Raw genomic sequence first — 48647 nt, 5'->3', positions numbered from 1 at the left:
GGCTCGGCCGGCTCCTCGCTCGGGGCGACCGTGCGTGCGGCGCCGCCCCCGCCCGCGGGCACCCAGACGAGTCCGGCGGCGAGCACGACGCCATCGGTCACGGGGAACTCGGTGGGCGCGGCATCCGTCTCACTCACCAGCGCGACGCGCGAAGCCCCTGCGATCACCCGCTCGGTCCACGTCGTGACGCCCTCCCCCGACACCCGCTCCGCGGCGGCGGCCTCGACCTCGAGCGCGTACGCACCGCGCACGATCAGCCGCACGGCGCCGTTCTCGGCGAGGGCGACGGCGAACGGCGGCACAGCGGAGAGCGACGTGCCGTACGCCCCGGTCAGAGCCTCGAGCACGCCGCCGAGGCCGCGACCGTCCGCCAGAAGCCCGTGCACGCGCGCGAGGAGCGCCGGCGAGGTGTCGTCCGCCAGCACGGCGAACCCCTGCGGCGTCACCGCGACCGGGTGCGCGCCGGGCGAGTAGTGGACGGACATCAGAACCCCCCTGCGGCGACGACGCGGGGCAGCGTGTCGCCGTCGATCTCGTCCGCGACCTCCGCGGACGGCGCCGTGTGCTCGCCGGGCCGGTCAGTGCGAGATGTGACGGCCGTGGCATCCACCACCAGCGCCGTGATGTTATCGCGTCCGCCGCGGAGCATGGCCTCGTGCACGAGCCGCGTCGCGGCAGCCTGCGGATTCGTCTCGGCGAGCAGGATGCCGTGGATCGCCTCGCGATCGAGTTCGCTCGAGAGGCCGTCCGAGCACACCAGGATGCGGTCGCCGGTCTCGGCGGGGATGAGCCAGTAGTCGGCGTCGGCGTCGCTCCCCGCGCCGATCGCCCGCGTGATGACGTTGCGGCGGGTGTCGCGCGACGCCGCGTCCGCATCGAGCTGTCCGGCGTCGATGAGCTCCTGCACGACGGAGTGGTCGACGCTCACCTGTTCGAACACGCCCTCGCTCAGCCGGTAGGTGCGCGAGTCGCCCAGGTTGATCGCGAGCCAGTAGCCCTCGCCGTCGACGTCGGCGATCACGACGCCCGTGAGCGTGGTGCCGGCCCCGGCGCCGTTGCCCGGCGGCAGCGCCTCGACACGGCGGCGCGCGCGGGCGAGCGCCGCCCTCACGTCGTCGATGCCGAGACTCGGGCGGCCGGCGAAGGCTGCGAACTCCTCGATGACGGTCGCGCTCGCGACCTCGCCGGCGTGATGGCCGCCCATGCCGTCGGCGACGAGGAACAGCGGGGGCACGGCGAGGAGCGAGTCCTCGTTGATCCGACGCCGAAGACCCGGATCGCTCGCCGACCCGTAGACCAGGCTCATCGGCGCGCTCATCACGCGCCGCCCACCGACAGGGACCGGTCGCCGAGCTCGAGCGTGTCGCCGCGCCGCAGAGCGGTCGCGACGCCCGCGACGAGCGGATGCCTCACCCCGTCGCGCACGAGGACGGTGCCGTTCGTCGAGTGACGATCGACGACCCACGCGCCCTGCGCGCCGCCGCCGATCTCGAAGTGGGTCTTCGACAGCGACAGCGTCTCATCGCGCACCGGGACGCTGACGATGCCGGGCTCGACCGCGGGGTTGCGGCCGTAGCGCGTGCGACCGTACACGGCCATGCGGGTTCCGTCGTCCCACGTCAGCACGGCGAGGACCGGCGCGTCGTCGAAGAGCGCCGCGCGCTGGGCGGGCGGGGGCAGGGGCACGGTCGTGCGCGTGACGTCGAGGCCGGTGAGCGCGAAGGGGCGGGTCGCGGGCGCGTGCGGCAGGGCCTCGACGGGGGAAGCGGATGCCTCGGCCACGGCGACTGCGGCGGCGGGCGACGCGGCGACGGCGCCGGCGGCGGCGGGCGATACAGCGGCAGGGGCGGGGGTGACCGGCGCGGTGACCGGGACGATCGGCGCCCGTGCCGGCGCGGGGAGGGTCAGGGCCGGCGCCGGAGCCGGAGCCGGGGCCAGGGCCGGGGCCGGGCGGTCGAGGAACCACGGCTGCGGCTCGATCGCGGGCCGAGAGGGCGCGACCGGGGCGGGAGGAGCGGCGAACGTGCCCGGTGCGGGTGCGGGCACGCGGGCGGGCCGGGCCGCGCGGGACGCGGCATCCGTCACCCTCTGCTCGACGAGGACGAGCGCGCCCGCTGCCCGGTCGTGCCAGCCGCGGCGGCGCGGACTCGCATCGAAGAGGGGGGTGAACCAGCCGACCACGATGGCGCAGGACAGCGCCCACACGACGTTGCGCCACAGCGCCCGCCAGAAGCCGATCGACACGGGCGCGGTCGCGTCGAGCACGCGCAGGTCGAGCGCGCGCTGGCCGACCGAACCCCCGCCGCCCTGCATCGCCGTGTACACGAGCGTCCAGACGAGCAGGGTCGCCCAGCCGGCCGTGGCCGCGAGCACGAAGGCGAGCGTGAGCGTGCCGGGGGCGCCCGCGGCCCCGAGCCCGAAGGCGATGCCGAGCGTCACGCCGGCGGAGGTGAGACCGACTCCGGAGGCGACGGCGACGTCGATCGCGTAGGCGGCGGCGCGCCTGCCGAGTGACGCCGACGTCACGGCGAGAGGTGGACGGGGGGTCATTCGGTCTCCTGGGGGGCGAGGGGATCGGATGCCGTGCGGGACGGCTCGTCGCGGCGTCCGCGCGCGGGGCGCGGCTCGCGGGGCGGGCGCGGCTCCTTCGGAGCGCGCGGCGTACGCGGGGCGCGTGGTGCGCGAGCGGGCAGGGCGAAGCGCGTTCCGGCGAGGAGCGAGCGCACGTTCAGCCGCGCGCCCAGGCGGGACCAGAGCGACCGGCCGTCGCCCATGCCGCCGACGATCTCGTCGACCTGTCGCCAGAACTCGGCGACGTCGTCGGGCGTCGGGTCGGCAGGTCCGAAGACCTCCTGATCGGCGCGCGCGGCGAGCGTCGTCACCCGCGGCTCGGCGAACGCGGTGCCCACGACACCGGCGTCCTCGGCGCGCGTCCCCCCGGGACGCACCGGGGTGCCGAAGTCGGTCGCGCGGTCGACGAGCTCGTCCCAGCCGCCGCTGATGCGGTCGGCCGCGCGCTCCGCCTCGCGCCGCCGCCGACGGCGCGCGGCCTTGAGCGCGCCGATCACGACGAACGGGGTGGCGAGGAGGGCAAGCAAGCTCAGCAGGCACAGCACGATGACGACGATCAGCGCGAGGAGCGCGGCGTCGAACCCGCTCTCGTCCTCGGACTCGCGGTCGTCGGGAACCGTCGGCGGAAGGTCGACCGGCTCCTGCGGCGGGGGCGGCGGCTGCAGCACCTGCGGCTTGGGGTCGGCCCTCGGCTTGGTCGTCTGGTCGTTCGGAACCTGGTCCTCAGGCGGCGTGGGATCGAACGTCACCCAGCCGTGATCGGCGAACGCGACCTCGACCCACGCGTGGAGCGTGTCGCCCGTCGCGGTGAAGACCGGGTCGCCCGCGGCATCCTCTTCGGGGTAGAACCCCATCACGACGCGCGCCGGAATCCCGATCTCGCGCGCGAGCAGCGCCATCGCGGTCGCGTACTGCTCGTCGTCGCCGACCATCTGGTCCGAGCCGAGCAGGGTCGAAATGCGCTCCGAGCCGTGCCCTGCGCGCGAGAGCACCTCGCCCTCGAGACCGTGGCTGAAGTACCCGCCCTCGGCGAGCATCGTCTGCAGCGCCCGTACCTGCTCGACCGGGGTGGACGCCTCGGCGACGGCCTTCGAGGCGATCTCGGCGAACTCCTGCGGCACGCCCTCCTGGTCGGGCAGCGACACCGGCGCGAAGTCGTCGTCGGCGAGCGCGTCGTCGCTCGGCGTGGACGGCACGACGGTCTCGAGCGTGTACGCGTCGCCCTCGCCGAGCGTGCGGGTGACCACGGCAGTCGCGGTGCCCTCGTTGTAATACGCCGAGCGGCGCAGGTCGTCGGCGCGGTCGCCGTCGAACGTGACGGTCTGCACGGCGCCGACCTCGGGCATCCACACGCCGTCGAGCGCCGCGATCTCGACGCGGACGGTCGCCGGGGTGCCGTCCGCCTCGGCTGACATGTTCCCGCGCACGGGGCTGAAGGCGCTCGAGCTGCCGGCGCCGCCGTCCGACACGTTGTACACCGTGCCGTCGAACGCGTCCATGCTGGCCAGGCGCACCCGCGCCTCCTTCGGCATGCCCGAGACCGAGAAAAGCGGCTCGTCCGGGAAGTCGCGCACGTAGGCTCGGAAGGACTGCAGCGGGCTGGGGTACTCGCGCACGTCGAAGGGCGGGATGACGACGTCGCGCAGCACGTAGCGCGGGCTCTGCGGAGCGGCGAACGCGGTCGCGCCCACGCCGATCAGCGTGGCGACGACGACCACCGCGCCGCCGAGGACCAGGCGCCGCACGGCGACACCGCGCACCGGCGTCGCGTCGTCGCCGAGCGGCACAGCGCCGGTGCCGTGCTCCCAGCTCTGGCGCAGCGCGAGCCACACCGCCGCGACGAGGGCGAACACGATCCCCTGCGCGACGGGGACGGCCGGCTGCGACGTGCCCAGCGCGATCTGCACCGCGAGGAACGCCGCCGCCGGGAGGAGCGCCCAGCCGGGAGCGCTCAGGCGCAGCGCCAGCGAGGTGGTCAGGACGGCGGCGACGAGCGACAGCACGAAGGGCACGACGAGATGGCCATCGGATGCCGCCACCGGCGCCACCGTCGTCAGCAGCTGCTTCCACGACGTCACCACGCCGAGGGCCAGCCGGCCTAGCGTGTCGAAGGTCGGGATGACGCCGAGCACCGCCGTATGCGGCAGGGCGAGCGCGCCGCCGAAGAGGAAGTAGGCGAGCGTCGTGAGCCCGGCGAGGGGCAGGATGCCCCACCGCAGCCACGCGCACAGGGCGGCGAGCCCCATGCCGAGGAGCGCCCCGCCGACGGCGGCGGGCAGGTACGAGGCGTCGCCGAACGTAGGCCAGAAGCCCACGATCGGGACCGCCAGGAGCGCGGCGACCGCGCTGAGGTCGAGCACCCATCGCCGCCGCGACAGGGTGCGGGCCGGCGCCGCGCTCACGAGAGCACCTTCCGCAGGGCGGCGGGGAGCTGCTCGAGCGATCCGACGGAGACGACATCGGCATCGCCGATTCGGCGGAGCGCAGGGGCCGCGCCGGACTCGGCGACCACGGCAAGGGTGCGGGCGCCGAAGGGCAGGCGCGCGCAGGCGGCGCGCAGGCTGTTGGGGTCGACAGTGCTGCCGCACACCAGCACCACCACGCTCGCGAGCGGGAGAGTGGCCGCCACGACGCCCGCCAGGTCGACGATGCCACCCGCGCGGGGCCGCGAGTGCACGACGCCGGAGAGCGAGTCGAGGAACTGCTTGCCGGTCGCCGACGGCAGCGCGCGCTCCTGCACGCGCACCTCGACGCGCTGCGAGTCGCGCAGCGCCCGCAGGCCGAGAGAGCCCGCCGCCGACACTGCCAGCTCGAACTCGTCCTCGTCGCGATAGTCGCCGGGATGCGTCGACAGGCCGATGACGAAGTGGGAGCGCCGCGTCTCCTCGTACTGCCGGACCATGAGCGTGCCCGTGCGCGCGGTCGACTTCCAGTGCACGTGCCGCAGGTCGTCGCCCGGCTGATACTCGCGCAGGGCGTGGAACGAGACGTCGTCGCGAGAGAGGTCGGTGGCGGGAAGCCCCTCGAGGTCGCGGAGGAACCCGAGCGACTGGCCCTCGAACAGCACGGTGCGGGGGTGGACGAAGAGGTCCACCGGCTCGTCCTTGCGGTGCACGCGCTCGAAGAGACCGAGCGGGTCGCCGCGCACGACGCTGACGGGGCCGACCTCGACCACCGCGCGCTTGGTGGTAGGGATCGCGAAGAGCTCTTCGGCCGACGCGCCGGGGGCCAGGCGGTTCACCTCGAACTCGCCGCGACCGGCGCCGACCGGCAGCACGACGCGCGAAGGGAGGATCGCGCGGTTGCCCGAGTTCGACAGGGTCAGGGCGCCGACGGCCCGCTCGCCCACGATGACGCGGGTGCGGGTCAGGTCGAGCGTCACGTCGTACGCCGTGCGGCCGATGAGGAACAGGGCGCACAGCGCGAGCAGGGCGGTGAGCACCACGGCGGCGACCGTCAGCTCCCACCAGCCGAGCGTCGCGCCGGCGATCCACAGGACGACCGCTCCCGCGATGAGCACCCAGGCAGCGGGTCGCACGACGCCGAGCACGCCGCGCGCCGCACGGGCCGCACGTGCGGCGATCGCGCCCCACCGGTCCCAGCGGTCCGCCGTGGCGGGCGCCGGTGCGAGTGCCTCCGTTGTCATCAGGCGGCGGACCTCGCCTGCGGCGCCGCGATGTCTTCGAGCACGCGCGAGATCACCGTCTCGGCGGTCGTGCCGGCGAACTCCGCCTCGGGGTCGAGCACCAGACGGTGCGTCCACACGGGCGCGGCCAGCGCCTTGATGTCGTCGGGCGTCACGAAGTGACGGCCCTGCGCGGCGGCCCACACCTTGGCGATGCGGATCATGGCGAGCGAGCCTCGCACCGACACGCCCAGCCGGGTGGCGGCATCCGTCCTCGTCGCCTCGGAGAGCTGAGCGGTGTACCGCAGGACCGCGCCCTCGACGTGCACGGTCGACGCGAGGTCGGCCATGTCGGCGACCGCGCCGGTCGTGATGATGGCGGGCAGGTGGGCCGACGGGTTGCGGTCGGCCGCGCCGGCGAGGATGCGCTCGGCGACATCGAGGTCGGGGTACCCGATCGAGGTGCGGATGAGGAAGCGGTCGAGCTGCGCTTCGGGCAGCTTGTACGTGCCGGCCTGCTCGATGGGGTTCTGGGTCGCGATCACGAGGAACGGCCGGCCCGCCTCGTGCGTCACGCCGTCGACCGTGACGCGGGACTCCTCCATCACCTCGAGGAGCGCGGACTGGGTCTTCGGCGACGCACGGTTGATCTCGTCGGCGAGGACGATCGAGGCGAACACCGGCCCCTTGTGGAACTCGAAGCGGTGCGACGCCTGGTCGTAAATCGTGACGCCCGTGACGTCCGACGGCAGCAGGTCGGGCGTGAACTGGATGCGGCTGCTCGTGCCCTGGACCGTCGCGGCGAGCGCCTTCGCGAGACTCGTCTTCCCTGTTCCGGGAGCGTCCTCGAGCAGCACGTGGCCCTCGGCGAGCATCGACGACAGCACGAGGCCGACCACCTCGCGCTTGCCCAGCAGCGCGCGGTCGACATTGTCGACGAGGCGGGCGAAGGTCCCCTGGAACCAGGCGGCCTGTTCGGGGGTCATGGTCATGTCGGTCTCGTTCTCTCGTTGCGTGTCGCCGGTGGGGAGGCGACGGTCAGTACCAGCTCATCGGATCGGCGTTGCCCCAGCCCTCGATGGTCACCCACGCCCGGTTGCCGGGGAAGCCGTAGTAGCAGTTGGCCCGCGCCGTGCCGTTCTCGGGCACGTAGGTCAGGCTGCTGCCGCCCCACGAACCGGAGTTGTCGTTGCACCTCAGGTGGTAGTTGCCGGCGGGGAAGTTCTTCACCGACACCGCCATGTAGGCGCACGACGCCGAGCCGCAGTCGCCCCAGTTCCCGGACGCCCCCTTCACCGTCTGCGCGGACGGCTGCGGGGCGTCGACGGTGCGGGCCTGGGCCGAGACGACTCCCGACCACTGGCCCTCGGCGTCCTGCGCCCGCGCCTCGATCGTGTGCGTCGTGCTGTAGGCGTACGTGTTCGTGCGCGACCCGTTGTTGCTCACGTTCTGCCAGTTGCCGCCGTCGATGCGGATCTGCATCTGGGCGATGTTGCGGCCGTTGGGAGCGGGGGCGTTCCACGTGAAGGTGATGTCGCGGCCGTTGCGCTGCGCGTCGACGCTGGGGTTGCGCACCGGACCGTACGGCGTCACCTGGTTGGAGGGCGCGGACTCTGCCCCGTTGTAGCGCACGCCGTCGAGGGCGGTGTACGCCCGGACGCGGACCGTGTACTGCTGGCCGTTGTTGAGGTTCGGGATCGTGCGGCCGTCCCAGTTCGCCTGCCAGCCGCCGCCGCTCAGCGAGTACTCGTAGGCGAGCTCGCCGGCGTTCGCGCCGTTGCCCGGCGCCGGGTTGTACGTCACGACGATCGCCGAGTCGCCGCGCGGCGTCGACGCCTGCACGTTCGTCGGCGCGCCGGGCGCGGTGAACGCGCGGCGCGGGGCCGACGGCGGGCTGTCGGCGCCCCACCCGGCCTTGTTGCGGGCCGCGACGGTGAACGTGTAGTCGCTCGTAGAGGCGTCGATGGCAAGCGCCTGCGAGGTCTGGCCGCCGGGCACGCTCAGCGTGTTCACGACGGCGCCGCCACGGATGACGTTGAGGCGGTACTCCGCGATCGCGTCGCCGTTGTTCGGGGGCGCACCCCACGACACGCGCATCTGGGCCTGCGTGCCGACGGGGTCGAGCCGCTCGACGGACGGCGGACCGGCGGCATCCGGAACCCGTGCGGGGATCTCCGTCGCCGACCACGCGCTCCAGCTCGAGGGCTCAGGGGCGCGGTTGTGGGCCTGGACGCGCACCTGGTACGCCACGCCGTTCTCGAGGCCGTCCCACACGGTGGAGTTGCCGGTCAGGCCGGTCTTCTGCACGATGCCCGACGGCGGGGCCGGCGAGATCTCGAGCGAGAACGACTCGACCGGCGAGCCGGGCGTGGTCGGGGTGACCCACGAGACCTGCAGGCTGCGGTCGCCGAACACGAGGGTCGGCGGGTTGGGCGTGTCGGGGCGCGCGTCGGGACGGGCCGTCTCGGACGGGGCCGACGGGTCGGACGAGCCGACCCGGTTCACGGCCACCACCGTGAAGTTGTACTCGACGTTGTTCGTCAGGTTGTCGAGCGTGCAGGTGGTCGACGTGCAGGTCTTCTTGTAGCCCGGAGCTGTCGACGACACCTCGTAATGCGTGATGTCGGCGCCGTTGTTCGCGGGCGGCGTCCACGACAGCACCACCGTGCGGTCCTGCACGCTCGACACCGTGGGCGTGCCCGGCGCATCGGGCTTGCCCTGCACCGTGAGACGGATGCGTCCCTCGACCTCGCGCTCGGCGTCTCCGGTGGCGTCCTTGACGCGGTAGCGGACGACCATGGTCCCGAAGAAGCTCGCGTCGGGGGTCACCCGCACCTGGTCGCCGGCGATCTCGGGCACGCCGGACCCGGTCTCGGTCTGCACGTTGATGATCTCGAGCGGCGTCTCGGGGAACGGGTTCACGTCGTTGCGCAGCACGGGGATGGTGACGGTGTCGCCCTGGTGGGCCTCCTCGACGATGTCGTCGTTGGCGGTCGCGAGCTCCCGCGTCGAGGCGGTGACCCGGACGGTCACGGTGCCTTCGACGGGGTCGGTCTCGCCGTCCGACACGCGGATCGTGAGCCGCGCCACGGTGCCCTTGGCCGTGTCGGACGCCGCGCTCACGCGCAGCTCCTGGTCGTCGACCGAGGCGGACAGCCCGTCCGGCGCCCCGCCGACGAGTTCGTAGCGCATGCCGTCCAGATCCTCGACGTCGGGATCGGTCGTGAGCGCTCGCAGGTCGAGTGTCGTCGGGTCCTCGCCGGGCGCCACATCCATCGCGCCGTCGGTGAACTCGGGCTGCTGGTTGTCGGGCGGCAGCACCGTGATGGGAATCGTCAGCGTCGCCTTGCGGCCGTCCGGATCGTCGGGACCGCTGCCCGTGGTCACCTCGAACGTGAGGGCGTCCTGCCCGAAGTAGCCCTGCTTGGAGGTGTAGACGAGGGTCGACTGGTCCTTGACCAGGTTCGCGCCGTCGGAGTTCACCGCGCTCACCTTGGCCGCCTCGGTGATGACGACGCGGCCGCCGCCGGCGACGCCGACGTACTCGTCGAGCGGCAGCTCGATCGTCTCGCCGCTGTCGACCTCGACCGGATCGGTGGAGAGGAGGGTCGGCGGCAGCGACGACAGCGCGGGAACGTAGAGGAAGGCGGATGCCTCGAACCCGTCGCGGTCGGTGATCGTGTAGGTCAGCAGGCGGTCGGTGTCGTCGATCTCGACGCGCACCGTGCCGTCGGCGAGCACGCGGGCGCCGGCACCGGCGACCGAGACCTCGAGCTCCTCGACGGTGCCGTCGGGGTCCTCGTCGTTCGCGAGCACCTCGACGTCGACGCTCGTGCCGTCGACGTCGGCCGGCTGCACGTGGTCGTCGCGCGCGATCGGGCGCAGCAGCGGGACGTCCTCGTCGACGGTGATCTGCAGCACGGCCTTCGCGGTCGCGCCGCGCTCGTCGCGGATCGTGTACTGCAGCGAGGTCTCGAGCTCCTCGTCCGGCGCCGTCACGATGACGCGGTCGCCCGTCACCTTCGCCTCGAGCCCGTCGACGTCGGGCAGGATCAGACCGCCGCGCTGCAGCGAGAACCGGTCGCCGTCGGGGTCGGAGTCGTTGGCGGTCACCGGGACGGCCACCGTGCGGCCGGGCCGCATCACGACGGCGTCCTTGGCGGCGAACGGCGCCTGGTTCGCCGTCTCGGCGGGAGCGATGCCGATCCGGATGGACCCGGTGGCCTCGGCTCCGAGCCTGTCGCGCACGCGGTAGGTGAAGGCGTCCACGCCCGCAACCTCGTCGAACGCCTCGTACACGAGGTGATCGGGTCCGATCTCGACCACGCGGCCCTTCTCGGGCGGCGACGCGATGCCTTCGAGCCGCACGGAGTCGCCGTCGGCGTCGATCGCGTCGAGCGGGATCGCGATGCGCACCTGGCTGCCGGCGAGCGCCCGGGCGACGATGTCGCGCGGCCGCGGCGCGGCGTTGGTCTCCTCGTTGACGGGGAGCACCTGGATGGTGACGTAGCCCGCGTCCTTCTGCCCCGTGCTGTCGATGACCTCGTACGTCGCGTAGACGGTGCCCGGCTCGTCGGACGCGCGGAAGCGCAGGATGTCCTGCGAGACGAAGATCTCGCCGTCCTCAGGGTCGACGAGCGGCTCGACGAGGTCGGGTGCGACGTGGATCGCGTCGCCGTTCGGGTGGTAGTCGTTGTCGAGCACGGGGATGTTGACCACGTCGCCCGCCCGCACCACGATCTGGTCGTCGTTCGCGACGGGGGGCTGGAGCTTCGCCGGGGCGGGGATCGGGATCACCACCACCTCACCCTCGGACGCCTGCGCGCCGTTGGAGACGCGGTAGGAGATGCGCACCTGCGCGCCCAGCGCACCCTGGTCGGCGATGCGGAGAGTCTCGTGATTGAGCACCGCGACCGAGATGCCGGAGTTCGGCTCGACCGTCACGGACTGCACCACGAGGATGCCGCCGGCCGGGTCGGAGTCGTTCGTGAGCACGTTCGCCAGCACCTCGCCGCCGCTGGGCAGCAGGGCGACGTCGCGCACGGCGATCGGGGGCGAGGTCGTGTCGGCCTCGGCGAGCACCTGAACGCGGACGAGGCCCTCGGCGTTCTTCGGCCCCGCAGCGACGAGGTACTGCACGTAGTAGTCGCCGGGCACATCAGAGCGGAAGCTGAAGGTCTTGTTGGCGAAGTCGGGCACGATCGTCGCACCCGTGACCTCGTCGACGCGGACGAGGCGCAGCGGCTCCCGGCCGGAGCTCGTGTCGTTGGCGAGCGGGGCGATGGTGGCGACCTGGCCGGCTTGCACGACGACGCGGTCGGCGTTGGTCACCGGGTCGGTCGAGCCCACCGGTCGAACGTCGAAGCGCACCACGCCCGCGGCGGGCTCGTTCCCGTCGGAGACGCTGATCTGGACGTCCTTGCGCCCCTGGGTGCCGCCCACCGCACGGTAGGTGATGCGGCCGTCCGCGGTGAAGTCGGCCTCGTCGCCCGGCGCCGGGGTGACGCCGAGCAGGAACAGCTCGTCGCCGTCGGGGTCGATCCAGTCGGGGAGCACGTTGTACGACACGACGCCGCCCGCCTCGACCACGACGTTCGTGACGCGCTTCTGCACGGGCGGCGCGTTCACGCTCCAGTCGTGCACGCTCAGGGTCACCGTCGCGGTGTCGGTCCCTCCGCGGCCGTCGTCGATGCCGTACGTGAAGGACGTCGTCCCGCTCGCGTTCTCGGGCACGGCGATCTGCAGCGCGGCGCCGTCGCTGACGGCGGTCACCTCGCCGAAGGCGGGCCCCTCGTCGGCGACAGCGGCGATGAGCACGTCGCCGTCGGGGTCGCTGTCGTTGTCGAGCACGGGCAGGAGCGTCGTGCGGCCCGGGCGCACGCCGAAATCGTCGTCGGTGGCGACCGGAGGCGTGTTCACCTCGGAGCGCTCCGGGAGCGTCGTCTCGACGGTCTCCTCCGTGGTCTGCTCGTCCTCTTCCGCCTCGCCCTCGGGCGGGGTGATCTCGTTCCAGTTGTCGACGCGCTGCATGCTGTCGCTCGCCATCCAGGCGGCGCCGCCGATGACGTCGTTGAGCACGACAACGTCGCGGTTGACCCGGAAGCGGAGGACGGATGCCGCATCTACGCCTTCGACATCGGTGGACAAATCGTCGGCGTCCCCGACGCAGTCCCGCACGAACTTGGCCGACCCGGTCCACGCCGAGTAAGAGCAGCCTTCGAGGTAGACGGGCGCCGCGGGCTCGCCGTCTCCGCCCGCAGGAAGGACGACGGGCTCGGAACCGTCGAGCGGCACACGCACGAGTGCCGACGAGGTGGCGACGGCCACGGCGTCGCTCTCGGCGGAGGGCTGCTGAAGCGCCGCCGTCTTGCCGCCGTCGACCACCGTGCGACGCCCGTCGACGAACAGCGTGCCGCTGTCGGCGTCGAGGATCGCCGGTCGCTCGCCGACCGCCGACACGGTGACGGCCGCCTTCGGCTCGAGGCCGTCGACGCGCGAGCGCGACGGCTCCTCGGGCGCGCCCTCCGGGTCGGTGCGCACGGTCAGCAGCTCGGCGTCCTCGGACGACACCGCGTAGACCGTGCCGTCGACGCCGGCCGCGACATCCGCTCCCTCGCCGACGTTCGCGAGCGGCTCCGTCGCCTCGACCTCGAACGACCCCACACCCGCCGACGGGACGACCCACAGGTCACCGGACGACGGGTCGAGGATGGCGACCGTCGATCCGCCGAGGACGACCTTCGCACCGCCGGGCACGTCGGCCGACTCGCTGAGCGCGACCATCGCGGGATCGACCGCCGTCACCGTCGAGTCGGTCCCGTCGACGACGAGCACGTTCTGGCCGGACTGGAGGATGTCGTAGTCGCCGCTCGTCGTGCGCAGGCCGCCGTCCAGCACCTTCGACTCGTGGTTGAAATGGCCGACCAGGAGCGCGGACTGCTTGGTCACCCAGACCCCGCCGTCGTGCAGATCGACCTCGGTCGTCGGGTTGCCCTCGTACACGAACGCGAGGGTCGTGATGGCGACGGCGGCGGCGGTCAGCATGCCTGCCGATGCGACGGCGCGCGGGCGCGAGCGTAGCCACGCGAACGACTTCATCGGACCCTCGGCCTCCTCCGGGTGGTCGGTGCATGCGTGGCGAGCGCAGTGGCAGGACGTCTCAGCCTAACCCCGGCATCCGGACACCCCGGTGGTCGACTCCGCCTCGGAGATCGTATTCCGATGCAGAGCCGGTCGGCCATGGGGACAAAGACCCATGCCGCCTCAGCCGGCGACGTAATCCCGCAGGTGCTGCGCGGTGAGCCCCGCGCCCGAGGCGACGAGGTCGGCGGGAGTCCCCTCGAAGACGATCCGCCCGCCGTCGTGCCCGGCGCCGGGGCCGAGGTCGATGATCCAGTCGGCGTGCGCCATCACGGCCTGGTGGTGCTCGATGACGATGACGCTGTTGCCCGCGTCGACGAGGCGATCGAGCATCCCGAGCATGTTGTCGACGTCGGCGAGGTGCAGTCCCGTGGTCGGCTCGTCGAGCACGTACACGGCGCCCTTCTTCGCCATCGAGATGGCGAGCTTCAGCCGCTGACGCTCACCGCCGGAGAGGGTGTTGAGAGCCTGCCCGAGGGTGATGTACCCCAGCCCGACGTCGATCATGCGCATGAGCGTCGTGTGGGCGGGACCCTTCGTGAAGAACTCGGCCGCCTCGCCCGCCGACATCGCAAGGACCTCGGCGATGTTCTTGCCGTCGAGCGTGTACTCGAGCACCGCGTCGCTGAACCCCGACCCCTCGCACAGCTCGCACAGCGTCTCGACCGTCTGCGTGAACCCGAGATTCGTGATGATCACGCCGAGGCCGCGGCACGCCGGGCACGCACCCTCGGAGTTCGCGCTGAAAAGCGCGGGCTTGACCCCGTTGGCCTTCGCGAACGCCGCCCGCACCGTGTCGAGGATGCCCGTGTACGTCGCCGGGCTCGAGCGGCGGTTGCCCTTGATCGGGGACTGGTCGACGACCACGACGTCGTCGCGGCCGGGCACGTTGCCGTGGATGAGCGAGGACTTGCCGGATCCGGCGACGCCCGTTACGACCGTCAGGATGCCGAGCGGCACGTCGACGTCGACATCCTTGAGGTTGTGCTGCGTCGCGCCGCGGATCTCGATCGCGCCCTTCGGGGTGCGGGTCGACTCCTTCAGCCGCGCCCGGTCGTCGAGGTGACGGCCGGTGATCGTGCCCGAGGTGCGCAGACCCGCGACATCGCCCTCGTACTGGATCTCGCCGCCGTTGCGGCCCGCTCCCGGCCCGAGATCGACGACGTGGTCGGCGATCTCGATCACCTCCGGCTTGTGCTCGACGACCAGCACGGTGTTGCCCTTGTCCCGCAGAAGGCGCAGCAGCGCGTTCATGCGCTGGATGTCGTGCGGGTGCAGCCCCGCGGTGGGCTCGTCGAACACGTACGTGATGTCGGTGAGCGCCGAGCCGAGGTGTCGGATCATCTTGGTGCGCTGCGCCTCGCCGCCCGAGAGGGTGCCCGAGGCGCGGTCGAGCGACAGGTAGCCCAGCCCGATGTCGACGAACGAGGCGATGAGGTGGCGCAGGCTCACCATGAGCGGTGCGACCTCCGGTGCGTCGACCGTGTCGAGCCAGGTCGCGAGATCGGTGATCTGCATCGCCGCGGCATCCGCGATGCTGATGCCGTTGATCTTGGACGAGCGGGCGCCGTCGTTGAGGCGCGTGCCGCCGCACTCGGGGCACGCCATGAACTTCACGGCACGGTCGACGAACGCGCGCACGTGGGGCTGCAGCGAGTCGCGGTCCTTCTGCAGGAACGACTTCGTGATCTTCGGCACGAGACCCTCATAGGTCATGTTGATGCCGTTGATCTTGACCTTCGTCGGCTCCTTGTAGAGGAAGTCGGCGCGCTCCTGCTCGGTGTAGTCCTGGATCGGCTTGTCCGCGTCGATGAAGCCGGACTCGGTGAACCCCTTCACCATCCACCCGTCGACGTTGTAGCCCGGCACCGTCATCGCGCCCTCGGCGAGCGACTTCGTCTTGTCGAACAGCTCGTCGAGGTCGACGTCGCTCACCTCGCCGAGGCCTTCGCACCGCGGGCACATGCCGCCGGTGATCTCGAACGACCGGCGCTCCTTCTTGCCCTTGTCCTTGCCGACCGCGATCGTCACGGCCCCCGCACCGGACACGGACGGCACGTTGAACGAGAAGGCCTGCGGCGAGCCGACGTGCGGCTGGCCGAGCCGGCTGAACAGCAGGCGCAGCATCGCGTGGGCGTCGGTGGCGGTGCCCACGGTCGACCGCGAGTTCGCGCCCATGCGCTCCTGGTCGACGATGATCGCCGGGCTGACGTTCTCGAGCGCATCGACCTCGGGGCGGCTCAGCTGACCCATGAACTGCTGGACGAACGTCGGGTACGTCTCGTTGATGAGCCGCTGCGACTCGTTGGCGATGGTGCCGAAGACCAGCGAGGACTTGCCCGACCCGCTGACGCCGGTGAACACGCTCAGACGCCGCTTGGGGATGTCGACGTCGACGTTCTTGAGGTTGTTCTCTCGGGCCCCGACGACGCGGATCTTCTCGTGCGAGTCGGCGATATGGGTCTCGGATGCCACGGCAGGGGTCCTCTCGATGGAAGGCGACGCTACATTGTGCCCACCATCGAGGACATCCCGCTTCCTCGATCCTGCTCGATCGCCTTCGGGTCGCGTCGGGCCCGGTCAGGCCGCGTCGGACTCGGCGGGCTCCACCGCGAAGTTGTCGCGGAAGACGCACGTCGGGTCGTACGCGGCCTTGACCGTGCGCAGCCGCGCGAGGGTCGCCGGGGGGAAGGCCTCGGCGATGCGCTCGGGGCGCTGGGACGAGTCGAAGCTCAGGTACATGCCCGCCGTGTGCGCGGCGAGCGTGCGCCAGTGCGCGTCGAGGCGGTCCGGGCGCGACCCGAGGGCCACGACGGAGAAGTTCGCCGAGCGGTGCGTGTAGGCCGTGGCCTCCTCGGCCACGTCGGCCACCGCGCCGCCGACCGCGCGCAGCTGGAAGAACGGGATCTCACCGGAGGCCAGCATCCGCTCGACCGCGCCGGCGAAGGCGGGCGTGACGTGCTCGACCAGACCGGACCGCGAGTGCGGCTCGCCGGCGCCGTGCTGCGGACCGAGGTCAGCATTCGCCATGATCTGCGGGTACGACGCCAGCTGCACCGACTGCTGCACGAGCGGCGCGAGCTCGGCGAAGGGCTGCAGCCGCTCGATGATCGTGTCGGGGTCGTCCGAGTCGACCACGCCGTAGAGCTGGACCACCTGCGACTGGCCCGGCCGCGGCCCGCCCGCGAGCAGGAACATCGTCAGGTCGCGCGGGGCCTCCTCGACGATGCGCCCGTACCCCTCGAGGAACGCGGCGAGGTCGTCGACCTGGAACGCCAGCTGGGCCCAGCCCACCTCGCCGACCTCGTCGACCTCGAACTCGAACGCCGTCGCGATGCCGACGTTGCCCCCGGCGCCGCGCAGCGCCCAGAAGAGCTCGGCGTTCTCGTCGGCGGAAGCCCGCACGATCCTCCCGTCGGCCAGCACCACCTCGGCAGCCCGCAGGTGGTCGATCGTCAGCCCGTGCTCACGGGCGAGGAAGCCGATGCCGCCCGCCGTCGCGAGACCGCCCACGCCCACGCCGCCGTAGTCGCCGGAGGTGAGGGCCCAGCCGCGGCCGCCGAGCGCCTCCGCCACCTGCGTCCAGCGTGCGCCGGGACCGATCCGCACGAGACGCCGCTCCTCGTCGAGCACCTCGATGCCGTTGAGGCGCCGCAGATCGATCACGATCCCGCCGTCGTTCGTGCTCCGACCGCTGATGCCGTGGCCGCCGCTGCGCACCGCGAGCGGGAGTTCGGGATGCCTGCGGGCGAACCCCACCGCCTCGGCGACCTGCGCGGGCGACGACGGCTCCAGCACGATGCCGGGCGAGCCTCCGCGCATGTACGTCGAGCGCACATCGCCGTAGCCGAAGTCGCCCGGCTCGATCGCGTGCAGCCCCGCCGGCACGTCGTCGTACGCGATGCCGTCGCGTCGCGCAGCGAGCGAGGCCGACGAGCGCACCGGGGCGGCGGCTGTGCCGCGCGCCCCACGCTCGCGCGCCACGAGCTCGCGCACGGCAGGGGCGACCTCGCCGCCGAACTCCTGCAGCAGGCGCGGGTCGTCTCCGGCGAGGACGAATGTGCCGATGCCGTCCTCGAGCGCGAGCCGTGCCAGGCGCTCGGCGAACTCGGCGGGGTCGGCGGCGAGCTGTCCGACGTTGAGAAGGCGCCGGATCTCGCGCGGGTCACGGCCCACAGAGGCGGCAGCGTCGTCGATCGCCGCATTGCCGCGTGCGAGGTCGCCGGGCTTCATGTACCCGAGCGACGGCAGCCAGCCGTCGCCCTTGCGGCCGGTGAGGGCGAGCATGCGCGGCTTGTAGGCGCCGATCCAGATCGGGATGTCGTGCGCCGGGCGGGGACCGCGCTTCGCGCCGTGCACGCGGTGGAAGCGGCCGTCGGTGAACGCGCCGCGCCGCTCGCTCGTGTCCCACAGCTCGCGGATGACGTCGATCGCCTCCTCGAGCGCGGTCACGGCCTGGCCGGGCGTGAGCCGGCCGCCGCCCATCGCCTCGATCGCGTCCCAGAAGCCGCCGGCGCCGAGCGCGAGGTCGAACCGGCCGTCCGACAGCAGGTCGAGGCTCGCCGCCGCGCGGGCGACGACGGCGGGCGGGCGCAGCGGAACGTTGAGCACGTTTGGGGCGATCCGGATGCTGCGGGTCCGCGCCGCGACGAACGACATGAGCGTCCACGTGTCGAGGAACGCCGGCTGGTACGGGTGGTCCTGGAACGTGACGAGATCGAGGCCCGACGCCTCGGCGGCCTGCGACAGCAGGACGGGGGCGTCGGGGGTGGTGGCGGTGGGGGTGATGAACGCGCCGAACTCGAGCGCGTGGCCGTAATCCATGGAGGTCCTCCGCTTCCTCGAACGCGCGCCGCCGCGGGATCATTCCGCGGGCGGCTCCGGACCGAACGACGCGGCGAGCGCGATCGAGTCGAAGAGGCTGAGCATCGCGTGGCGCAGCTCGCCCAGGGGGGTCGCGAAGCTCGCGAGCACGACCTGCTTCGACCCCGGAACCGCGAACCAGTACTCGGCCTCGAGGCGCGTTGCCACGGCCGTGGCGCCGTCCTCCTCGACGGTGTCCTCGTGCAGCCGGTCGATGCGCAGCATGCTCGCGCGCGGGCCGTCGAGGCGCTGCGCAGTGGCAGCGCCGTCCGCGCCGATAGCACTGAGGCTCTCCTGCAGCACACCGAGCACGGCGTCGGGCGAGGTGCCGATCGCGGGACTCATGCGCATGCCGGCGGGCGCGTGGACCGTCAGCGACGCGGGCGTCGAGAGGCCGGGAACGACCTCGATGCACAGGAAGAGCGCGTGGGCCGAGGCATCCCGCGCCGCGTCGACCGCCCGCTGGAATCCCGCCCGGAGGCGACGCCGCGCGATCGCGGCGTCGTCGGCCGGACCGGCGAGCTCGCGCACCACCTGATCGATGCGAGCGGATGCCTCGTCCTCGGCTCGCGGGTCGAGCGCGAGCCATCGCCCGGGCAGCTGGAAGGTCAGCCGGGGCGCGGTGACCGACGCCGTCATCCGGCGTCGGCGATCGGGCCGAGCCCTCCCGCGCGGATGAGGATCATGTGCGCACCGGTGTCCTGGAGCCCTAGCTCCTCGTACACCTCGGGCATCACGGTGACCGAGGGGGCCGACGAGATGCTGTCGCGCGTGTAATCGGCACGCTGGGCGTCGGCGAACGCGATCGTCACGTCATGCCGCGAGGCGGACGGGTCGGCGGCGAGCACCGGGCCGGCGGCGCGCGCAGCATCGATCACCGCGTCGGAGGACGCCTCGTCGAGGAACAGCGTCACGTTGACCTGCGTGTTCCAGGGGGCGCCGGGATGCGTCGTCCACACGATCGCGCCGTTGACGCCGTCGACCTGCCCGAGGTCGTCTTCGAGGCCGGAGAGGTCGGGGCGGGCCGCGCAGCCCGCCATCGCCAGCAGGCCGACGACCACGCCGCCCGCCACCAGTGCCCGCATCCGTCGCATCATGAACCTCGCGTGTACTCGGCGATATACGTCTCTTCATAGGAGCCCGAGCCTTCTTCGGCGAAGAAGATGCCGTCTCCTGGCCGGGGCTCGGGCAGGTAGCGCTCCGCCTCCGCACCATACATGCCGGCGTCGTGCATCGGCCACGTCAGCGGACGGTAGGTCTGCCAGTCGCCGTCGAACCGCACGTAGTCGATCGGGTCGAGGCCGAGGAACTCGAGGGTGTGCACGGGATCGATGCCGTTGTTGATCTGCGTCACCCGCACATCGGGCGGCATGTCGCTGTAGTGCTTGTCGATCGCCGAGCCTGCGGTGAAGACGGACTCGACGCGGTCGGCGACGCGAGGGTTCGTGGCGAGCTCGCCGGCCATCATCCCTCCGAGCGACCAGCCGGTGAACATGATGGGGGCGTCGCTCTCGAAGACGCCGGCCTGGGTCATGGCGTCCCACACGGCCTGCTCGTACTGGGTGGGCACACCGGGGAACAGCGACAGCATCGCATCGGTGCGCGCGTCGTTGAGCGCCCCGTCGGTGTTCAGCGGATTCCAGTTCTGCGTGCTGGGCAGCTGCACGCGCCACGAGACGATCTCGCCGTCCGCGTTGCGGATCGCCACGACCCGGATCTGCGTCGCAGCCTCGTTGGCCTGGCTGTCCTGCAGCGCGAGCTGGTCCATGAGGTCCTGGTAGTCGCGAGCCTCCGCACCGTCGGCGAGCGCGTCGGCCTCGTCGTCGCCCGTCGGGGCCGTGCTCGTCGTGTCGCCGCGACGCTGCTGCGGCCGGCCGAGCGCCTCGCCGATCGCGAGGGCGAGCAGCGCGATGGCGAGCACGGCGCCGAGCACGAGAAGCCCGATGACACCGAGCGCGACGAAGACGAGACCCACCAGCAGCAGGCCGACGACGAGCAGCAGCGCGACGACCAGCGCTGAGACCAGTGCGCTCAGCAGCTCCTGCAGGGCGTCGACCACGACCGACAGCACCTGCGACGCCCACTCCCCGACCATCGACAAGAAGTCGCCGACCCCGTCCCAGAACTGGTCCCAGTCGTCGCCGAACGAATCTGCGCCGTTCTCGATGGCGGTCTCGATCGCGTCGATCGCGCGGTCCGCGGCATCCCAGATGTCCTGCCGCGCCTGGTTGAGGGTGCGGCGCGCCTCCTCGACCCGACCCGCGGAGTACGCGGCGCCCTCGCTCGCCGACCACAGTTCGTCGTACAGCGCGTCGGGCGACGAGCCCTCCGCCTCGGCGCGCGTGATGTCATTGCGCAGGTCGTCGAGGTCGCCCTGCAGCCGGTGCGACCGGGCCTGGTGGAAGTCGGCATCGTCGACGGCTGCCCGTGCGGTGGCCTGGATCGGGCCGAGCTCGACCGCGTAGGCGGTCAGCGCGGTGGCGGTGCCCCCGTACCGCCTGCGGGCGCGGCGCAGACCGGCGGATGCCTCGACCGCCGACTCGTCGAGCGCATCGGTCGCCCGGCTGCGCTGGTCGTCGACGAGATCGCGCAGCGCGTCGGCGGCGCGCGAGATGGCATCGGCCGTCGTCTGGAGCCGGCGGGCGCGTGACTCCAGGTCGGCAGGGCGCCCCTCGAAGAGGTCCTCGAACTCGATCGCCAGCCCGGAGGTCATGGCGCCGACCCGCCGATCGTCACGCCGTCGCCCATCGACCGGTCGAGGTCGGTCATCGTCTCGGCGATCGCATCGAGCCGGTCGCGCACGGCGACGAGCTGCTCCTCGAGCTGGGCGCGATTGCGATCCCAGTTGCCGGCGAAGTCGCGCACCCTCCGTGCGAGGCGATGCTCGCCCGTCAGGTCGGCGAGATCGTCGCCCACCCGGTCGGCGCTGCGGAACGTGTCGAGCGCGGATGCGACGCGACTGCGAGCGAGCCGCAGCGAGGTCAGATCAAGGTCGACATCGGTCATCGGCTCCCCCGTCTCATCGCGTCGCCGCCGAGCCTAGGGGCGTGCCGACGGCGCGGCGATGGGGAGAATCCCCCACCTCGGGCCCAGGTCGGCCGACGCCGCTCAGATCGCGCGCCAGCACCCGTGGACGTGGTCGTCGACCATGCCGGACGACTGCATCAGCGCGTACATCGTCGTCGAGCCGACGAACCGGAATCCGCGCTTGCGGAGAGCCTTGCTCATCGCGTCGGACTCGGCGGTCGTCGCGGCGACCTCGGCGAACGACGTCGGCCGCGGCCACGTCGCGGGCGCGAACGACCACATGAACGCATCGAGCGCGCCCTCCGCCATCCCGGTCACGAGCTGCGCGTTGGAGATCGTCGCGAGGATCTTCGCGCGGTTGCGGATGATCCCCGCATCGAGCATGAGCCGCTCGACGTCGGTCTCGCCGAACGCCGCGACGACCTCGGGCTCGAACCCGGCGAACACCTCTCGGAACCGCGGACGCTTGCGCAGGATCGTGATCCACGACAGCCCCGCCTGGAAGCCCTCGAGGCTCATCTTCTCGAAGAGCGCGCGGTCGCCGTGCAGCGGGCGGCCCCATTCCTCGTCGTGGTAGCGGCGGTACTCCGCGTCGTCGCCCACCCACGCGCACCGCGCGATGCCGTCGGGGCCGATGCGAACGTCGGTGGTCATCGCGCCAGCCTACGAGCCCGCCCCGACAGCGCGGCATCCGCCCGCCCCTCCGGCCCCCGATGACGAGCGTCTGACGGCTCGGTGAACATCGGCCGATCCGGTCCGGGAGCCGTCATGGCCCGATCTAGCGTCGAGAGCGCGGGACCACCCGACTCCTCGCCACCACCACCCGACCTACGAACTGGGGAATCAACCATGCGATCTGCAACCACCTTCGGACTGGCCGCGGCGGGCGTCGCCGCGGCGATCGTGGCCGCGCCGCTGCCCGCGCTGGCCGACGAGACCGAGGCCACGGGAGCGCTCACTGTCACGCGCTTCGACGACCGCTACGCCGACGGCGTGTTCGACCCGTCGAAGACCACGACGGGCGGCGACGCCGACCGCCTCAACAGCTCGTCGCCGGCGCAGCTCGTCGACGTGAACGGCAAGCGCTGGTACCTCAGCGCCGACGCCGACGGCAAGTACCGCTTCGCAGGCGTGCCCGTGGGGCCCGCCACGCTCTATCTCTCGCACCCCAACAACCCGGCGAACGAGGTCTTCTTCGACGCGACGGGCGCGCAGAGCTCGGCCGACATCGAGCGCCTCGCGACGCGCGAGTACTTCGGGCCGCAGGGCGCCCTCGACCTGGTCATCGGCGAGGGCACCGGGGAGCGCGTCATCGGCATGACCGCGCTGGGGATCGTCGCCGAGGTCGCGTACGCGGACGGCAGCCCCGTGAGCGGCGCCTCGATCTCGTTCGGCTCGGGCGGCGAATGGTTCACGGGGTCGGAGTACGCCGGGCTCGTCGGCGGCTACGAAGCCCTCGTCGGCTACACCGGCGTGCGCCACCTGCCGGGCGACCTCGGCATGAAGATCGCCGCCCCCGCCGGGTACCGCGTCGCGTCGGTGACGGCCGCCACCGGCAGCGCCCCGCTGAGCTACCCCGACATCCCGCTCACGGTCACGGAGCGTGACGGCGCCTACTGGGTGTCGTCGACCGACGTGCCGCTCTACTTCTTCAGCGCCGGATTCTCGGTCGTGCTCGAGCAGCTGCCCGACACCACCCGACCCGAGACGACCCTCGTCTCGCCGGCTTCCGCCGGGCCGCTGCGGGCCCTGCAGATCCAGGTGGACGCGTCCGACGACCGCGGGCTGCAGCGGATCGTGGCCAACGTCTACAAGGGCGGCAAGCTCGTCGAGAGCACCCAGTCGGCGATCGGCGGGGCCCTCGCCGGTACGCACGCCGCGACCGTCGCGCTGCCCGACGGCGACTACACGATCAAGTACAACGCGCAGGACCTCGCCGGCAACACCTCGAAGACCCGCACCTTCGACGTGTCGCTCGACGCGACGGCGCCGGTCGCGACCGTCAAGAACGGCACGGCCTTCACGCGCGGCGACGCCGCGGGCTACGACCTCGTGAGCTTCAAGCTCTCGGACGCCGGCAAGATCGACCGGATCGAGCTCAACGGCAAGGTCAAGGACCTGTCCGACGACAAGTGGTCCGACGTCAACTTCGTGAAGCCGGGCGTCTTCGGCGCGGTGCAGGGCGTCAACACGCTCGTCGTCTTCGACGTCGCCGGCAACGCCCGGACGATCGAGTTCACGCTGAACTGACGTCTCGACGCAGAACGCCTCCCCGGTGCACCGGGGAGGCGTTCTCGCGTCCAGGGCCGCGGGTCGCGGCATCCGGCTCCTATTTCTTCTTGAGCGACTTCTCCGACACCGGCGCCTGCCCCGACGCGGCGAGCGCGGCGTAGTGCTCGCGCGCCTCGTTCTGACGCTCGAGCTCGGCTCCCGAGGCGATGGGGGCACGCACGTGCTCCGGGGCGAAGCCGTAGGCGTCGACGAGGTCCTGCGCGTGCGGACGCAGGCGGGCGGCCAGGCGGTCGATGTAGCGCGAGACCGACGCTGCGCGCTGGGCCGACAGGCGTCCGTTGATGAGGTACCACGCGAGGTGCTTCTCGATGAGGTGCAGTCCGAAGAGGTCGCGCAGCCACGTGAGGACGTGACGGGTGCCGGCGTCCTCGATGCGGCGGATGCCGTCGGTGAACGCCTCCCACTGGAGCAGCTCGCCGTGCGCGCGCGCCGCCTCGATCAGTTCGGCCTGGTGGCTGTTGAACCGCGCGGCCGCCTCGGCGGGCGACAGCTTCGAGGTCGGGCGCAGCGCGGCGGCGACATCCGCCACCATCTGCTGCACGCGGCCGGCGAGCAGGTCGTGCTGCTGGTCCTCGCGCAGGCCGAGCTCGACCGAGCGCGCGGTCGATCCCAGGTCGGCGACGGACTGGCCGAGCTGGCGCAGGCCCGCTCCGTGGAACAGCTTGCCGGCGGTCTGGCGAGCCGCGAAGCGGGCGAGGGTCGCAGTATCCGCACCCTTGAACTGCTTGGCGAAGTCGGCCAGCAGCCGCTTGCCGACCAGCTGCAGGAGCACGTTGTTGTCGCCTTCGAACGTGACGTACACATCGAGGTCCTGGTGGAGGCCCACAATGCGGTTCTCGGCGAGGAAGCCCGCACCGCCGCACGCCTCGCGCGCCTCCTGGATCGTGTCGAGGGCGTTCCAGGTCGACAACGGCTTGAGCGCGGCGGCGAGGGGCTCGAGGTCTTCGCGCTCCTCCGCCGTGTCGGAGCGCCCCGAGAAGACGCCGTCGTACTTCTGGAGCAGCTCGTCGTGGGCGAAGAACTGCGCGTAGTTCTGCGCGAGCAGCGGCAGCAGGCGGCGCTGGTGCTTGCCGTAGTCGAGCAGGACGACCTCGGCCGTGCCGGCGCCGGAGTCGAACTGGCGGCGCTGGTTCGCGTAGGTCAGGGCGATGTGCAGCGCGAGGGCGGTGCCCGTCGTCGCCGCGCCGTCGAGCGACACGCGACCCTGCACGAGGGCGCCGAGCATCGTGAAGAAGCGGCGGCCAGGGCTCGGGATGTCGGACGAGTACGACCCGTCGGCGGCGACGTCGCCGTAGCGGTTGAGAAGGTTCGTGCGGGGGACGCGCACCTGGTCGAAGTGGAGGCGGCCGTTGTCGATGCCGTTGAGCCCGCCCTTGACGCCGTCGTCCTCGCCGCCGATACCGGGCAGGAAGGCGCCGTCCTCGTCGCGCAGGGGCACGAAGAAGCAGTGCACGCCGTAGTTGACACCGCCGGTGATGAGCTGCGCGAAGACCGTCGCGGCCTTGCCGTGCAGGGCGGCGTTGCCGAGGTAGTCCTTCCACGCGCCGCGGAACGGCGTGTGGATCACGAACTCCTCGGTGTCGGCGTCGTACGTGGCGGTGGTGCCGATGGCCGCGACATCCGACCCGTGGCCGGTCTCGGTCATCGCGAACGCGCCCGGCAGGCTCATGTCGATCACGCCGGGCAGCCAGCGGTCGTGGTGCTCCTTCGTGCCGAGCTGGTAGATCGCGGAGCCGAACAGGCCCCACTGCACGCCCGACTTGATCTGCAGGCTCGGGTCGGCGAGCACGAGCTCCTGGAACCCGGCGAGGTTCGCGCCGTTGTCGCCGTGTCCGCCGTACTCGGCGGGGAAGGCGCGGCGCGAGCCGCCGTGCTCGACGAGCAGGTGCAGCTGCGTGAGGGTGCGCTCGCGGTGCTCCGGCATCGGCTGGCCCTCGATGCGCCAGAACGCCGGGTCCTTGATCATCTCGCGGGCCTCGCGGCGCGTCTCGGCCCATGTGCCAAGCAGCAGGTCGGTGACCGCGGCGATGTCGATGCGGGGATCGGATGCCTCGGCCGCGGTGTGCGGAGCGGTCGGGGCCCCGCCGGCAGGCGTGCGCTTGCTGGTGGCGGGCTTGTGGGAGCGGACGGCGGCGTCGGCCATGGCGTCACCTCTCGGTGTCGGAGGACAGGAAAGTCACTTTCGACGGTAGGACTCCCACAACACGTCCTCAAACCGATTGGCGTTTCTCGACAGTTGCTCTGCGCCCCGGGTCGGTGGCGCGTTGTGCGCACTCCACACCGGGCGGGTCGCGTGGCCTGTGGGTCGGGTGGCTGGCGCTTCGGCGAGATCAGGAGATCCGACGGCCGTACGATGGGGCGCCGAGGCGGAGGGAGCGCAGGTGAGGGTCACGCTGGAGCCGTGGACGGATGCCGACCTCGACGTGCTCCGCCGCGCGAACACGCCGGAGCTGACGCGCTACCTCGGCGGCCCGGAGACCGACGACGCGCTCATCGCCCGTCATGCGGAGTACCTGGCGGGCGGCGAGTCCGTGCGCATGTTCCGCATCGTCGTCGACGACGCGGTCGCCGGATACGCCGGATGGTGGGAGCAGGACCACGCGGGGGAGCCCGCGTACGAGGTCGGATGCGTCGTCGAGGCCGGGTTCCAGGGACGGGGCGTGGCGGCGGCTGCGCTGGGCGAGGTCGTGCGCCGCGCGACCGCGGCCGGAGGCGGGCGTGCGATCGTCGGCTACGGGAACGCGGCGAACGAGGCATCCCACGCCCTCTGCCGCCGCGTCGGGTTCACGCTGGAGGGAACCGGCGCGTTCCCCGCCGAGGACGGCGGCCCGCCGGTTCCCGTGAACGTCTGGGTGATCCGGCCCTGAGGGGCGGGCCGGCGTCGCCGGCGCGCGTCGAGTTGCCGGTTGGGGCGGGGATTCGCGCGCCGGAGCCCGCCGCAACGGGCAACTCGGCGAGCATGTCGGGCCGGGCGGGGAGAATGGGCCCGAACGAAGGGTGGCGCGTGAAGGTCGAGCTGCGACGGTGGGACGACGGTGACCTGGGCGTGCTGACGCGGGCCAACACCCCTGAGATGACGGCCCACCTCGGCGGGCCCGAGCCCCACGATCAGGTGCGCGAGCGCCATGAGCGCTACCTGCGGCTCAACGCGTCGGGCGAGGCGTGCATGCTGCGCATCGACGTCGACGGCGTGCCCGCCGGAAGCATCGGCTACTGGCAGACCGACCACGAGGGCGTGCCCGCGTTCGAGACCGGCTGGGCGGTCGAGCCGGCGTGGCAGGGTCGCGGGGTGGCGCGCGAGGCGCTGCGGCAGCTGACGCACCTCGTCGCCGCCGACGGGCGGCGACGACTGCTCGTGGCCTATCCGGGGGTGGACAATCCCGGCTCCAACGCACTCTGCCGCGGCGCCGGGTTCGAGCAGCGCGGCTCCGGGACGATCCCGTGGCGCGGCGGCGAGCTCGCCTACAACGCCTGGGTGCTCGACGTCTCGCCGCTCGACCTCGACGGCCGCACGCCCGACGTCGACGAGCGCTTCGACGGCCCGGCGCTCGAGGAGTCGCGCTGGTGGCCGTTCTACACTCCGCATTGGTCGTCCAAGGATGCCTCGGCCGCACGGTGGTCCGTCGGCGCGGGCGGGCTCGAGCTGCGCATCGACGAAGACACCGAGCCGTGGGCGCCGGCGCTCGACGCCGACCTGCGGGTGTCGCACATCCAGACCGGGCAGCGCTCCGGCCCGCTCGGCAGCGGCGTCGGCCAGCACCGGTTCCGCGCGGGGCTGCGCGTGACGGAGGAGCAGCCCGAGCACCGCGGGTGGCTCGTGCAGCACGGCGTGATCGAGGTGCGGATGGGTGCGATCCGGCATCCGGATGTCATGGTCGCGTTCTGGCCGATCGGCTTCGAGGCCGAGCCCGACGACTGCGGCGAGCTGTGCATCGCCGAGATCTTCGGCAGCGAGCTCGACGACGCGGGCGGCTGGGTGGGGGTGGGCGTGAAGCCGCAGAACGACCCGCGCCTGCGCGAGGACTTCGAGAAGGTGCGCATCGACGGCGACCTCACCGCGATGCACGACTACGCCGTCGAGTGGACGCCCGACCGCGTGCGGTTCTTCATCGACGGGCGCTGGGTGAAGACGGTGGCCCAGTCGATCGACTATCCCGTGCAGTTCATGCTCGAGGTGTACGAGTTCCCGCGGGCCGACGGCACACGCGACACCGCGGCCCTGCCCCACGTGCTGCGGGTCGAGCGCGTCCGGTCGTTCCCACCGGCCTGAGGCGCGGCGACGCTACCGCTCGAGGTCCGCCGCTCGTACAGTGACGGTCATGAGCGATGCCTCGGCCCGCGCGCGTCGGGCGACGATCGACGACGCCGACACCGTCGCGCGGTTGCTGCACGACTTCAATGTCGAGTTCGACACGGAATCGCCGGGACCGGCCGCGATCGCGGATCGCCTGCGCAGCTTGCTCGCGGACACGTCGACGTTCGCGCTCCTCGCCGGCCACCCCGCGTGCGCGACGGCGCTCGTCACCCTGCGACCGAACGTCTGGTTCGACGGCCCGGTCGCGCTGCTGGATGAGCTGTATGTCGCTCCGGCGCTGCGCGACCGAGGGATCGGCAGCGCCCTCATCGAACTGCTGGTCGACGAGTGCGCCGCCCGCGGGGTCGAGCTCATCGAGATCAACGTCGACGAGAGCGACGTCGACACGATGCGCTTCTACGAGCGGCACGGCTTCCATCTCGTGCAACCCGACAGCGGCGAGCGGGCCTTCTACTTCTCGCGCGAGCTGGGCGGTTAGCGCCGACGGCACGGCACGCGGATCGGATTCGCGCGGGCTTCGCCTGCGGTCCCCATCGCGACCCGGCGTGCTACGCCGCCGCGATGACCTCGAGCACGGCCTCGCCGTATGCCTCGCGCTTCTTCGCTCCGATACCGGTGACCCCGTCGAGGTCTGCGAGGCTGGCGGGACGCACCTCGGCGAGCGCGCGCAGCGTGGCGTCACCGAAGACGATGTACGCGGGCACGCCGAGCTGCTTCGCCACCCCCGCCCGCCACTCGCGCAGCGCGTCGAACAATCCGCGATCGCCGTCGGCCAGCGTGTCGGACGCCGACACCTTGCGCACGCGCGGCGTCGTCGAGCGGCCGAGCACATCGCGGCGCAACGGAACGGGCGTCTCGCCGCGAAGCACCCCGGCCGCGGGCTCGCCCAGTGCGAGGGTGCCGTACTCACCGCGCGAGAGGAGGATGCCGCGCGCCAGCAGCTGCCGGATCACACTCCGCCAGTCCTGCTCCGACAGATCGGCCCCGAGCCCGTACGTCGACAGGGCGTCATGACCCTGCTGACGGATGCGGTCGGAGGAGGATCCGCGAAGGATGTCGACGAGGTGACCGGCGCCGTACGCCTGACCGCGCTCGCGCTGGAGCCGCACGATCGTCGAGAGGAGCTTCTGCGCGGGCACGAGGCCGTCCCACGTCTCGGGCGCCTCGAGGCACGTGTCGCAGTTTCCGCACGGAGACGAGTCCTGGCCGAAGTAGGCGAGAAGGTTCTGGCGGCGGCATCCGATCGTCTCGCACAGGCCGAGCATCGCGTCGAGGTGCTGCCCCAGGCGCGTCTTGTACGCGCGGTCGCCGGGACTCTGATCGATCATGCGGCGCTGCTGCACGACGTCGCCGAGGCCGTAGGCCATCCAGACGACGGAGGGTTCGCCGTCGCGGCCCGCACGCCCGGTCTCCTGGTAGTACCCCTCGACCGACTTGGGCAGATCGATGTGGGCGACGAAGCGCACGTCGGGCTTGTCGATGCCCATGCCGAAAGCGATGGTCGCGACCATGACGACGCCGTCGTCGCGCAGGAACCTCGACTGGTTCGCCGCGCGGACGGATGCCTCGAGCCCGGCGTGGTACGGCAGGGCGTCGACGCCCTGCGTGCGAAGGAACTCGGCGGTCTGCTCGACCGACTTGCGACTGAGGGCATAGACGATGCCCGCGGCACCCTCGGGCTGCGAGCGGATGAACGCCGCGAGCTGCCGGCGCGGGTCGGTCTTGGCATCGATGCGGTACTGGATGTTGGGGCGGTCGAAACTCGCGACGAAATGCCGCGCGGCGGGCAGGCGCAGGCGTTCGGTCATCTCGCGATGCGTCGCGGGCGTCGCCGTGGCCGTGAGGGCGAGGCGCGGAACGTCGGGGAAGCGGTCGGCGAGGTCGCCGAGGGCGAGATAGTCGGGACGGAAGTCGTGGCCCCACTGCGAGACGCAGTGGGCTTCGTCGATCGCGATGACGCTGAGGCGTCCGCGCGCGAGGAAGCGCAGCGTGGCCTCGGTGTTGAGCCGCTCGGGCGCGACGTAGAGCAGGTCGAGGTCGCCGGCGAGGTAGGCCTGCTCGACCGCCGCGCGCTCGGGCGGCGACTGCGTCGAGTTGAGGTAGGCGGCGCGCACGCCGTTGGCGACGAGTGCGTCGACCTGATCGTGCATGAGGGCGATGAGCGGGCTGACCACGAGTCCGGTGCCGGGCCGCACCAGCGCCGGCACCTGGTAGCAGACGCTCTTGCCGCCACCGGTCGGCATGAGCACCACGGCATCGCCGCCGGCGACGACGTGCTCGACGATCGCGCCCTGCTCGCCGCGGAACGCGTCGTACCCGTAGACCTCGTGCAGCACCGCGCGGGGATCGGAGCCGACGAAGTCGCGGCGCGGCGCCGCAGCGAAAGCCGGCTCGGGAACGGGGCCCGAGGTCGGCGACGACGCCGCGAATCGGCCGGGCGGCTCGAAGTAGGGCGGCTCGTCGAACTCGGGCGGCGGAGCGAGGTCGTCGGGGCTCCACACGAGGTCGGCGTACGGGTCGCCCTGCGGAATGCTCATCGGATCCAGGTTAGCCCGGCCCCCCGACGGCGTCGGCGGCTCGAGGGAGGGTGGGGAGCGGCATCCGCCACCCGCTTCTGGGGAGGAGCGGACGCACACCCCGCCTCGCGCGATCCGCGAGCGCGCGCGCCCGGCTATCCTCGGGCTTATGCAATGCCGTTGACCTGCTTCCGCCACCGTCAGCCCGGCGCCCCGCAGCGCGCCGCTCGACCGGCGCCCCACCGACGGGCCACCGGGTCGAGGCATCCGAAAGGCATCGCATGTTCCCCTCCACCGCCACCCTCCCCCTCAAGGGCAAGACCGCCCTCGTCACCGGCGTCTCCCGCCGCCGTGGCATCGGCTTCGCCGTCGCCTCGCGCTTCGCCGCCCTCGGCGCCAGCGTCTTCATCCACCACTTCCAGCGCCACGACGTCGAACTTCCGTGGGGCGGCGACGACCTCGACGCCGTTCGGGACGAGCTTCGCGGCGCGATCACCCCGGGCGCGGCGTTCGGCGACCTCGACGCCGACCTGCAGGAGCCCGCCGAGATCGACCGCGTCATCACGGCTGCGCGCGCCCTCACGGGGAGTCTCGACATCCTCGTGTGCAACCACGCGCGCTCCGGCGGCGACGGGTCGGTCCTCGACATGACCGCCGAGACGCTCGACGGGTTCTGGGCCTCGAACGCGCGCTCGACGCTGCTGCTCACGAAGGCGTTCGCGGCGCTCCACCGCCCCGACGGTCCCGCCGCGCGGCCGGGCGAGCGCATCGGCCGCTCGGAGCCCTTCGCCGAACCCGTCGGCCGTGTCTTCTGGATGACGTCGGGCCAGCTCCACGGCCCGATGCGCGGCGAGGTCGCGTACGCGACCAGCAAGGCGGCGCTCGCCGGGATCACGCCGACGGTCGCCGCCGAGCTGCTCGACCTCGGCATCGTGCTGAACACGATCAACCCCGGCCCCGTCAACACCGGATACCTCGATCCGGAGACGACCGACCGGCCGCTCGAGGAGATCCAGGAATGGATTGGCACGACGCCGTTCGGCCGCGTCGGTCGCCCCGCCGATCCCGCGCACCTCATCGCCTGGCTCGCGACCGACGAGGGCGCGTGGGTGGTCGGCCAGGTGCTGACGTCGGACGGCGGGTTCAGCCTCGGCTGACCGTCCTCGTCCGACCCTCACCCGTACCTTAAATCCGCCTGAGTTCCGCCGGCGCCCCGGGATCGGTCCCCAGCGGCTGCTTCCGGCCGGGCGAGGCGGAGTTGCGGTACAGCCCTCGGTCGAGCGGCCTCGTCCGACCCTCACCCGTGCCGAGAGGTTGCAAATGACCGTCCCGACGCCCCTAAACCGGTGATTCGCGACCCCTCGGCACTGAACGCGGGGAGGGCCAGCCCTGCGCTAGAGCCGGACCACCTCGGTGATCCGCACCACGGCCGTGCCGGCCTCCTCAGAGGCGGCGAGGTCGACGACTCCGCGGATGCGCCAGTCGTGGTGGCCCTCGGGGTCGTCGATCGTCTGCTCGACATTCCAGAGACCGGATGCCGCGGCATCCGCCTCATCGACCGTCACGAGTCGCGGCGAGCGGGCCGACCCGCCCGTCAGCAGCTCGTCGTGCTCGTCGAAGTACGCGTCGAGGGCGGCCGGCCAGTCGACGTCGGGGTCGAGGGCGACGAGCTCGTCGTCGCGCTGGAGCGCGGCGAGCTGCACACGGCGGAACAGCTCGTTGCGCACGAGCACGAGGAACGCGCGGCGGTTGGTGAGCACCGACGGCGGGGCGGGCGGCACGACCGGCGCATCCGGGTCGGCGGCCGGGTTGACCAGCGCCTCCCACTCATCGACGAGGCTCGAGTCGACCTGCCGCACCAGCTCGCCGAGCCACGCGACGAGGTCGTGCAGCGACTCGGTCTGCGCCTCGGCGGGCACCGTCTGGCGAATGGCCCGGTACGCGTCGGACAGGTACCGCAGCACGAGGCCCTCGCTGCGGGCCAGCTGGTAGTGGTTGATCAGCTCGGCGAACGACAGGGCGCGCTCGAACATGTCGCGCACCACCGACTTCGGGCTGAGCTCGAAGTCGCGCACCCACGGCTGGCTCGACGCGAAGACCTCGTACGACTGGGCCAGGAGCTCCTCGAGCGGCTTCGGGTACGTGACCTCCTCGAGCAGCTCCATGCGCTCGTCGTACTCGATGCCGTCGCGCTTCATCGCGGCGACCGCCTCGCCGCGGGCGAGGAACTGCTGCTGCGACAGCACCGGCCGCGGGTCGTCGAGGGTCGCCTCGATGACGCTGACCACGTCGAGGGCGTAGTGGCCCGTGCCGGCGCTCGTGCGTTCGGCGCTCGAGCGTCGCAGAATCGCGCCGGATTCGGACGATTCCGGCGAAATCCTGCGATCTTCGTCGGATTCTGCGAAGTGCGCGCGTGCGGCGGCGGCGGTAGGCGCGCCCTCGTCCTCGGGGTCGAGCAGCCCGATCGCGGCGAGGGCGAACGGGGAGAGCGGCTGATTCAGGGCGAAGTTCGGCTGCAGATCGACGGTGAGCCGCACGGTGCCGTCGGGCCCTACTTCGACCACGTCGGCGGCGAGCAGCGTGCGGAAGATCGCCAGCGCGCGCCGGGCGAGCTCGAACTGCCGGGCGCGGGGCTCGTGGTTGTCGCGCACGAGCGACCGCACATTGCCGAACACGTCGCCGCCGCGCGCGATCACGTTGATCAGCATCGCGGCGGTGAGCTGCAGCTGCGGCACGAGCGGCTCGGGCTCGGCGTCGACGAGGCGCTCGAAGGTCGATTCGCTCCAGTTCACGAACCCCTGCGGCGCCTTCTTGCGCACGACCTTCTTGAGCTTCTTCGGGTCGTCCCCCGCCTTGGCCACCGCGGCGGCGTTCTCGATCTCGTGGTCGGGCGCCATCACTACGACGGTGCCGGCGGTGTCGAACCCGGCCCGGCCCGCGCGCCCGGCGACCTGGTGGAACTCGCGCGCGCTCAGCTGGCGCATCCGCTGTCCGTCGTACTTGGCGAGCGCGGTGATCAGCACCGTGCGGATCGGCACGTTGATGCCGACGCCCAGGGTGTCGGTGCCGCAGATCACCCGCAGCAGTCCGCGCTGCGCGAGCGTCTCGACGAGGCGGCGGTAGCGGGGCAGCATCCCGGCGTGATGCACGCCGATCCCCGCGCGCACGTACCGCGAGAGCGTGCGCCCGAAGGCCGTCGTGAACCGGAAGCCGCCGATCGCCTCGGCGATCGCATCCCGCTGCTCGCGCGACACCACGCGGATCGACGACAGGGCTTGCGCCCGCTCCATCGCCGCGGCCTGCGAGAAGTGCACGATGTACACGGGCGACTGGTTCGTCTGCAGCAGCTCCTCGACAGTCTCGTGCACGGGCGTGCGCGCGTACGAGAAGTGCAGCGGCACCGGGCGCTCGACGCCGGTGATCCGGGCGCTCGGCCTGCCGGTGCGGCGCGAGAGGTCGTCGGCGATGCCGGTGACGTCGCCCAGGGTGGCCGACATGAGCACGAACTGGGCGCGGGGCAGCAGCAGCAGCGGCACCTGCCACGCCCACCCGCGGTCGGGGTCGCCGTAGTAGTGGAACTCGTCCATCACGACCTGGTCGACGGCGGCATCCGCTCCTTGACGCAGCGCGAGGTTCGCGAGGATCTCGGCCGTGCAGCAGATGATGGGCGCGTCGGGGTTCACCGACGAGTCGCCCGTGACCATTCCGACGTTCGCGGCGCCGAAGATGTCGACGAGCGCGAAGAACTTCTCGCTCACGAGCGCCTTGATGGGGGCCGTGTAGTACGTGCGCCCGCCGCGGGCGAGCGCGGCCGCGTGGGCGGCCACGGCGACGAGCGACTTGCCGGTGCCCGTCGGCGTCGACAGGATCACGTTCGAGCCCGAGACGATCTCGATCGCCGCCTCGTCCTGGGCGGGGTAGAGCGTGAGTCCACGGTCTGCGGCCCACTCGACGAAGCCGAGGTAGACGGCGTCGTCGTCGGCGCCGCGCGGCACGGCGTCGAGCAGCGAGAGGGGCATCCCCCGAGTCTGCCAGCAAGGACGGGCCGGATGCCGCGGCCCGTCCTCTCCCGCACGGACGGCGGGCTATCCGCCGAGCGCCGCGGCGATCAGCGCCGCGTACGCCTGCTGGCCGGCCGCTGTGGGGTGGAAGGCTCCGTCGGCCTTCTTGCCCGACGACAGTCCGGCGATCCATCGGTCGCCCGCGTCGCACAGGCCGTGGCCGAGGAACGCCCCGGTGACGTCGACGGGCACGATGGCGTCGAGCGTGCCCCCGTGTGTCTGGGCGTACTGGAACTGGTAGAGCTGCAGCCCGTCCGCGATCGCGAGGTTGATCGCGTCCACGATGCTGTTCGCGATGAGCGCCTGCTGCGGGGTCACCTTGGCGGGCGAGCCACCGTAGGCGCCGATCGTGCACGTCTCTCCGGACGTCCCGAACAGACGCGGATAGCCCGTGATGACGACGACGGCGTTCGGCGCGGCGGCGCGGAGTGCGGTGAGCAAGGCGTGGGTCTCCTGCTTCAGCAGCGCGACGTCGCCGATGGCGGCGATCGCCTGCTGGCACGCGAGCGAGTCTCCGCCGGCGCAGACGGCCAGCGCGTTCTGCCAGCCGGTGCTGTTCGCTCCCGAGGTCACGGTCACGAGCTGGGTGTCGGCGCCGAGCGCGCCGCCGGCGTCGAGCATCGCGATCTGCTGCAGCACGTCGGCCGTCCCGGCCCCGGCGCACGCCATCGTGACCGGAGGAGCCCCGGGAGAAGCGCCGAGCAGGTCGGGATACGCCCTCTTGGACCGCAGGCAGGACGTGTCGACGTACGGCAGGCTGCCGGTGCCGGCCGCGATCGAGTCGCCGACGGCGACATAGGGAGCGCCTTCGGGCGCCGCGGCGACGGCCGCAGACGTGGGGCCGATGAGTGCGACGACGCCGAGACAGAGTGCCGCGACCGCGGCGAGAGCACGTTTCTTCATGATTCCCCTTCGAATCCACGCACGGATCGAACGGTCCCCCCAGAACCGGTCCGCGACGACCGCGGATGAGGCGACCATAGACCCACGGTGCGGCGCGTGCCAGGGGGGTGGCGCGGTGGCGGAACAGACGCCGTCGCGCCTACGTTGAGAGAGAGGACGAAAGGATGCCGATGCCCGCCTCCACCGATGAGATCACCGTCGTCCGCAACGACGAGGACCGCCGCTACGAAGTCCACGTGGGCGACGTGCTGGCGGGGTTCACGCAGTTCCGGGTCGACCGCCGGGGGCGCTACCTGTATCCCCACACCGAGGTCGACCCGGCCTTCCGCGGCCGGGGCCTCGCCCAGCGGGTGGTCGCGGATGCGATGACGGATGCCGCCGCCCGAGGCGAGACCGTCGTGCCGCACTGCCCCGTCGTGGCGAAGTACCTCCGTGACAACGAGGTGCCCGGCCTCGCGGTCGAGTGGCCGCCCGCGCCGCACCCCGAGTGACCGCGCGATGACCCGACTCGACGCCGACGACGCCGTGGCCACGGCCCCTCGACAGGCTCAGGAACCGGAATCCGGAAGCGACGGGCCGCGGGCACTGCTGCTCGAGGCCCGCGAGGTTCCGCTCGGCGGCGTCCGGGCGATGTCGGTCCGCCGGGCCCTGCCGCAGCGCGACCTGCCCCTCGTCGGAGCGTGGTGCTTCCTCGACAGGTTCGGCCCGCAGGTCACGCGCATGCGCGTCGAGCCGCACCCCCACATCGGCCTGCAGACGGTGACGTGGCCGTTCCAGGGCGACGTCCGCCATCGCGACTCGATCGGCAGCGACGTCATGGTGCGCCGCGGTGCGCTCAACCTCATGACGAGCGGTGCGGGGATCTCGCACTCGGAGTACTCGCTGGGCGAGGAGGCCGCGCCGCTCGACGCGCTCCAGCTCTGGGTCGCGCTCCCCGAGTCGCGGCGGCACGGCGCCCCGGCCTTCGAGCAGCACGCCGAGCTTCCGCAGGTCGCGGTGCCCGCCGTCTCCGGCGCCGAGGGCGCGGCGGCGGTCGTTCTCGGCGTCTTCGCCGGGGTCGCCTCGCCCGCGACGACGTTCACGCCGATCGTCGGCGCCGAGATCAGGGTCCCCGCCGGGTCACGGCTGCGGGTGCCGCTCGACCCTGCCTGGGAGCACGCCCTCGTCGGCGTCGACGGCGACCTCACGGTGCACGCGGGGGACGACGTCGTTCTCGACGACGTGCACCTGCTGTACCTCGGCATCGCCCGCGACGAGATCGAGGTCTCCAGCACTGGCGGGGCGACCGTGTTCCTCCTCGGCGGCGAGCCGTTCGAGGACGACATCGTCATGTGGTGGAACTTCGTCGGGCGCACGCACGACGAGATCGTGGAGGCGCGTGACGCGTGGGAGGCCGGCGGCGAGCGCTTCGGTCATGTCGTCGACCACGGCGACGAGCGCATCCCGGCTCCGCCCCTGCCCGCCGTGCGGCTGACCCGACGGCGACGACGGGTCTGAGACCCCTGCCGACGCGGGTCCCGCCCGGGCTGCCGCCCTGCTCGCGGCCAGTACTCTTGCCTGGTGGCCGCCGCATCCCGACTCTCGACGAGCGTGCTGCTCACGTGCGCGGCGATCGGCGTCGCGGCCGGCGTTCTGCAGGCGGGCGCAGGGGCGATCAGCGGTCCCGTCTCGGCCGCCCTGCCGATCCTCTACGGTCTCGTCCTCGGGGTCCACGTGCTCCCCGGCGTCATCGCTCAGGAGCTGCTGCGCGCCCCATGGGTCGCGCTGATCACCCACATGATCGCGGCGCTCGTCGCGAGTGCCGTGGTGCCCCTGTGGGTCGGGCGCTACGTCGGCACCGCCCTGCTCATCGGCGGGCTGCAGGAGCTCATCGCCGCAGCATCCCGCTACCGCCGATGGGAACCGTGGCGCTTCTTCCTCTCCGCCGTGATCATCGGCGTCGTGATCGCCGGCGCCATCTGGTTCGCGGCCGACATCGCCCGGTTCCCGCTGTGGGGGCAGATCGTGTACGTCGCGCTCTTCGTGCTGGGCCCGGTGCTGTGGACCGCGGTGGGCCTCGCGATCGGCCGCGCCCTGCGCCGCGCGGGCGTCCCGCGACAGCGCGCCCGCTGACACAGCGCTTCGCACGGTGGTTAGGGTCGGCTAAGTTAGGAGACACTTAGTTCGTCCCGAACAGGAAGTCCCGTGACCACACCAGAGCGCGACCCTTCCGCCGCGCTCGCGGCGGACGCCGGTGTCCCTCTCGTGCGGGTGCGCGACCTCGCGGTCACCCACGACGGCGAGCTCACGCCGGCACCGGCATCCGCTTCCTTCGACATCGCCGCCGGCGAGGTGGTGCTGCTGCTCGGCCCGAGCGGCTCCGGCAAGTCGACGCTCACGCTGGCGCTGAACGGGCTCATCCCGCACGCGGTGCCGGCCGACGTCGAGGGCACGGTCGAGGTCGACGGCCTCGACACCGCCTCGACCTCCGTCGCCGAGCTGAGCACGCGCGTGGCTATGGTGTTCCAGGACCCCGACGCGCAGCTGGTGACCGGAACCCTCCTCGACGAGGTGGCCTTCGGCCCTGAGAATCTCCGGATGCCGGTGGCCGACGTGCTCGCGCGCGCCGAGGCCGCGCTCCGGCGGGTCGGCCTGTGGGAGCGTCGCACCGAGAACCCCGACCGCCTCTCCGGCGGCGGCCGTCAACGCCTCGCGATCGCATGCGCGCTCGCCATGGGATCCCCGCTGCTCGTGCTGGACGAGCCGACCGCGAACCTCGACCCCCGGGGCATCGAGGAGGTCTACGCCGCACTGGCCGATCTCGTCGCCGGCGGCGATCGGGCCATCCTCCTCGTCGAGCACAACCTCGACGCCGCGGTGGGCTTCGTCGACCGGGTGGTCGTGCTCGACCACGACGGCCGGCTGGCCGCCGACGGGTCGGTCGACGACGTGCTGCGCGGGCGCGCCGAGGAGCTGCACGCGATGGGGGTGTGGCTTCCCGTCTCGGCGATCGCCGCGCTGCGGCTGCGACGGGCCGGCTACGCGCTCGACCCGCTGCCGCTGACGCCGGGCGAGCTGCGCGTGGCGCTCGAGGCCCGGCCCGCGCGTACCGTTCGCAGGACGGATGGGTCTCCGGCAGGCGCCCGCGCGGCGGTTCCGGGGGGCCACGCGGACGCACGGCCGGCCGGTCCTGCACACGGTACGGCTGCGTCGCAGCAGGCGGCGGGTGCGGCATCCGCTCCCCTCATCTCCGTGCGCGACCTCACCCTCCGCCGCGGGCGCACCGCCGTGCTCCACGGCGTCGACCTCGACATCGGGGCGGGAGAGTTCGTCGCCGTCGTCGGGGCGAACGGCGCGGGCAAGACGAGCCTGATCCAGGCGCTCGCGGGCGTCGTGCCGCCGCCGAAGGGCACGGTGCGCGTCGACGGCGTCGACGTCGGCCGGGCCGACGCGCGCACCCTGTCGTCGCGGATCGGCTTCGTCTTCCAGAACCCGGAGCACCAGTTCATCGCACACACGGTGTTCGACGAGGTCGCGCACGGACTCCGCCGCCAGCACCTTCCCGACGACGAGGTGCGCGCCCGCAGCCTGGCGCTGCTCGAGCGCTTCGGGCTCGAGGCGAAGGCCGACGCCCACCCGTTCCTGCTGTCCGGGGGCCAGAAGCGCCGGCTCTCGGTGGGCACGGCCCTCGTCGCCGGCGCGCCCGTGCTGGTGCTCGACGAGCCGACGTTCGGGCAGGACCGCGCCCGCGCGGACGAGCTGCTGAGGCTCCTCGACGAGCTGAACGCCGAGGGCACGACGATCGTCGTGGTCACCCACGACATGCAGCTCGTGACGGAGTACGCGCACCGCACCGTCGTGCTCGCCGGCGGTCGCGTCGTCGCGGCGGGCCCGACCGCCGACGTGTTCGGTGACGCCGAGCTCATCGAGCGCGCCGGCCTGCGGCTGCCTCCCCTGCGGCGAGCGCTCCACGGTCTCGAGGGGCATCCGGAGCTGACCGGCGTCGCGCGTCTTGCCGACCTGCCCGGCGGGATCCCGACGTGACCGCGACCGGCCCGCTCACGACGACCCAATCGGTGCGCGAGGGCTTCGACCCCTACGCGCAGCGCGCGCACGCCTCGCCGGTGCGCTTCCTCTACGGCATCAATCCGCTCGCCAAGCTCGCCGGACCGCTGCCCGCGATGGTGCTGCTGGTCTTCGTCCGCGACGCCGCCACCCCGATCGCCTTCCTCGCATTGAGCTACGCGATCCTGCTGGTGGGCATCACCTTCACCGGACGGCTGGCGGCGATCCTCGTCGCGCTGCCGGTGGGCGCGGCGATCGTCGGCCTCGGCTTCTCGCTGTGGACGGATGCCGCGCGCGTCGACCAATCCGTGGTCGTGGTGCAGATCGGGTCGTGGACCCTGTACGGCGGTGCCCTCGAGATCGGCCTCGCGACGGGACTGCGCATCGCCGCGATCGTCGCGCTCACCCTCATCGCGGGACTCTCCACCACCGGCCCCGACCTCGTGCGGGCGACCGTGCAGCAGCTGCGCGTGCCCTACCGGATCGGCTACACCGCCCTCGCGGCCTTCCGGTTCGTGCCGCGCTTCGGTCACGAGCTCGACGTCATCCGCCAGGCGCACCGCGTGCGCGGCGCGCACGGAGGGCGCGGTCCGTTCGCCGCGCTCGCACGCTGGTTCGGCTACATCGTGCCGCTCATGGCCGGCGCGATCCGCCACGCCGAGCGCGTGGCGCTCGCGATGGACGCCCGCGCCTTCGGCGCCCACCCCGACCGCACCGAACGGCATCTGGTGCCGTTCCGCTCTCGCGACGTCGTATTCATCGTCCTGTTCTGGACGGTCTCGGCGGCCGTGTTCGTATCGCTGTTCCCCTGGGTCCCGGCGTAGCGCCGGGTCGCGGCATCCCACCCCACCACCACCGACGGAGGACCATGGCACTCGCAAGCAGACTCGTGAAGCCCGAAACGCAGGGCCTCGTGCACGTGACCGTGCTGCGAAGCGAGCGGCTCTCGCCGCACTGGATGCGCATCACCCTGGGCGGCGGCGAGATCGACGCGTTCCGGCCCATGGGGTACGACCAGTGGTTCCGCATCTTCCTGCCGCTCGGCGGCGACGAGGGGCTCGACCGCCTGCCGGCGAAGGCGAACAAGCTCTTCGGCTACCTGAAGTACCTGCGGATCCCCGACGGCGTCCGGCCGGTCATGCGCAACTACACCGTGCGCGCGTACCGCGCAGCGACCGCGGAGCACGGCGCCGAGCTCGACGTCGACTTCGTGCTGCACGGCTCGGCCGACGACGGCACCGCCGGCCCGGCGTCGCGCTGGGCCGAGACGTGCGAGGCCGGCGAGAGTGTCGTGCTCATCGACGAGGGCCTCGCCTTCAACCCCGAGCGCGGCACCGACCGGGTCGTGCTCGTCGCCGACGAGACCGGGCTCCCCGCGATCGCCGGCGTGTGCGCGTCGCTGCCCCCGCACGCGTCGGGGCTGGTGATCGTCGAGGTGCCGTCCGCCGACGATGCCCTCGAGTTCGCGCACCCCGCCGGTGTGACGGTGCAGTGGATCCTGCGTGCGCCGGGCGACAAGCCGGGGGCGCTCGCGCTCCAGGCGCTGCGCGACGCGACTCTTCCGGATGCCCCGTTCCACGCGTACATCGTCGGCGAGCAGGCGCTTCCGACCGAGGCCCGCCGCCACCTGGTGGGCGAGCGAGGCGTGCCCAAGGACCTCGTGAGCTTCTGCGGCTACTGGCGCGTCGGTGCCGCGTCGCCGACCCCCAAGTCGCAGGTCGCGTCGGCCGAGGTGCACGCATGAGCCGCGTCGCCACGTCGTACCTGCTGACCTGCGCCGCGATCGGCGTCGCGGGCGGCGTGCTCCTGTGGGCGGCCGGCTGGGTGTCGTCGGCGCTGTTCGCCACGGTGCCGTTCGCTTCGGTCGCACTCGCCGGTCTGTGGCTTCTCCCCGCGACGGTCGCGCTGCGGCTGCTCGAGCGGCCGTTCGCCGGCATCCTCGTCGGGCTCTTCTCGGGACTCGTCGCGTTCCCGTTCCTGGGTGCGGCGCTGTGGTGGGCGCTGTTCGCCGAGATCCCGTTCCTGCTCGCGATCTACCGGTCGTGGCGCACCTGGCAGTACTACGCCGGTGCCGCCTTCGTCGGCGTCGTCTATCCGATCGCCGCCGCGGCGTCGTTCGACCTGTGGACCATGCCGGTGTGGGCGATGGTCGCCTTCTTCGCGCTGACGATCGCCGGATGCCTCGCCGGCGTCGGCCTCGGCATCCTCATCGCCGATCGCCTCAAGCGCGCGGGCGTCGCGCGCCTCGCGCGCCGTCGCGGGCTCGCCGCGCGCGGGCTGGGTCGCGGCGACGGGCCCGCCGGCCAGCACTGACACCCACGGCATCCGATTCGCGGAGGACTACCGCTTGCCCACGATCTGGCGCGAGACCAGGTCGCGCATGATCTCGTTCGTGCCGCCGTAGATGCGGTGCACGCGGGCGTCGAGGAACGCGCGGGCGATCGGATACTCGGTGATGTAGCCGTAGCCGCCGTGCAGCTGCACGCCGATGTCGAGCAGCTCCCACTCGCGGTCGGTCGACCAGAACTTGACCTTCGCCGCCTCTTCGGCCGTGAGCTTCTGGTCCTTGTAGAGCATCATCGCGCGGTCGTTGTAGGCCCACATGACGTCGACGGTCGTGGCCATGTCGGCGAGCTTGAAGCGCGTGTTCTGGAAGTCGGCGATGGGCTGGCCGAAGGCCTCGCGGCTGAGCACGTAGTCGCGGGTCCACACGAACGCCGCCTCGCCGGCGGCAGCGGCGGCGACGCCGATCGACAGGCGCTCGAGCGGCAGGTTCATCATGAGCTGGATGAAGCCGAGGCCTTCCTTGCCGCCGATGAGGTTCGCCTCGGGCACGAAGACGTCGCTGAACGACATCTCGGCGGTGTCCCACCCGTGGAAGCCCATCTTCTCGAGCTTCTTGCCGTGGTCGAAGCCCTCCATGCCGTCCTCGAGGATCAGCAGGCTGAACGCGTCGGGGCGGTTGCCCTCGCCCGTCTTGACGAAGGTGACGACGATGTCTGCCGTCTTGCCCGACGAGATGAAGGTCTTCGCGCCGTTGACGATGTAGCCGCCGTCGACCTTCTTGGCCGTGGTCTTGATGCCGCGCAGGTCGCTGCCCGCGCCGGGCTCGGTCATCGCGAGAGCACCGAGGATCTCGCCGGTCGCCATGCCGGGGAGCCACTTCTCCTTCTGCTCCTGCGTGCCCATGTGCACGATGTAGGGGATGGCGAGGTCGTCCTGGATGCCGAGCGCGCCCGCGAGAGAGCCGAGGCCCGCGCCGATGGTCTCTTCGAGGACGATCGAGCGGAAGCGGTAGTCCTGCAGCATGCCGGCGCCGCCGAACTCCTCGGGCACCGACAGACCGATGATGCCCGCCTCGCCTGCCGCGAGCATGGTCGCGCGGTCGATCTCGCCGTCGCGATCCCACTGCTTGCGCTTCTCGTCGGACGCGTACCGCTTGATGAACTCCTTCACGACGTCGCGGAACGCCTCGTGGTCCTCGTCGTAGATGTCGCGCTCCATCTGTGCGCCTTCCTCTCGTCTTCGAGCAATTCGTCGGCGTCGGATCGCACGCGATCGCGCCGGTGGCCCGATCCGATCCTAGGGGCGCACCGCCGACACGACGGCGCTCATGTGAGATCGAATCCTAAGGATGCTGGAACTGGGTACCGCCGATTTGTGGGATGCCTCCAGCCCGCGCCGAGGCGCACCGGCGGCCTCGCTCGACCCGTCGTCAGCCCGCGTAGCCGGGTGCGGGCTCGAGGCCGAAGAACTCCTCGAGCGACCGCCAGCCCCCGTCGTGATAGGCCCGGGCGAGCTCCGGACCGACGTAGCGGAGGTGCCACGGCTCGGGGGAGTAGCCGGTGACGGGCGTCGACCCGTCGACGTACCGCACGATCCAGCCGTGCTCCCACGAGTGCGCCGCCACCCACGCCCCCTGCGCCGTCGCTGCGAGGTCGTCGAGCGTGCCGCACCCGCCGGCGCAGGCCACCACGTCACCCGCGAGTCCGGACTGGTGCTCGCTGAACCCGGGCCGCGCGCTGACGAGGTCGGCGGCGGCCTGGCCTTTGGCGGCGACCTGTCGCCCGTAGGTGTCCTGCTGGGTCTGGAACGACCGGAAGCCGCTCTCGAGGGCGATCTCACCCACGCCCGCCGCCCGGGCGGCGCCCGCCATCGCTGAGAGGGCGGCGGCGGCATCCGACCTCAAAGCGCCGCCTTCGAGGCTGCGCACGCCCTCGGGCATGACGAGATCGGCCGGCCGGTAGTCGGCCGGATCGTAGGGACGCACCTTGTTCACGACAGCCCACACCCGCGTGGGGTCGGCGAGATCGACGCACGTCGCGAGACCTTCGGCGACGGCCATGCGGAAGGCCTCCGCGCCGCCGGCCGCCGTGATCGCGGCCGCGTCGTCGCCCCCCTCGAGCGCCGACATCACGGCGGGGTCGTCGCAGATGTCGGTCGACAGCGGCGTCTGCTCGACGACGGGGACCGGCAGTGCGGCGACGGTCTGCGGAACTTCCGCGAGCTGCGCCGCGGCGTCCGCGCCCGATCCGTCAGAGCCCGACATGAGTGCCGTCACCGCCGCGGTCGAGCCGAGCAGCAGCGCCCCGCCGGCGACGAGGAGCACGACGACGCTGGTCCGGGCGAATCGTGGGCGGGCGTGGCGCGCCGGGGTCGGCTCCCCCTCGGTGAGCAGCCGGTCCGCCCGCGCGGCGCGCCTCGGGCCGGCGCTGCGGTCGCTGCGGGTGCGCGAGCGGCCGATGCGCGGCCTCAGCCGACCCGCCGGCGGCGGCGCCACGGGCGGTGCGCTCGCCTTGCGCTGCGCAACCGCGGCACGGAAGTCGGCCGGCAGCACGAAGGGGCTCGCCACCGGTGCCGCAGCGATGTCGGGGGCGGTAGGGTCGGGGAGGACGAACTCGACCCGCTCCGCGCGGGCGCGCCGAGCGGCCTCCTCGCGCTGCGCACGTGCTGCGCGACGAGACACCGGGGAATCGGACGAACCGGGCGCCGTCACGACAGCCATTCTCTCCCGGACATCGGGGGCGCGATGCGCAGGCGCGGCTGCGGATCAGGTCATGTTCGATTCTTGTACGCGCGCCCTTGACAGATAATCGAATATCTGTTCCCATGGAGCGATGAGGTGGCAGGGTCAGGAGCTGGGGGTGGCGGATGCCGCGGCCCTGCCCGGCCTCGAGCATCTGAACGGCCTCGTGCAGTCGGTGACCACGCCCGAGTTCGCGGGGGTGACGTTCCATGAGGTGCTGGCCAAGACAGCGCTGAACCATGTTCCCGGCGCGTCGGCGATGCCGTTCGACTGGACAGTGAACCCGTACCGCGGATGCAGTCATGCGTGCGTCTATTGCTTCGCCCGCGGGACGCACGAGTACCTCGAGCTCGACGCGGGTCGCGACTTCGACTCGCAGGTGATCGTGAAGATAAACGTCGCCGAAGTGCTCGAGAAGGAGCTGCGGCGTCGCTCATGGAACCGTGAGCCCGTCATGCTCGGAACGAACACCGACCCGTACCAGCGGGCCGAAGGGCGCTACAGGCTGATGCCCGGCATCGTGAGCGCGCTGACCGACTCGGGGACGCCCTTCTCGATCCTCACGAAGGGCACGCTGCTGCGTCGAGACCTGCCGCTGCTGCGCGAGGCCGCGGCATCCGTCCGCGTCTCGCTCGCGATGTCGATCGCTGTGTTCGACGACGCGCTCCAGCATCTCATCGAGCCCGGCACGCCGACCGCCGCCGCGCGACTCGAGACGGTGCGCGCGGCGACCGAGGCGGGATTCCACGTCACGGTCTTCCTGATGCCGATCCTCCCCCACCTCACCGACTCGATCGCCGCCATCGACGACGCGCTGACGCGCATCAAGGCGGCCGGGGCGACGCGGGTCGTCTACGGGGCGCTGCACCTGAGGCCGGGGGCGAAGCAGTGGTTCATGCAGTGGCTGGGCGAGCAGCATCCCGAGCTCGTCTCGTCGTACCTCGGGCTCTATCCCGGCGCATCGGCCACCGCCCCGAAGGCCTACCGGGCCTGGCTCGCCAAGCGGGTGCGACCCCTGCTGCGCGTGCACGGCCTCGACGGGCGCGCCGAAGACGACCACCCGCGCGGCACCCCGATGTCGGGTCTCGCGGCGCGGGCGGATGCGCGCGCGAGCGAAATCGTCACGACCTCGCGTGGGCGGGCGTCCGCTGTGACGACACCGGCGGAGCCGCGGCTGTTCTGACGTCCGGCGCAGCCACGGCCGGCGCGGCCACCGCGGGCGCGGTCATGGCGGGCGCCATCACGACGGGCGCGGTCACGGCCGACGCCACAGCCGCCGCCGACGGCTCGCCGACGAAGGCCACGACGGCATCGAGGAACTCGTCGGACGCGAGGATGCGGTTGTGCCCCAGACCGCGCGTCGCAACGACGCGCGCGCGGGGGTTGGCGCCTGCGAGGCGCGCAAGCTCTCCGAACGGCACGACCTGGTCGCCTTCGTCGTGCATCGCGAGCAGACCGACCCGAGCCGGAAGCGGACGAAGCACCGGCGAGAGGCGCGCGAGCGGATCTGCCTCGCCCGGGAAGTAGCGGCGAGCGAAGCGGCGCCGCATGGCGACGGCGGTGCGCTCGTCGTAGCCGAGCATCACGCGGAACTGCGAAAGGAGCAGGTCGGCGTCCGCCGGGGCGGCGACGGTCGCCACCCGGTCGACGCTGAGTCCGTCGGCCGCTGCGAGCAGGGTGGCCAGGCCCCCGAAGGAGTGGCCGATCACCGCGCGGAAGCGCCCGTAGGAGCGCTGCAGGGCGGCGAGCACGTCGAGCCAGTCGATCAGGTACGTGCCGCGCCCGCCGGTCGCTCCGTGGGCGGGCGCGTCGAAGGCCACGACCCGGTAGCCCTCTGCGACGAGCTCGCGCACGAGCGGGGCGAACTGGCTGGCGCGCCCGTCCCAGCCGTGGGCCAGCACCACGACGTCGTCACCGCGGCCCCAGTCGTACACGGCCACGTCGATCCCGCCTCCGGCGAGACCGTCGACCACGACGGACGAGCGGTGCGCCTGCCACATGGTCGCCTCGGCCTCAGCGCCGATCGGCCGCGGCCCGGCGACACGGCCGAAGAGCGGAAGCGCCACAGCGGCGCCCAATTCGGGCGACACGGCTGCGGCTCCGCGCACCGCCGCCCGGGTCATCGAAAGTGCGAGATTCACGACTGCCTCCTATCCGAGATGTGCGAACGATCGTACGTATTAATACGAACGATCGTACGGTAATCTGATCGCATGGCGCAAGAGCAACGTGACGGTCGACGGCTCCGCGGCGACGAGTCCCGGCGGGTCATCCTCACGCACGCGATCGACGCGGCGTCCGTCGACGGTCTGGAGGGCCTGACCATCGGACGGCTGGCGGATGCCGCGGGGCACAGCAAGAGCGGCGTCGCGACCCTCTTCGGCTCGAAGGAGCAGCTCCAGCTGGCCACCGTGGCCGCGGCGCGCGACGTGTTCATCGATCGCGTGGTGACGCCCGCCCGGGCGGAGTCGGAGCGCGGCTTGGCTCGAGTGTGCGCACTGATCCGCTCGTGGCTCGCGTACTCCGACGAACGGGTCTTCCGTGGCGGATGCTTCTTCGCGGCGACCTCGGTCGAGTACGACGCACGTCCCGGCCCCGTGCGCGACGCAGTCGTGGCCGCCTCGAGCGAGTGGGAGGACTACCTCACCCTGTCGATCGAGCGGGCGATGGACGCGGGCGAGCTCCCGGCGCTCGACGACGCCCGGCAGCTGACCTTCGAGGCCGTCGCGTTCCTGGAGGCCGCCAATACCCGCTCCCTCCTGCACGCGAGCGTCGAGCCCTACGACCGGGCAGCGGCGGCGCTGCGGGCGCGCCTGCTCTCGCTCGGGGCGGATCCGGCCGTCGTCGAGGGCGTCCGGCGGGTGTCGGCGGCGGCCTGACGGGTATGACGAAGACCCGGCCCCGCGCGCAGGGACCGGGCCACCCCAGAGGGCGTCAGGCGTCGACGTTCGAGAGCTGACGGCCGGTCAGCTCCTCGATCAGGTCGTCGCCCGGACGCACCTCGTCGAACGGCGCATCGATCTCGGCGCGATCCAGCAGCTCGGTCATGCGACGGCGACGCTGGCGCGTGATGAGCGTGACGACCGTGCCGGAGCGGCCCGCGCGACCGGTGCGACCCGACCGGTGCAGATACGTCTTGTACTCGTCGGGCGCATCGGCCTGCACCACGAGATCGATGTCGTCGACATGGATGCCGCGCGCCGCGACGTCCGTCGCCACGAGGACCTGCACACGACCCGACGTCAGGCGCTCGAGATTGCGCGTGCGCTTGGCCTGGTTGAGATCACCGTGCAGGGCGAGCGCGCGGATGCCGGCGTCGTCGAACTGCTCGGCGAGCATCTCGGCGTAGGCGCGGGTGCGGGCGAAGACCAGCGTCTTGCCCTCGCGCTCGACGAGCGATGCCAGGATCTCGGCCTTGTCACGGTGGTCGATGACGAGCACGCGGTGGTCGATCGTGCCGGAGTCCTGATCTTCGCCGGCGACCTCGTAGACGGCCGGCTCGACGAGGAACTCGTCGACGAGGGCCGCGACCTCGCGGTCGAGCGTCGCCGAGAAGAGGAGCTTCTGGCTGCCCTCGGCGGTGTGGCGGAGGATCCGCTGGACGGGCTCGAGGAACCCGAGCTCGCACATGTGGTCGGCCTCGTCGAGGACCGCGATGCGGATCTGCGACAGGTCGAGCTTCCCCTGATTCACGAGGTCTTCGATGCGCCCGGGGGTGCCGATGATGATGTCGACGCCCTTCTTCAGCGCACCGACCTGGCGGCCCTGCGGGACGCCGCCGTAGATCTGGGTGGTGAAGAGGCCGACGCTGCGCGCGATCGGCTGGATGGTGCGGTCGATCTGCAGCGCCAGTTCGCGCGTGGGTGCGAGGATGAGCGCTTTCGGCGCGCGGCCGAACTCTCGACGCTGACCGGCCTGCGACCGCAGCACGCTCTCGACCAGCGGAGCGCCGAACGCGATGGTCTTGCCCGAGCCGGTGCGGCCCCGGGCGAGGACGTCCTTGCCCTCGAGGATCGGGGTGATCGTCGCCGCCTGGATCGGGAACGGAGACGAGGCACCGAGGTCGGCGAGGGTCCGGACGATGTTGTCGCCGAGGCCGAGGTCGGCGAACGTCACGTCCGCGACCTCACCCGCCTGCACGGCTTCGGCCTGCAGACGCTCGTGCACCACGTCGACGTGCGCCTCGTGAGCCGCAGTCCGCGCCGGCGCGTTCCAATCGGAGCGGTTCGGGGCAGCCGAGCGACGCGGGCGGTCGTCGTGCGAG

General features: G+C 72.2%; 35 protein-coding genes and 1 pseudogene. 14 read left to right on the top strand and 22 right to left on the bottom strand.

What is annotated here, in order from left to right:
• The 14 genes and pseudogenes from OB08_RS03770 to OB08_RS03705 all read right to left on the bottom strand — a co-directional run.
• A pseudogene (locus OB08_RS03770) lies at nucleotides 1-485 on the bottom strand (FHA domain-containing protein); the annotation flags it as partial.
• The gene (locus tag OB08_RS03765; RefSeq protein WP_461472259.1) at nucleotides 485-1306 is read right to left on the bottom strand and encodes a PP2C family protein-serine/threonine phosphatase; all 822 of its coding nucleotides are present in this window, start codon (nucleotides 1304-1306) and stop codon (nucleotides 485-487) included. The pseudogene OB08_RS03770 and the gene OB08_RS03765, both read right to left, overlap by 1 nt.
• An 11-nt stretch (nucleotides 1307-1317) precedes the next feature.
• Nucleotides 1318-2550, bottom strand: a complete 1233-nt coding sequence (locus tag OB08_RS03760; protein WP_461472257.1) for an RDD family protein — start codon at nucleotides 2548-2550, stop codon at nucleotides 1318-1320.
• A complete protein-coding gene (locus tag OB08_RS03755; RefSeq protein ID WP_461472255.1) occupies nucleotides 2547-4973 on the bottom strand; it encodes a transglutaminase-like domain-containing protein in 2427 nt (808 codons plus the stop codon). The genes OB08_RS03760 and OB08_RS03755 overlap by 4 nt, the downstream gene beginning before the upstream one ends.
• Complete coding sequence (locus OB08_RS03750) at nucleotides 4970-6217, bottom strand: DUF58 domain-containing protein (RefSeq protein WP_461472253.1); 1248 nt, start codon at nucleotides 6215-6217, stop codon at nucleotides 4970-4972. Before OB08_RS03750 ends, OB08_RS03755 begins: the two co-directional genes overlap by 4 nt.
• A complete protein-coding gene (locus OB08_RS03745) occupies nucleotides 6217-7188 on the bottom strand; it encodes an AAA family ATPase (RefSeq protein WP_461472251.1) in 972 nt (323 codons plus the stop codon). The genes OB08_RS03750 and OB08_RS03745 overlap by 1 nt, the downstream gene beginning before the upstream one ends.
• Nucleotides 7189-7234: 46 nt before the next feature.
• Nucleotides 7235-13240, bottom strand: a complete 6006-nt coding sequence (locus tag OB08_RS03740; protein WP_461472249.1) for an Ig-like domain-containing protein — start codon at nucleotides 13238-13240, stop codon at nucleotides 7235-7237.
• Between the two features lie 219 nt (nucleotides 13241-13459).
• A complete protein-coding gene (locus tag OB08_RS03735) occupies nucleotides 13460-15811 on the bottom strand; it encodes an ATP-binding cassette domain-containing protein (protein WP_461472247.1) in 2352 nt (783 codons plus the stop codon).
• Nucleotides 15812-15916: 105 nt separating this feature from the next.
• The gene (locus OB08_RS03730; protein ID WP_461472245.1) at nucleotides 15917-18160 is read right to left on the bottom strand and encodes an LLM class flavin-dependent oxidoreductase; all 2244 of its coding nucleotides are present in this window, start codon (nucleotides 18158-18160) and stop codon (nucleotides 15917-15919) included.
• Between the two features lie 39 nt (nucleotides 18161-18199).
• Nucleotides 18200-18838, bottom strand: coding sequence for a hypothetical protein (locus OB08_RS03725; RefSeq protein WP_461472243.1), 639 nt, complete (start codon nucleotides 18836-18838; stop codon nucleotides 18200-18202).
• Complete coding sequence (locus OB08_RS03720) at nucleotides 18835-19284, bottom strand: hypothetical protein (RefSeq protein ID WP_461472241.1); 450 nt, start codon at nucleotides 19282-19284, stop codon at nucleotides 18835-18837. The genes OB08_RS03725 and OB08_RS03720 overlap by 4 nt, the downstream gene beginning before the upstream one ends.
• Before the next feature lie 8 nt (nucleotides 19285-19292).
• Complete coding sequence (locus OB08_RS03715; protein WP_461472239.1) at nucleotides 19293-20912, bottom strand: hypothetical protein; 1620 nt, start codon at nucleotides 20910-20912, stop codon at nucleotides 19293-19295.
• On the bottom strand, nucleotides 20909-21205 hold the full coding sequence (locus OB08_RS03710) for a hypothetical protein (RefSeq protein WP_461472237.1): 297 nt from the start codon (nucleotides 21203-21205) through the stop codon (nucleotides 20909-20911). The genes OB08_RS03715 and OB08_RS03710 overlap by 4 nt, the downstream gene beginning before the upstream one ends.
• Before the next feature lie 102 nt (nucleotides 21206-21307).
• Nucleotides 21308-21880, bottom strand: coding sequence for a DNA-3-methyladenine glycosylase I (locus tag OB08_RS03705; protein ID WP_461472235.1), 573 nt, complete (start codon nucleotides 21878-21880; stop codon nucleotides 21308-21310).
• A 195-nt stretch (nucleotides 21881-22075) separates the two neighbouring features.
• On the opposite strand from OB08_RS03705, the gene OB08_RS03700 reads away from it, so the two are divergent.
• Nucleotides 22076-23476 carry an Ig-like domain-containing protein gene (locus OB08_RS03700; protein WP_461472233.1) on the top strand — a complete coding sequence of 467 codons (1401 nt, stop codon included), beginning with the start codon at nucleotides 22076-22078 and terminating at the stop codon, nucleotides 23474-23476.
• Nucleotides 23477-23555: 79 nt separating this feature from the next.
• Here OB08_RS03700 and OB08_RS03695 read toward each other — a convergent pair whose 3' ends face one another.
• Nucleotides 23556-25661, bottom strand: a complete 2106-nt coding sequence (locus tag OB08_RS03695) for an acyl-CoA dehydrogenase family protein (RefSeq protein ID WP_461472231.1) — start codon at nucleotides 25659-25661, stop codon at nucleotides 23556-23558.
• A 238-nt stretch (nucleotides 25662-25899) separates the two neighbouring features.
• Here OB08_RS03695 and OB08_RS03690 point away from each other — a divergent pair, with 238 nt between their 5' ends.
• The 3 genes from OB08_RS03690 to OB08_RS03680 all read left to right on the top strand — a co-directional run bounded on the left by OB08_RS03690 (nucleotide 25900) and on the right by OB08_RS03680 (nucleotide 28311).
• A complete protein-coding gene (locus OB08_RS03690) occupies nucleotides 25900-26385 on the top strand; it encodes a GNAT family N-acetyltransferase (RefSeq protein WP_461472229.1) in 486 nt (161 codons plus the stop codon).
• Nucleotides 26386-26522: 137 nt separating this feature from the next.
• On the top strand, nucleotides 26523-27788 hold the full coding sequence (locus OB08_RS03685; protein WP_461472227.1) for a GNAT family N-acetyltransferase: 1266 nt from the start codon (nucleotides 26523-26525) through the stop codon (nucleotides 27786-27788).
• Between the two features lie 49 nt (nucleotides 27789-27837).
• Nucleotides 27838-28311 carry a GNAT family N-acetyltransferase gene (locus OB08_RS03680; protein ID WP_461472225.1) on the top strand — a complete coding sequence of 158 codons (474 nt, stop codon included), beginning with the start codon at nucleotides 27838-27840 and terminating at the stop codon, nucleotides 28309-28311.
• A gap of 70 nt (nucleotides 28312-28381) precedes the next feature.
• On the opposite strand, the gene recQ is transcribed toward OB08_RS03680, so the two are convergent.
• Complete coding sequence (recQ, locus tag OB08_RS03675) at nucleotides 28382-30370, bottom strand: DNA helicase RecQ (protein ID WP_461472223.1); 1989 nt, start codon at nucleotides 30368-30370, stop codon at nucleotides 28382-28384.
• A gap of 260 nt (nucleotides 30371-30630) precedes the next feature.
• Between recQ and OB08_RS03670 the strand changes: the two genes are divergently transcribed.
• Complete coding sequence (locus tag OB08_RS03670; RefSeq protein ID WP_461472221.1) at nucleotides 30631-31506, top strand: SDR family oxidoreductase; 876 nt, start codon at nucleotides 30631-30633, stop codon at nucleotides 31504-31506.
• Between the two features lie 237 nt (nucleotides 31507-31743).
• Here the strand turns inward: OB08_RS03670 and OB08_RS03665 are convergent, their stop codons facing one another.
• Nucleotides 31744-34368 (bottom strand): DEAD/DEAH box helicase, encoded by a 2625-nt coding sequence (locus OB08_RS03665; protein ID WP_461472219.1) that lies wholly within the window; start codon nucleotides 34366-34368, stop codon nucleotides 31744-31746.
• Between the two features lie 66 nt (nucleotides 34369-34434).
• Complete coding sequence (locus OB08_RS03660; RefSeq protein WP_461472217.1) at nucleotides 34435-35313, bottom strand: SGNH/GDSL hydrolase family protein; 879 nt, start codon at nucleotides 35311-35313, stop codon at nucleotides 34435-34437.
• 164 nt (nucleotides 35314-35477) lie between these two features.
• Between OB08_RS03660 and OB08_RS03655 the strand changes: the two genes are divergently transcribed.
• From OB08_RS03655 to OB08_RS03625, 7 genes are all read left to right on the top strand, one after another.
• Nucleotides 35478-35804, top strand: a complete 327-nt coding sequence (locus OB08_RS03655) for a GNAT family N-acetyltransferase (protein WP_461472215.1) — start codon at nucleotides 35478-35480, stop codon at nucleotides 35802-35804.
• 7 nt (nucleotides 35805-35811) lie between these two features.
• Nucleotides 35812-36810 carry a pirin family protein gene (locus OB08_RS03650; RefSeq protein ID WP_461472213.1) on the top strand — a complete coding sequence of 333 codons (999 nt, stop codon included), beginning with the start codon at nucleotides 35812-35814 and terminating at the stop codon, nucleotides 36808-36810.
• Between the two features lie 63 nt (nucleotides 36811-36873).
• The gene (locus OB08_RS03645; RefSeq protein WP_461472211.1) at nucleotides 36874-37425 is read left to right on the top strand and encodes an ECF transporter S component; all 552 of its coding nucleotides are present in this window, start codon (nucleotides 36874-36876) and stop codon (nucleotides 37423-37425) included.
• Between the two features lie 72 nt (nucleotides 37426-37497).
• Complete coding sequence (locus OB08_RS03640; RefSeq protein WP_461472209.1) at nucleotides 37498-39336, top strand: ABC transporter ATP-binding protein; 1839 nt, start codon at nucleotides 37498-37500, stop codon at nucleotides 39334-39336.
• Entirely contained in the window at nucleotides 39333-40181 is an 849-nt protein-coding gene (locus tag OB08_RS03635) for an energy-coupling factor transporter transmembrane component T (RefSeq protein ID WP_461472207.1), read from the top strand. Before OB08_RS03640 ends, OB08_RS03635 begins: the two co-directional genes overlap by 4 nt.
• 44 nt (nucleotides 40182-40225) lie before the next feature.
• Nucleotides 40226-41101, top strand: a complete 876-nt coding sequence (locus OB08_RS03630) for a siderophore-interacting protein (protein ID WP_461472205.1) — start codon at nucleotides 40226-40228, stop codon at nucleotides 41099-41101.
• Entirely contained in the window at nucleotides 41098-41670 is a 573-nt protein-coding gene (locus tag OB08_RS03625) for an ECF transporter S component (protein ID WP_461472203.1), read from the top strand. The genes OB08_RS03630 and OB08_RS03625 overlap by 4 nt, the downstream gene beginning before the upstream one ends.
• Before the next feature lie 27 nt (nucleotides 41671-41697).
• Here OB08_RS03625 and OB08_RS03620 read toward each other — a convergent pair whose 3' ends face one another.
• Complete coding sequence (locus OB08_RS03620) at nucleotides 41698-42861, bottom strand: acyl-CoA dehydrogenase family protein (RefSeq protein WP_461472201.1); 1164 nt, start codon at nucleotides 42859-42861, stop codon at nucleotides 41698-41700.
• A 211-nt stretch (nucleotides 42862-43072) separates the two neighbouring features.
• A complete protein-coding gene (locus OB08_RS03615; RefSeq protein ID WP_461472199.1) occupies nucleotides 43073-44323 on the bottom strand; it encodes a M15 family metallopeptidase in 1251 nt (416 codons plus the stop codon).
• Between the two features lie 151 nt (nucleotides 44324-44474).
• On the opposite strand from OB08_RS03615, the gene OB08_RS03610 reads away from it, so the two are divergent.
• Nucleotides 44475-45566, top strand: coding sequence for an Rv2578c family radical SAM protein (locus tag OB08_RS03610; RefSeq protein WP_461472197.1), 1092 nt, complete (start codon nucleotides 44475-44477; stop codon nucleotides 45564-45566).
• On the opposite strand, the gene OB08_RS03605 is transcribed toward OB08_RS03610, so the two are convergent.
• Nucleotides 45505-46524, bottom strand: coding sequence for an alpha/beta fold hydrolase (locus OB08_RS03605; protein ID WP_461472195.1), 1020 nt, complete (start codon nucleotides 46522-46524; stop codon nucleotides 45505-45507). The two genes, OB08_RS03610 and OB08_RS03605, sit on opposite strands and share 62 nt — an antisense overlap.
• Before the next feature lie 72 nt (nucleotides 46525-46596).
• On the opposite strand from OB08_RS03605, the gene OB08_RS03600 reads away from it, so the two are divergent.
• A complete protein-coding gene (locus OB08_RS03600; protein WP_461472193.1) occupies nucleotides 46597-47262 on the top strand; it encodes a TetR/AcrR family transcriptional regulator in 666 nt (221 codons plus the stop codon).
• A gap of 55 nt (nucleotides 47263-47317) precedes the next feature.
• On the opposite strand, the gene OB08_RS03595 is transcribed toward OB08_RS03600, so the two are convergent.
• A partial coding sequence (locus OB08_RS03595; RefSeq protein ID WP_461472191.1) for a DEAD/DEAH box helicase occupies nucleotides 47318-48647 on the bottom strand: 1330 nt, incomplete at its 5' end.

The organism is Microbacterium sp. HJ5 (assembly GCF_054824025.1).
The sequence above is the reverse complement of the archived record's forward strand: the minus strand, read 5'-3'. Positions and strand labels throughout refer to the sequence as shown.

Bases quoted from the DNA above. Each gene is read 5' to 3' on its own strand.
- OB08_RS03700 (WP_461472233.1), top strand. From the start codon at position 22,076: ATGCGATCTGCAACCACCTTCGGACTGGCCGCGGCGGGCGTCGCCGCG.
- OB08_RS03630 (WP_461472205.1), top strand. From the start codon at position 40,226: ATGGCACTCGCAAGCAGACTCGTGAAGCCCGAAACGCAGGGCCTCGTG.
- OB08_RS03760 (WP_461472257.1), bottom strand. From the start codon at position 2,550: ATGACCCCCCGTCCACCTCTCGCCGTGACGTCGGCGTCACTCGGCAGG.
- OB08_RS03620 (WP_461472201.1), bottom strand. From the start codon at position 42,861: ATGGAGCGCGACATCTACGACGAGGACCACGAGGCGTTCCGCGACGTC.
- OB08_RS03610 (WP_461472197.1), top strand. From the start codon at position 44,475: ATGAGGTGGCAGGGTCAGGAGCTGGGGGTGGCGGATGCCGCGGCCCTG.
- OB08_RS03680 (WP_461472225.1), top strand. From the start codon at position 27,838: ATGAGCGATGCCTCGGCCCGCGCGCGTCGGGCGACGATCGACGACGCC.
- OB08_RS03695 (WP_461472231.1), bottom strand. From the start codon at position 25,661: ATGGCCGACGCCGCCGTCCGCTCCCACAAGCCCGCCACCAGCAAGCGC.
- OB08_RS03665 (WP_461472219.1), bottom strand. From the start codon at position 34,368: ATGCCCCTCTCGCTGCTCGACGCCGTGCCGCGCGGCGCCGACGACGAC.
- OB08_RS03655 (WP_461472215.1), top strand. From the start codon at position 35,478: ATGCCGATGCCCGCCTCCACCGATGAGATCACCGTCGTCCGCAACGAC.
- OB08_RS03740 (WP_461472249.1), bottom strand. From the start codon at position 13,240: ATGCTGACCGCCGCCGCCGTCGCCATCACGACCCTCGCGTTCGTGTAC.
- OB08_RS03705 (WP_461472235.1), bottom strand. From the start codon at position 21,880: ATGACCACCGACGTTCGCATCGGCCCCGACGGCATCGCGCGGTGCGCG.
- OB08_RS03670 (WP_461472221.1), top strand. From the start codon at position 30,631: ATGTTCCCCTCCACCGCCACCCTCCCCCTCAAGGGCAAGACCGCCCTC.
- OB08_RS03710 (WP_461472237.1), bottom strand. From the start codon at position 21,205: ATGACCGATGTCGACCTTGATCTGACCTCGCTGCGGCTCGCTCGCAGT.
- OB08_RS03750 (WP_461472253.1), bottom strand. From the start codon at position 6,217: ATGACAACGGAGGCACTCGCACCGGCGCCCGCCACGGCGGACCGCTGG.
- OB08_RS03725 (WP_461472243.1), bottom strand. From the start codon at position 18,838: ATGACGGCGTCGGTCACCGCGCCCCGGCTGACCTTCCAGCTGCCCGGG.
- OB08_RS03660 (WP_461472217.1), bottom strand. From the start codon at position 35,313: ATGAAGAAACGTGCTCTCGCCGCGGTCGCGGCACTCTGTCTCGGCGTC.
- OB08_RS03765 (WP_461472259.1), bottom strand. From the start codon at position 1,306: ATGAGCCTGGTCTACGGGTCGGCGAGCGATCCGGGTCTTCGGCGTCGG.
- OB08_RS03715 (WP_461472239.1), bottom strand. From the start codon at position 20,912: ATGACCTCCGGGCTGGCGATCGAGTTCGAGGACCTCTTCGAGGGGCGC.
- OB08_RS03730 (WP_461472245.1), bottom strand. From the start codon at position 18,160: ATGGATTACGGCCACGCGCTCGAGTTCGGCGCGTTCATCACCCCCACC.
- OB08_RS03625 (WP_461472203.1), top strand. From the start codon at position 41,098: ATGAGCCGCGTCGCCACGTCGTACCTGCTGACCTGCGCCGCGATCGGC.
- OB08_RS03720 (WP_461472241.1), bottom strand. From the start codon at position 19,284: ATGCGGGCACTGGTGGCGGGCGGCGTGGTCGTCGGCCTGCTGGCGATG.
- OB08_RS03745 (WP_461472251.1), bottom strand. From the start codon at position 7,188: ATGACCATGACCCCCGAACAGGCCGCCTGGTTCCAGGGGACCTTCGCC.
- OB08_RS03600 (WP_461472193.1), top strand. From the start codon at position 46,597: ATGGCGCAAGAGCAACGTGACGGTCGACGGCTCCGCGGCGACGAGTCC.
- OB08_RS03650 (WP_461472213.1), top strand. From the start codon at position 35,812: ATGACCCGACTCGACGCCGACGACGCCGTGGCCACGGCCCCTCGACAG.
- recQ (WP_461472223.1), bottom strand. From the start codon at position 30,370: ATGAGCATTCCGCAGGGCGACCCGTACGCCGACCTCGTGTGGAGCCCC.